The organism is Neptunitalea lumnitzerae, assembly GCF_027924185.1.
In the GTDB taxonomy this organism is placed as follows: Bacteria; Bacteroidota; Bacteroidia; order Flavobacteriales; family Flavobacteriaceae; genus Neptunitalea; species Neptunitalea lumnitzerae.
Genome location: NZ_BRVO01000002.1, coordinates 1 through 57,671, shown reverse-complemented (window position 1 = coordinate 57,671; position 57,671 = coordinate 1). Strand labels below are relative to the sequence as shown.

The window sequence follows — 57,671 nt, the reverse complement described above, 5'->3', positions numbered from 1 at the left end:
TCATCTTCTTTTCTAAAAAACAACCAATACATAACGGGTAATACAAACAAGGTTAAAATCATAGACATCATTAACCCAAAGCAGATAACAGTACCCAAAGGCCCCCACAAGGTAGATCTACTCATAATCATAGGTATAACCCCAACAGCCGCCGCAGATGATGTTAAAAAGATAGGTCGCATTCTTCGTTCGGCCGCATGTATTGCCGCCTCTTTCACAGATTGACCTTCACTTCTAAGCTCATCGGCAAAATCTATTAGAATAATTCCATTTCGTACTACAATACCACACAATGCTAATAAACCTATAAAAGAAGTAAAACCAAACGGATACTGCATTACCATTAAACCTAAAGCTGCACCAAACACACTCAATGGCATGGTTAAAAAACTTAAAAAAGCATGTTTAAAACTCTTAAAGTGCCATATGAGAATAAGGAAGATGATAATTACACTTAACCCTAACGACAGTGCCATTGGCGGTTCGTTCTCTGCTTGCATTTCTAACTCACCTCCATAACCAATTTTAACTCCTTCAGGAAGTTGAATATTCTGTATCTCTTTTTGAATATGAGGTAATATTTCATTAGCAACCATTCCTTTTTTAATATCTACACGAACAGTTAAACATCTCACTCCGTTACGATGCACTAACTGACCTTCATCCCATTTTGGAGATATCTCTGCTACCTGACGTAGTGGAACTACTGTTCTTAGATTGGGAACAATAACCGACAATCTTTCTAGGTCAGAAACACTCATATTATTCGTATGATTAGTTTTCACCCTTATATTAATAGCATAATCATCTTCCCAAATTTGCGAAGCCGTTAATCCTTCTGTATTCATTCCTACCGCATTGGCAATATCTTCTTTGGTAAGTCCTAACCTGCTGGCTTCATCCTTTTTAATTTTAAGATTGATGCCATTTTTGTTTTCGTTAAAACTTGTTCGCACCCAAGTGGTATTAGGTGTAGTCTTAGCTATAGTTTCTATCTTTTCACTAGCATACTTCAAGCTATCTATATCCTCTCCAAAAATTCTAATTTCTATAGGTGCTGGTGCTACAATCATATCTAACTGTTTCATACGCACATAAGCCCCCGGAATACTATCACTGTATTTCTCTTGATACTCTTCCAGAATTTCTTCTGTTGCATCATCGTCTATGGTGTTTACCAAAATTTGTGCATAATTTTTTGCAGGCAACTTAGGAGCATACAATGTGTGAAATCTTGGAGAACTAGTACCAATAAAACTTGCATAAGACACCACTCGCTCATCATTCGCTAATATATCTTCAACATCTTTCACTACATTACCTGTTTCATCTAGGTTATAACCTTCTGGCAACGATATTTCTATAGCCAATTGATTTCTCTCTATAATAGGAAACAACTGTTGGGTAAGTCCTGAAAATAATAACACCCCTACTACAATAGCTCCTATTCCTAAAAACAATGTCAACTTCCATCGTTTCATGGAATTATTAATTTGCTTATTAAAAAATGATTGCAAACGGTCTAACATTGACTTTTTATCCTTTTTCTTTTCCTCATCTTTATGCAATCCTCTTCTAATAAATACTGTATTAAAAAACGGTACTACTACCATAGATATCATTAACGACAAGAATAGCGCTATCATAATAGTAATTGGAAAGTCTCCAATAAAATCTGCCGCTACCCCTTCCATAAAAAAGATAAGCGGTAAAAAAGTAGCCGATATTGCTAGTGTAGCCGTAAATACAGAAGGAAATAATTCAATAGCGCTATTTTTAGCTGCATCCCAAACAGACATACCATGGTCTAGTTTTTCCACGTGATTATCAATCACTACAATAGGATCATCTACCACAATACCTAAAACAACCACCAATGCCGCTAAGGTTACCGTATTTAGCTCTAATCCGCATAAATACATGATGGCCAAAGTTGCTGTAATAGTAATAGGTATAGTAGCCGCTGCTACAGATGCCACTCTAAAAGGCAATAGCAAGATAGCAACAATAATTACCCCTATTAAGGCATATAGAAATTCTTTCATAAAGTGCGTAATAGAATGATCTACTACCGCTGGCTGGTCGGCCAAACGCGTTATGGTTATATCATCTGGTAAGCTCTGTTCTATCCTCGCTAAATTTTCATCTACTTCTTCTCCAAACTGAACAATATTTCTCCCCTTAGCCATTTCCATAGTAATAATCATAGACTTGGCTCCATTTACCCTTATATAAGAATCTTCATCTTCATACTCTCGTGTAATTTCTGCTATATCATTTAAACGAATAGCATTACCATCTTCATCGGTTTTAATAATCTGTTGCGCCAAATCAGATTCTGTGGTGTAAAATGTATCTAAATGAATAGGGCGCTCAATAATTTCTCCCTCTAAAGAACCTGCAGGCACCACATTACCTTGCTTTTGTAAAATTTGCATTACCAACCCAGGGCTAATACCGTAATGAGCTAGTTTTTCGTTATCTATATAAATACCTATTTGCTCCTGCAAATTTCCTGAATGACTAATTTTAGCCATATCATCAATTTGTCGTAACTCATCCTCTATTTCTTTTACATGAGTTTCAAGATCTTTATACGTTCTAGTATCTGATTCTATAGATAAAATAATGGCTGCTGTATCTCCAAAATCACTATTTACAATAACACCTCTTACTGCCTTTGGTAATTCTGTTTGTTGAAACACCAGTAACCCATGCTTTAATTTATTCCAAAACTGCTGAGAAGCATCATGACCAACTCTGTTTTCAATTTCAACATAGATGTACATCATTCCATCTCGGGAGTAAGAATATGTTTTTTCTTTATTTACCTCATTAAAGCTAAACAAATATTCTTCTACCTTGGTAGTAAGGTTTTTTTCTACTTGTTCAGATGTAGCTCCCGGATATACTCCAATTACTAAACCTTGTCTTACTGTAAAATCAGGAAACTCATTTCTTGGCATCATAAATAAACTATAAATACCAAATATTACCAGAACAAAAGCAACTGATAAAGGCACTGCTTTATATTCCATTGCCCAGGCAACAATATTATTTGTTTTATGTTTCATGGATGTTCTACTTCTGGGTTATTTAATAATATTAACTTGTGTACTATCGGTAAGCTTATGGTAACCAGAAACTACAACTTTATCTCCTTTTTTAATACCCTCAGTTATAGCAATACCATTATCATATAAAGCTCCTGTCTGTACTTTTTTTCTATATGCCTTATTATCTGTAGTGGTATATACAAACTTGTTATCTTCTTCATCTACCACAATGGCCTGAATAGGAACTACGATATCATTACCAGATGTTAAACTTTTAAAATAAGCGTTGCAAACCATACCAGGTTTTATCTTTTGATCTGGATTATGAATAGTTACGCCTGCCGTATATACAGGTGTCCCTCTTTCAGAAACAATAGCTACATCTGATATAGTACCTGTGAATTTAGTATTCCCTAGAGCCGGTATTTGTATAATAACCGTATCTCCCTTTTGTGTTTTATTAATTTCGTTGTCGGGTACGGGTAGTTCTGCCTTTACCTTTTCAATTTGTTCTATTACTACCACTGGTACTCCCGGACTACCTAAATCTCCCGGATCTAAAAACCTATTGCTTATGTACCCATCCATAGGAGCTTTTAGTTTGGTGTATTGCATTTGCTCATACGTAGCATTGGCTGCAGCTTGTGCCTGCTCATACTTAGATTTTGCGTCTAACATTTTAATTTCTGCAATACTTCCTTTTTTATAGACCGCTAAAATTCTATCGTAATTCTCTTTGGCTAAATCGGCCTGTGCTTTTTGAGCGGCATATCTGTTTTGATAAATAACAGCATCCATGGTTGCAACTAAACTTCCTTTAGAAACAAAATCACCTTTATCAACCATTACATTCTGTACGGTACCTGATACCTGAAATGATAAGGTTACCGATTTATCTGCTTTAATGGTTCCACTATACGTAATAGGACTATAATCAGTTTCCGTGCCTACAGTCAGTACTTTTACATTAACAGGTTTTTGCTCTTTTACTACCTTCTCTTCTTTACAGGAAAAAAATACCATACTTGCCAAAAGCAAGCATAAGGGTTTAGTTACATTTAAAGTTCTCATAGCTTATTATTTAATATTGTAATCCTTTTACCAATAGGTTAGCCAACCAGTCTAATCGGCTATTTAAATCATCAATAGCATCAAACAGAAAAAACTCCTTTTCAAGTGCACTTAGTGCGGTTACAATAGTTTTTACCAAAAACTCTCGATCACTATCCGTCATTTCAGGAACATCTCCATTCTCTATTCCCCACAAAATAATTTGGTTATAGATTTGAAATTCTTTCTCTGTACTAATGTTATGAATTTGAAAAAAGATATCTCTGTTATCTCTTAAATCTTGTATTAAATGATAATATTGTTTCTCCTTTAATTGGAGTCTTTCTAATTTGGTGCTGGTATAAATAACCAGATTTTCTTTTAAAGAATTAGCCGGACGAACTTTATCGGTAGCAGGAATAATAACATCCATAAATTCTTCAGATATTAAATCTAGAAAAACTTCCATTTTATTCTTATAATAATAATAAAGCGTGCTTCTCCCCATTTTAGAGGCCCGTGCGATATCATCCATAGTTACTTTAGACAAACCAAATTGTCTAAAAACTTCTTTAGAAGCACTTAATATTTCGCGCTTCTTTCCTTGTGTCTTATCTTCTATCAAAATGCTCATTCGACAAAAATACGAAATATGTCGAAAATTAAATGTATATAAAAAGTTAAAGCTTCCCATTCATTATAGGAAGCTTTAACTTTACTTAAAATCTCAATATCGGCGCTTTAAATGAAAGTATTATATATAAGGAAACTAAAGATCGAGTAAAAAATAGTCTCAAAACTCATTTCATTTTATCTTCATCTGTTTTGAGACTATTCTCCCGAACCCTTAATTTTAATATAACAATTTTCCTGCCAAAAACAAATTATAAATCAATCATTAACAGGAATATAAGTATTAGTATTAGGCAATACCTTGATACTTTCTATATCTGCAGGGTTCAGCATTTGTAATGCCTCCATAGTAGTTCTAACTCCGTCAATATAAACTATGTTTGTTTCTTGGTTTCTAATACTCATTTGTTGTATTTGCCCAAACTGATCTAAAATTACCTGTACACTAGGCACTTTACAATTCAACTGATTGGCTACATCTTGCCAAGTGTTTAAAACAATATTATTGGTAGTTATGGTATACTCAGCTATTGTTTCATTATTTGTAATGGCTATATTTTCACTAGTATTTGTTTGCGAAAAACTCTTATAACCAATAAAAATAAAAACGACTGTAAAAAAAATTGACTTCATAGTTTTGATATTTATTATTATCAAACTTATGAAGTCAATCTGCCTACTTCCACTAACAATGAGTAAAGTAGCCTTATTAGTAAGTTATTACTACCTTTTAATGAGTATTTACTTTTTCTAAAGTTTCTTTTCTAAGAATTTTATCATTTAAAGTTCTAACAAATTTAGGTACCATTACAACTTCTTTAGGTTTAGCATATTTCTCTAAGTCTGCTTCCTCAATCTGTTTTTTAATAATATCTTCAGTTTCTGGTTTACTACATTCTACAACTAAAACCAATTTCTCTCCTAAATTTTCATCAGGTACTCCAGTAACAAAAAATGGTTTTTTAATAGTATCAAGTTTTGCTTCTACTCGTTCAGGGAATAGTTTAATACCACCAGAATTAATAGCATTATCTATTCGTCCTAACCATTCAAATTTACGCTTGGTTATAATATTTACAACATCATTAGTTACTACAGGCTCATCTGAAAGGTGCGGTGCTGTTATTACCAAACAACTACGCTCATCTGTGCTAATAGCAACATCTGGCATTACTTTAAAATAACTATATTCTTTTCCTTTCTTAAATTTATTTACCTTTCTAGAAGCTATATGGGTAATAGTCTCGGTCATTCCATAGGTTTCATAAATATAAGAAGATACATTCTGTAATTCTTCCTTTAAACTTGGTGTTAACGGTGCTCCACCTACAATAATTCTCTTTACTCTAGGCAATTCTTCTAAAGAAAATTTTACTTGCATAGGCACCATAGCACAAAAATCATATTCTTTTTCGTTATATAGTAGAGGATACTTATCTGGCGGAACCAAATCTATCTCTAACCCTAAAATCATTGCTCTTACTAACATCATTTTACCTGCAATATACTCTGCAGGTAAACAATGCAATGCACGCTGCCCAACTTCTAATTTAAAATGATTACCCGTAGCTAATGCCGAGTTTACCATCTTATCTTTACTTAATTGAATTCTCTTAGGAGTTCCTGTAGAACCAGAAGTTTTAACCGTTACAAATTCATTGTCATCTAACCAGTCTAACAAAAAGTTACCTATTTCTCTCTCAAAAGGTCTCCCCTCTTTAATAAAAGTATAAGCCACATCTTTTAAGTCTGTTCTAGAAAAATGATACCCGTTAAGTTTAAATCTGTTGTGAATATTTTTAAATCCAGGTGTTTGCATTGCTGATTATATTTTAGTTAGTAGTTTCATTTGTTTGTACCTGCAATTTACCAAACAATTTCCCCTTCCAGTCATTCCATTTAAAAATTTTTGCAAAAATGACCAAAATTAATATTTGGCTTACAATAGGGAAAAGTACATCCATTCCCATTTCAGGTGTAGAAATATCTTTTAATACAGAATCTGTTTGAATTGCCGACCAATCTGCCGTAACCAATAAGGCTCCAATCATATTATTAGCTGCATGAAAACCTAAAGCTAGTTCCATTCCCTCGTCCATTAAGGTCATAATGGCTAAACTAAACCCAGTACCTATATAATATACCATTACTATGGGACCTAATTTATCTACCTCAGGGTTTCCCAAGTGCATTAAACCAAACACCACAGACGTAACCACTAAAGGCAGCCATTTGGTTTTGGTTACTACACCTATCCCTTGCATTAAATACCCTCTAAATAAGTACTCCTCAAAACTAGTTTGTATAGGTAATAGTAACACCACCCCTAACAGCACTAAAAATTTATCTAGATTGAAATTCCATTCATAAGATTCCGGATGCATTCCATAATCAACATAAACTTGTACTGCACTGGTAATAGCCACTACTAGAAACGCTAAAAAAACTCGTTTCCAATTTACGTTAGTTCTAGTAGTTGTTAGTTTAAGAATTGATAAGCCATGATATTTGGTAACCCAAAAAAATAATCCTAGCAATCCAACCCCAAAGCTTATAATATTAAGTATTAAAAAGTTATTAAACCCAATAGTATTTGCCATCTGGGCCAAACTACTGTTTACAAGATTTTTTTGCATTAAAACAATCAACAGCGGTAAAGCTCCTATTAATTGCCAAGAAAACATAGTAAATACAAAGCCTCCTAAATACCCAAACCAATCATTTTTTCCTTGTAATGCCTGCTTTATAAACATATCTATTCCGCTAGTAAATTAAAGTCCCATGCTTTGTTAGTGTTGTAATGTAAATATCCATCTTGAACTTCTAAAGGACTTTCAAAATTGTTGGTATATAAACCACCGGTACCTAAACCTTGGGGCATTTTATTCTCTAATGTATAGGTAAATTGGGCTATTGCATTTAATCCTATATTGCTTTCCAAAGCACTCGTTATCCACCAACCTGTATCTTGTGCTTCTGCAAGCTTAATCCATTCCACACAACCTCTATATCCCCCCACTAAACTAGGCTTTAAAATTATGTATTGTGGTTTAATATGCTTTAACAAACACTGTTTCTCATCGTAATCTGTAATACCTATTAATTCTTCGTCTAATGCTATTTCAAGTGGAGTGTTACTGCATAATTCAGCCATAGCATCCCAATTACCAGCTTTAATAGGCTGTTCTATTGAATGTAATTCAAAATCTGATAATTTCTTAAGATTTTCAAGGGCTATGGAAGTGGAAAATGCACCATTAGCATCTACTCTAATTTCAATCTCTTCAGATGTAAATTCACTTCTAATATATTTTAAAAGAGATAATTCCGTTTCAAAATCAATAGCTCCAATTTTTAATTTAATACAATTAAAACCACTATTTAATTTCTCTATTATTTGAGACTTCATATACTCACGGTCTCCCATCCAAATAAGACCATTAATAGGTATTGCATCGTTACCTAAAGTAAAGTTTGATGGATGTAATATATATTTATCTGAAGATTTTAAAGAAAGAAAGGCTTGCTCTATTCCAAATTGAATTGAAGGAAACTCTTTTAAGGCTGTAAATAATTGAGCTTCTCCTAAGTGTATATTAGCACACGCCCATTGCAATTTTTCTTCGTAATCTGGCCTATCATCATAACTTAATGATCTGAGTATACCACATTCACCTATACCTGTAGCATCACCATTTTTAAGAATAATAAACCAAGTTTCTTTTTCATGCAAAACGCCTCTAGAAGTTCCACTAGGGCGTTTAAAATTGAGGACATATCGCTTATAAAATGCTTTCATGAATTCATAAAAGCATAAAGATAAAGCAATATTATTTATTAAAATAGTTTTCTAATATATCTTTAATAGCAATAGGATTTAAAGGTTTATTCTTAAATCCGTTAACTAACGGATTTTTTCTTGCGCGCTCTTCATCATCAGGATTTAGAGAGGTTGTTAACATGACAATTACAATCTTAGCCTTCTGCTCCTCATCTAAATCTTTATATTCTTCTAGAAACTCCCAACCATTCATACCAGGCATATTAATGTCTAGTAAAATTAAATCGGGTTGATCCTTTTCAGACTCCTTAGTAGAAACTAGAAATTCTAACGCTGCTTCTGCACTAGTAACCGTAGTTATTATATCTGCGCAACCACTATCAGTAATAATTTTTCTATTAATAAAATTAGTTGCCGGATCATCATCCACAAGTAAAACATGTCTTAAATCACTCATACTTCTATCTTATTTTGCTCCAAGCGAGAAAAAGAAATTACTTCCGTTTCCAAACTCAGATTCTACCCAAATTCTACCATTATGTAAATCAACAATCTTCTTACAATAAGCAAGGCCAATACCTGTACCATCGAACTCAGATCTACTATGTAACCTTTGGAACATAACAAATATTTTAGATAAATATCTTTCTTTTATGCCTATTCCATTATCCTTAACTGAAAAATGCCAACCATCTTTTTCTAATTTCGAAGTAATTTTAATTTTTGGGGTTACATCATTCTTTCTAAACTTAATTGCATTTGTTATTAAATTTAGAAAAAGTGAAATTAACTCAGGTTCATAAGCCTTAATTTCGGGAAGGTCGCCAACTATAATTTCAGCCTTAGATTCTGAAATTTTTACTTCTAAATCTTGAAGTAAACTTTCAACCAGTTTATTACAATTAACGGTAACCAGTTGTTTGGTATTTCCTATTCTCGTAAAATCTAAAAGTCCTTTTACCAAATTACTCATTCTATGAGAAGCCTCTGATATAAAACTCATATACAATTTTGCATTTTCATCTAACTTCTCTTCGTACTCAGAATTCAGAAGTTCTACAAAATTTATAACTGTTCTAATAGGTTCTTGAAGATCATGAGAGGCGATATAGGTATACTGTTCAAGCTCTTTATTTTTGATTTCAATTTCTCTGGTATGCTTTAGTAACGCCTCCTCTGCTCTTTTACGCTCCGTTAAGTCTCTAGTAACTTTAATAAAACCAATTACTTCACCTAAATCATTATGCCTTGCTGTAATAGTTACACTACCCCAAAAGGCAGAGCCATCTTTTTTAATTCTCCAGCCTTCATCAATAGCTTTACCCTCATTCCTTGCTTTTTCAATAAGCATATCGGGCTTGCCAAAATCTAAATCTTTTTGAGTATAAAATTGTCGGAAGTTTTTACCAAGTATTTCATAAGCGCTATAACCTTTTATTCTTTCAGCTCCACGGTTCCAGTTTATAATATTACCGTTAACGTCTAAAAGAATAATAGCATAGTCTTCAATTTCATCAAATATCTTGGGGGTTTCTCTAAACTTATCCGTAAGTGTAGAAGTAGTGTCTTTCATTCGGTTTGGGAAATTAGATAACAAATATATTCATGTTATCCAATTCCTCATTCCAAATGTTAATTTTTTAACAAAATAATCATAAATCAATTGATTCACCTATATTCAAGAGAATCAATTCCTTACCTTTTTGAGAGAAAGTTTCCTTTGCTTTATCATGATCTATTTCAATATATCCAAAAGTATCATAATGACAACCTAAAACTTTATTACAATCAACAAATTCAGCTGCAACTACCGCTTCATCAAGTCCCATAGTAAAATTATCACCTATAGGTAATATAGCTAAGTCTAGTTTAAAAAACATAGGAATTAGTTTCATATCCATAGTTAATGAGGTATCTCCAGCTATATACACTGTCTTACCTCCTGAAACTAATACAAATCCTCCCGGAAGTCCACCACTTTTTCCATCAGGAAAAGTAGACGAATGTAGCGCAATAACATATTTTAAACTTCCAAAATCAAAATTCCAACTACCTCCATGATTCATAGGATGTGTTTCAAAACCTTTATCGGCATAATAAGATGCTATCTCTGCATTAGAAACAATAACTGCATTGGTTCTCTTTGCTATAGCTTCTACGTCATACACGTGGTCTTGGTGAGCATGTGTTACCAGTATATAGTCTACTTCTAATGTATCAATATCAACAATACCCTTAGTAGCTTCATTTGGTGATATAAATGGATCTACTAATAACTTTTTACCCTCTGTTTCAATGTACAGAGAATTCTGTCCGTAAAATGTAATCTTCATCATGTATTTTTTTGGTTACCTACCAAAAATAAACAAATAATATGGCTTTAAGTATAAGAGAAAAAATATAATTATGTTAAAGATAAAATGTAGTAGAAACGAGTAGTGTAAGTTCTCTCTTTAAAAAATAAGTTCGAAATTAAGACCTTCTTTTAAGGTTATTTTGTGGTAACCTTTCATCAATTTGGTTAGTCCCTTAATCATTTCGTTACGATACATCTCTTCTTCAGAAAAGGAAATATCATCTGAAATTGTTTTATCAACATAAGTTAACTTTCTACTATCATCAAGATTTACAATAGATATTTGAACACTCGACTCTTCCAAATTACTAGGTATACCTAAATACTTTTTATGTAGTTCAAAAATAAGCATTGAAATAGCTATAAACTCATATTCTGATAATGCAATATTAGTTATAAAAACTTGAGGTTTTTTAGCTTCTAACCAAACAGCAGAAATAACTTTTCCAAACACTTCGTTTATTGATACAGAATCTACTCCTCTTACACTTAAAATTCTTTGAATTGTAAATAAAAATGACATTCTAGTTTTATAGGCACTTGCCTTGTAAACACTTTTATTCTCGTCAAAGAAAACTTCTGAGAGCAAATTAATATAAATAGCAACACACCTATTGATATCTATGTAATATTCTTGCAGTTTCTCAACCTTGTTAGTGTTTATTAACAAGTGCTGATCTACCTCTTTATTTTGCTTTACTAAAAGCTTGTTATGTTTATTAGTTTTTGCTACTACAATACAAGAAATAAACACTAGAATTGCCAAAATTACCAAGCCTATAAAAGCATTTCTATATTTATTTTTCAAGTCCTCATAAATATCATTTTCAGAAACATCTGCTAATTTTAGTGCTGCCAATTCTTGCTCTTTATTTTTAATCTCATCCTCTTTTAAAGAAACAATAAAAGCTATTTTAGATTCTATAAAAGAATTAGAACTCTTTACTTCATCTAGGCTATCAGATATTCTATTTGCTTTTCGCAAATATTCATAAGAACTTTTATAATTATTTCTGGCAGAATAGTACTCACTTAATAAAATGTAATACTCTTTATCTAATTTAGCATAACCAGCATGATCAAAATCTAGTGTTTTATATAATTCTAAATAGCTTAAAGCTTTCGTGAAATTTTCTTTTTGCAAATAGCATTTAACCAGCAATAACGATGACCATGCTACGTTTATAGGCTCATAGTCTGAATTGTAATCTACATCTTCTTCTAAAAATCTTATGGCTACATCTATATTTCCTAAATGATAATACGCCTCTCCAAGATTACCTTTAATAAGCGCCATTAAATGTACAGATGCTCTTTTATCGGTTTCATCTAATTTATTTAAGTGACTTAAAGAACGTCTGAAAAATATGGCTGCACTATCCATTTTTTCTACTTGAAGATAATATAAACCTAAATTATTAGCAGCTCCTAACAGCAAGTACTCATCCCTATTTTCTTTTACATACTCATTAAAGTATTTTGGGCGTAAAATACTAATAGCTTCGCTATACATTCCCAACCTATAAAATACATTTTCCTCGTTTATATTGTAGTTTACTAAGTCTGAATACGCTACGGATTTGGGGTCTAAAGTATCTCTTACTCCTTTTAATTTATTAAAGTAATACAAACTTGCTCCATAATTAGAGCTCGCTTGGTAGCCCTTAAAAAGTTGTGCATAAACCTTTATTAGCTCTACAGAAGATAGTTTAGAAGAATCTTCTACAACCTTACTAAGGTATTGTACAGAATTTACATAATTTTCTTGTAAGCGATACAGATGACCTTTTACAAAGTTATAATACAAGTACTCGTCTGTTCCTTCATGTAAATTTGCAACTACGTTATCCATAAAATCATCTACCAAATCTTTATTTGGCAGATAATCTACTTTAGAAAAACTTAATATAGTTTTTAATTTGGTTAGTGTATCTGTAGCTATTTCATACGTACGATACTTTTCAGATTTCTGAATCTGTTTTTTTGATTGGGCAAACAACATTGTCATTTGCACCATCAAAAATAGAAATAGAAAAAATATAATCTTCCTTTTTTCGAATCTCATATTTATTATCATACAGTTAGTTACTTCCAAATTTTATCGGTTGCATAACAACCTGTATCTACACACTATAAAAATTTTCCTATCAGAAATAATAACGACATAAAGAAAGTACTTAGAGCTACTTTTTTTAATTCACTATCTAATAAAACAGGGTTTGTATTCTTTTTTACAGTAATTAGATGAATCACTAATGGAATAAAAGCTACCAAATATACAATTTCCCACTGATATTCAAAAGATAAGATAGAATATAACATCATGCATACCATAGAAATAATTATAAGAAAATAATGGTAAAATTTAGAAAGAGGAACTCCTAACTTAACTACAATAGTATTCTTACCTGCTTTAATATCATTTTCTCTATCACGCATATTGTTTAAGTTTAAAACAGCAATGCTTAATAACCCCACTGCTACCGCAGGTAAAATAACTTTCCAATAAAAAACCTGTGTGTATAAAAAGAAGGAACCAATAACACTTACAAGCCCAAAGAATATAAAAACAAATAAATCTCCAAAGCCTGTATACCCGTATGCAGATTTACCTACGGTGTATTTAATAGCAGCTACAATACTGGCTATTCCTAACAAGAAAAATAATACCGAATATCCAAAATTCTCTACTCCAAAGGCTCTGTAAATTAACCCTAAAGCAATTATTAATGTAATAATACTGGTTATAACTATAGCCTTTTTCATCTGTTTGGCAGTAATAATACCAGAGTTAACCAAACGTTGTTCTCCTACTCTATTTGCATCCGTTCCCTTCACTCCGTCTCCATAATCGTTTGCATAATTAGAAAGTACCTGAAAACCAACAGTAGTTAGTAGTGCCAAGATAAAAGTTATAGCATCAAAATAACCATAAGAAATTGCTACAGCAGTACCAACCAATATACCCGAAATAGACAAAGGCAAGGTTCTTAACCTTGCCGCTTGTATCCAATGTTTCATAAATCCTTTATCTATTAATTAAGGAATGTATTTTTTCTCGAAATTAGGTTTACGTTTTTCAAGAAACGCATTTCTACCTTCTTTTGCCTCATCTGTCATATATGCAAGGCGTGTAGCTTCACCAGCAAAAACCTGTTGTCCTACCATTCCGTCGTCTGTTAAGTTCATAGCAAACTTCAACATTTTTATAGAAATAGGAGATTTTGCTAATATTTCTTGCGCCCACTCATAAGCAGTATCCTCTAACTCATCATGAGGTATTACTGCATTCACCATTCCCATTTCATAAGCATCTTGAGCAGAGTAGTTTCTTCCTAAAAAGAAAATTTCACGCGCTTTTTTCTGTCCTACCATTTTAGCTAAGTAAGCAGATCCATATCCACCATCAAAACTGGTTACATCAGCATCTGTTTGTTTAAAAATAGCATGCTCTTTACTTGCTAGTGTTAAATCACAAACCACGTGCAAACTATGTCCACCACCTACAGCCCAACCTGGTACTACAGCAATTACAGCCTTAGGCATAAAACGTATTAACCTTTGCACTTCTAGTATATTTAATCTGTGATATCCGTCTTCACCAACATACCCCTTATGTCCTCTTGCTTTTTGGTCACCACCACTACAAAAAGAATATACCCCGTCTTTAGGAGACGGACCTTCGGCCGATAATAAAACTACCCCAATAGAAGTATCTTCATTAGCATCGTAAAAGGCTTCATATAATTCTTTAGTAGTTTGAGGTCTAAAAGCATTTCTAACCTCTGGTCTGTTAAATGCAATACGGGCTACCCCGTTGCATTTTTTATATGTGATATCTGTAAATTCTTTGACAGTAACCCAATCTATCTTACTCATATTTTGTTAATTTAGCGTAAAATTAACTTATTTCTTTCTTACCGTAAAATTAAATACACCATGAGAAAACTATTTTTTGCCTTACTTATTTCATTATCAAGTTATTTGGCAGATGCTCAAGAATATGAATTTACTCCTGTTATAGACATTGAAGCAACAGAAGTTAAAAGCCAAGATATTACTGGAACCTGTTGGAGTTTTTCCACCACCTCTTTTCTAGAGTCTGAAATTATTAGACTAACTGGAAAGCACATTGATGTTTCTGAAATGTATAACGTACGAAACACATACACTAAAAAAGCTTGGAATTATGTAATGAGACAAGGAAAAGCTCAATTTAGTCAAGGGGCTCTAGCGCACGACGTTATTAATGCTGTCAAAGAAAACGGTTTGGTACCAGAGCTTGCTTTTGGTGGTTTTAAAGTACAAGATAAATATAACCACATTGAAGTAGAAAGTACATTAAAGGCTATGCTTGATAATTATATTAGTAGCAGAGCTGGTAGCTTATCACCAACTTGGAAAAAAGCTGTAGAACAAACTCTTGATTTATATATTGGAGAAAATCCTGAGGAATTTACTTATGAGGGTACTACTTATACTCCTCAGAGCTTTTTAGAAATGACCAAATTAGACATGGATGATTATGTAACTATTACATCTTTTACCCATCAACCTTATTACAGCTCATTTATTTTAAGCGTTCCTGATAATTTTTCTAATGGAAGTATGTATAATGTTCCTTTAAATGAATTTATGGATGTAATTGATAATGCCTTGAAAAACGGATATACTGTTGAATGGGATACCGATGTATCTGAAAAAACTTTTTCTGCTAAAAACGGTGTTGCATTTATACCAGAAAATGATAATGATGCTATTAAAGGACTTACAGAAATTGTAAAAGAGAAGAACATTACTGCTAATTACAGACAACAAGAGTTTGAAAACTACAGTACTACCGATGACCACCTTATGCACATTGTAGGTACCATGAAAGACCAAAAAGGTAATGTATATTATAAAGTAAAAAATTCTTGGGGTACAAACCCTGATAGAGTATCTAATAAAGGATATGTTTATGTAAGTAAAGCATATATGGAGTTAAAATCTATTTCTGTTTTAGTACATAAAGATGCTTTACCAAAAGCTATTAAAAAGAAACTAAATTTATAACATCATACTCAAAAGGAGACATCTCTAACAATATAAAAGCCGCTTTAATAGCGGCTTTTATGTAATTCAAAATCAAACAACAACACATTGTTAGCGATGTAAACCATGCGCTTTCAAATAAATTAATAACTCTTCAGGATAATCTGTTTGAATAATATTGATTTTCATTTGAGTTATGGCATCATACCCATTTCCTTGTTCTACCTGCATTTTGTCATATTTACCTAATGCATTTGCCCAAACTCTACTTCCAGAATTTATAGTTTCTTGCATTAAAGCATCGTTATAAAACGAAAAATCAATATGGATTACTTCAATTACATCTAACCCTACTAACTTTTTTATATTTTTTTCAGAATATGCTCTAGGCATCACTGTAATATTATTAGCTAATTTTCTTATTTTTTTGATGTACTTATAATCATCATAGATATAGAAAAGTACTTGCTGTTCCATGGCATTACTTTCAATAATCTCCAGAGCCTTAAAGAAAGCTTGCTTTGTTTCTGCTTTAAAGTCTATATCAACAATTATTTTGTCTTTGGCCAATTTCAAAGCTTCATCTAACGTAAGTATACGCTGGTCTGTTGGTTCTCCATTATGTAGTAAAGGAATTTCCTTTAATTCAGCCAAGGTAAAATCTATTACGCTACCAGTTTGGTTTGTGGTTCTATCAATAGTTCTATCATGTATTATTACCAATTCATGATCTTTTGTTTCTCTAACATCTAATTCTACAATATCTGTTCTAACCCTAATGGCCTCTAAAATAGCATTCTTAGAATTTTCAGGATATTGTTGGTGGGCAGCTCTATGAGCTGCCACCAAAATATATTCCGGATGATTATTAAAATCTGTAAGTAAACTATCTACTCTAGTATTTTGAGCAATTAATGACTGTACTGAAACTACTAACAATACAATAATTAAGTAAACTATCTTTTTAATCATGATATACTAATTAATAACCAGGGTTTTGTTGCATTCCTCCAGTACTTGCATCAATTTCTGCTTGCGGAATAGGTCTGTATAAATGGAACTCCTTAATATTAGGTGCAGCATTAGGGTTATGTGCTTGTACACGTTCTAACAATTTACCCGTTCTTTTTAAATCCATCCATCTTCTCTCTTCTCCTCCTAATTCACGTGCTCTTTCATCCAATATTAAATCTATAGTTACATCAGATGCCGTAATATTTGTTAAAGAAGTACCTGAGGCTGCAGCTCTATTTCTAATAACATTTAATGCTTCAGCTGCTTCTGTTTGATTACCCAAATAAAAGGCAACCTCAGCTTTTAACAAATACGTTTCCGCTAAGCGGTATACAAAAAAGTCTCTAAAACCATTTTTATCGTTTGCCGAACTTCTTGTGTAATCATCATGCTTTTTCATCCCCCAATGCATATCGTCTCTATTAGGAGCAATTTTGCTTTGGTAAAGCACATTACCATTTACATCTTGTATATCCCATATTACAGAATCACCTTCTTGTACCGCTACATTGTTGCCATTATAATTTACTGTAGCAGAATAATTGTCTACATTATAATACCAAACTCTTCTAAAAGTTGCATCAAAACGGGTATCGTTAGTTTCAAAAAGATTTCTGAAAAATTCTGTTGGTCTAAATCTTGTATAAGGTCTTCCCCCTTGTGAAGCTTCTCTTTCTAATCCATTAAAAGCAGCATAATTAGGTGTAAAGAATAAGTGTCCTCTATTTCCTCCACCATTATACACATCGTCATTGGTATATTGTACAGAAAAAATAACTTCATTATTTATTTGATTATCATAATCAAAAACATCTGCAAAAGTAGGCTCTAGCTCATATGTTCCGCTATTTATAATAGCATCTAACGATGCTTTAGCTCCACTATAGTCTCCTAATAACATTTGAACAAAAGCCAATTGTTGTAAGGCTGCCCCTTTGGTAATTCTACCAAATTCTTCTGCCTCCCAATCTAAATTATCTACTGCAAACTGAGTATCTTCTAACATAGATTGCCAAATTGTTTCTTTAGCTGTTCTTGTTGTATTAGTATTTACTTCGTTTGCAGCATTATCCATAAAAACCACATCTCCCCACTGCATGGTTAGCCAATAATAAAAATGAGATCTCAAAAACCTAGCTTCAGCTATGTATGTAGTTTTTAATTCTTCATCTAAAAACGTCACCCCTTCAATATTTTCTAAAAATGAGTTAGAAGCAGAAACTCCTTGATACAACTCTCCCCAAACTCTATCAACTCTACCTTGAGCAGGGTTTAAATCGTTATCATATTGGTCTAGTTCCCAGTCTCCATCGTTACCATGCTGAAAAATATCTGTTCCAGATGTTGTTAATAATAAGCTAGACTGTCTTCCGTAGATAAGCCTTAAGGGAGAATAAGCTCCTGCTAACGCTTGTTTTACACCATCTTCATTTGCAAATAAAATTGGCGCAGTAGTAGTGGTATACGGATTTTCATCTAAAGAACAACCAATATTTACCATTACCAAAAGAAGTAACATTCCTTTTATATAATATTTTATAGTTTTCATTACTGAATTTTTTTTAGAAATTAACATTTAAACCAACTGAAATAAATCGAGTAGCCGGGTATGAAGCTTTCTCTCCTGATGCTTCATATTCAGGATCGTATCCTTCGTATTTTGTAAATGTAAACGGATTTTCTGCTGTTACATTTAAACGTACATTATCTACTCCTACTTTTTCAAACAAAGTTTCTGGCAATGTATAACCTAACACGATGTTCTTAACTTTTACAAAATTTATTTCTCTATATGCTAGCGCTGAAGACTTGCTATCTTGAGTATTATAATATGGACGTGGATTTGCATTAGTAGCATTCTCAGGCAAAAAATACGCTACATCTAAATTGTTATATTTACCACCTAATGTATTGTAATCATCATAGAATTTTGAGTAAGTTACATTACCTTGTCTTGCAAACATAAGTATAGAAAGATCAAAGTTCTTGTAGGTCATTCTACTAGTTAAACCAGCAGTCCACTTAGGGGTATTGGTACCTATAATGGTTCTATCATCATCATCAATATCACCATCATTATCAAGGTCTGCAACTTTAATTTCTCCTACGTTATATCCGTATGATGCAGCTTCTGCAGCTTCATCTTCTTGCCATACTCCTTGCCCAACATAATCGTAGTACACATTTATTGGCGAACCAACAAACCAACTATTATCTATATCTGCCAAGGTACCATCTCCATAAAGGTCTGTAATCTTGTTCTTGTTTCTAGCAAAAGTTAATGTTGTTTCCCATCTAAATTCATTACTGTCAATATTTACAGTATTAAGAGTTACCTCTAACCCACGGTTTTCTGTGCTACCAATATTTTGCATAGCAGTTTCAAAACCAGAACTTATAGGAATACTTCTTTGTAATAATAAATCTTCTGTTTTAGCTATGTAATAATTAACACTTGCATTAATTCTATTATTAAAAAAGCCAGCATCTAATCCTATGTTCAATTCTTTGGTAGTTTCCCACTTTAAATCTTCATTTGCTAAAGAACTTGGTATATATGTTACATATCCCGTATCACCAAAGGCATAAGAATCTTTATCGTAAGTACTTAATGTTTGATACGGATTAATACCCGTATTACCTGTTTCACCGTAGCTTAAACGTACCTTTAAGTTAGAGAGTTTAGAAAAATTATTCTTTAAGAAATTTTCTTCAGATGCTATCCATGCTACTGCAGCAGAAGGAAAATAACCCCATTTATTATCATCAGATAATCTTGAAGATCCGTCGGCACGCATGGTAGCCGTAAACAAGTATCTGTTCTTTAATTTGTAATTAAATCTACCTGCATAAGACATTAAAGACCAATCACTATAAGTAGTTCCAAAACTTGTAATAGACCCAGCTCCTAAATCATAATATAATTTAGAGCTAAATGGTAAGTCATTTACATTTAAATAAGTACTCTTAGCAATTTGCTTTTGATAACTACTAACCAAGGTTACATTTAAATGGTTATTAGCATTTATTTGTTTAGTAAAGTCTAATATATTTTCTACCGTTAAGGAGGTTACTTCTGAGTTAGAATTACCAGCCGTTGTACCTTGCCCCTGATTTGCTATGGTTTCTTCTCCATTAAAATATCCACTAAACGTATGCTTGTAATCTGGCCCTGCCTTTAATTTATAAGTTAAGCCGTTAAAAACTTCATATTCTGCATATAAACTAGCAAACAATCTTGTTGTAAAGTTTTCATTTACCGCATTTTGAAATTGAGATAATGGGTTAATCAACTTTCCTTCGTCGGTGGTTGGTCTAAACAAAATATCTCCATTATCATCAAATGCCTTTCCTAATGGACTTAGCTTTAATACATAATCATAAATTTCACTATCTACTGTTTCTTGTTTAGAACGACTTAAATATGATGAAACTCCAAATTTTAAACGATTACTTTTTACATAATCTGTATTTACACGTAACGAGTATCTTTTAAAACCAGTATTATCTACAATACCACCTTCATCATAATAGTTACCAGAAATAGCATATTTAAACTTCTCATTACCCCCAATAGCAGATAATTGATGACTTTGTTTATATCCTTCTTCATAAATAAGATCTTGCCAATTTGTAGATTCTCCATTTTCAATAGAGCTTAACGCTATATCATCAAAAATAGAAGCATCTGTAGGATAGGTATTACCACCATTATAGGTACGGTAAGCTTCTCTTCTTAATTGAGCAAACTCAGTTCCGTTCATCATATCTACTTTTTTAGATACCGATGTTACCCCATAATATCCGTTATAGCTTATTTTTACCTCATCATTTTTACCTCTCTTTGTAGTAATAATAATTACTCCATTAGACGCTCTAGAACCATAAATAGCCGAAGCTGAAGCATCTTTTAAAACCTCTACAGAAGCCACATCATTAGGGTTTAAGTCATTTAAACCATCTATTACAGGTATACCATCTACAATAATTAAAGGAGAGTTACTAGCTGTAATAGATCTTTGACCTCTAATATTAATACTAACACCGCCTCCTGGTTCGTGGCCATTATCTATAATATCTAAACCCGCTACTCTACCTTTCATTGCCTGAATTACATTAGTAGAAGGTACTTCTTGAATTTCTTCTCCACTAACAGAACCTACAGCACCTGTTAAGTCTCTTTTGGTTTCTTTACCGTAACCAATAACCACCACCTCATCTAATGCATTTTGAGAAGGCTGCATCTGCACTGTTATTTCAGTTTGCCCATTTACTTCAACTTGCGTGGTTTCAAAACCCATGTAGGTAAACACCAATACCGGATTTTCAGTTTGTGGCGTAAAAGTAAAGGTACCCTCAAAATCGGTAACAGCGCCATTATTAGTACCCAACTCAGCTATATTTACCATAGGTAACGGCACCTTATTTTCATCGGTAACCAAACCTTTAATAGTAGTTTGTGTTTTTAAACCGCTTTGAGTATTTGTCTTTTTTCTAATTAAAACTTTAGTATTTGATATTACATAAGACAAATTTGCCTTCACAGAAATATCGTTCATTACGTCTTCTATATCTTCTTGTACGTAATTGATAGCATATTGTTTTTGATCGTTTAAAATCTCTTGACCAAAACTAAAGGTAAACGAGGTTTGCTCTTCTAGTTTTGAAAATAAAGAATTTAACGTAATGCTTTCTGAAGAAATAGTTATCTTTGTTTGATAAACTCGGTTACTAGACCAAACGGTAGTAAGCGATAATAGGAATAACATTGCAGTTGTTATAATCCTTGATTTTTGAAAATTGTTTTTAAAAAAATACATGTTTTAGTGTTGATTAATCAGTTTGTCAATACTTAATACAATCCACAATTGTTGCAGCAATTGTGGATTTTTTTGTTTTTTAGGAGTTCGTTACAATTACTTTTTTGTCATGCAGCGTAAAGTTTAAATGGGTTATAAATGATAGGTTTTCTAAAATTTGAGATAAACTTTCGTTTGGGGATATGTCTATAGTAATCTTTTGTGTTTCTTCTATATTTCCATCATAAGAAAAATCTATATTGTATTTATACGCTAACAACTCAGTAACCTTGTTTAATTGAGTATCTTTAAAATTATGATGCCCTTTAAACCAACTAGAAAATTCGTTAGTAAACACTTTTTCTTTCACTAACTGATGGTTTTTGTAAACAGTTTTTTCTAAAGGTATTAGGTCTATTGAGTTTGATGGACTACTTACATTAACCTTACCAGTGGCAACAACCACCTCTGTTCTAGACTTTGATGTATTTATATTAAATGAAGTACCTAAAACCTTTGTTTCAATATCATTAGAGATAACAATAAAGGGTTTAGTTTTATCAGGAAAAACTTTAAAAAAAGCGTTACCACACTCTAAAGTTAATTTACGTGTATCTCCCTTAAAGTTTATAGGATATTTTAAACTACTATTAGCTCCTAAGTATATTTTAGAACCATCTGGTAGTTGTATTGAATCTATGCTATTTTGTGTAACAAGGTATTCGTACTGCGTTCTATTTAGCAAAAAAGGAATAGCTATGGCTATTACTATACATGCAGCAGCCACGTATTTAATATATGGCATATAAATAACCTTTGGTGTTTTTTGAATATTAGCCTGTATACCTGACCAAATATGATTAGATATTTGAATTTTATCTAAATGACTAGTACTTTGTACTGTAGATTGTTGATATTCTTTTTTAATAAAGGCTTCTAATAATTCATCTTCCTGCTGAGATAATTCTCCTTTTAAAAATCGGTCTGTTAGTACCTTTAAAATGTGCTTTCTTTTTTTCACAGTTATTTAGTTTCTTACGCTAGTAAGTACCACTATGACGAAAAAAGTACTATTGCCAAATATTACGAAAACATTAAGTGTAGATTATTTGAATATTTCATAAAGTTCAATTAGGGCAATAACCATAGATACATCTTTTAATTCTAATCGTAACTGTTTTAAAGCTGAACCTAATTGGTTCTTAACCGTTTGTGGAGAAAGATCTAGTTGTTGCGCTATCTGATTAATATCTAATCCTTGTATTTTATTAAGTAATAAAATATTCTTACGCTTTTCAGGTAGTTTTTCAATAGCCCCATACAATAACTCATACACTGGGTGATCTTCTGTAAAAGATACTTCCGTTAAGTATATTTCAAACGTGTCTTCTAAATAGACGGTATTAAGTTTATTTCTATTGTAGTAATTATATACCTGAAACTTAGTAGCTTGAAACAAATAACTTTCTAAATTATCTATTTTTAAAGTTTCTTTTTTCTCCCAAACATATATAAAAATGTCTTGAACAATTTGCTGAGATAGCTCCCTGTCTCCATTACTTATTTTGTAAGCAAAAGAAAAGAGTCTATCCCAATAATTGTTGTAGAGCGTATTAAACGCTCCTATATCTCCGCTACTAATTTTTTCTAAAAGTATAGCATTAGTTTGCATGTAATATATTGGTTTATGAGGTAACGCAATGTATAGATATTACATGATTTAACAACAATGCAAGAATTATGTTTATGTAAAATTTTAAGCTAGTTATTTCACTAGCTTAATACCATTTTCTTCTATTACAATTACTTTTTCTTTATAAAGATGTCCAATCGATTTTTTAAAAGATTTTTTACTCATACCAAGAATGGCTTCGATATCTTCCGGACTACTTTTATCATGTAACCCTAGAAAACCATTATTTCTTTCAAGAAATTCAAGCACTTTTGCAGAAGAGGGTTCTATATTTTTAAAACCAATCTGTTGTAAAGATACATCTATCTTATTATCCTCACGTATTTTCTTAATAACACCTTTACGTTTCTCCCCTAAAGACAAATCTTCAAAAATTTCATTATTATATACTAAACCTTTATGTTTATTATTAATAATAACCTCTACACCCAAATCTGTATATCTAGATACAATAATATCTACCTCATCAAACTTTTCTACCGTTAACTCTTCGTTAGATATAAAGTTATTGGTTTTACTAGAAGCAACCAATCTATTAGTAGTTTCATCAAGATATAAGTAAACAAGGTACCACTTACCTTCTACCATTTTTCTTGCTTGCTCTCTAAAAGGAACAAAAAGGTTTTTCTCTAGCCCCCATTCTAAAAAGGCTCCATACTTATTTACCTCTAAAACTTTTAAAAGAGCAAACTCATTTAAAGTAATAAAAGGTTTAAGGGTTGTAGCTATAGGTCGTTCTTCATGGTCTAAATAACAAAAAACTTCTAACTCATCCCCTATAGTAAAGTCTTCCGGAACGTACTTACTAGGAAGTAAAATTTGATCTTCCTCTTTATTTATATCTCCTAAATATAAACCTACCGAACGTTCTCTAAGTATGGGTAATTTATGAAAAACTCCTAATTGTATCATATATAATAATTTGTGCAAATATATTAAAAGTTGTTTCGACAAATGTCGATTCGACGAACATAATAAAATGTGGTCAATAATCTGATTGTTAGACCTTTTAATCGATTTGATTCCTATTTATAAAAATCAAATATAGCTAGCTTTTATATTTGTCCATCTAATGTCTCATCAATTATAGTGAGAAAATGCAAAAAAAAGCTATAAAAATAAATTGTTGTGGATCCTTCTATAAAAAGCATCAAACTAAAATTGGTACTTTTTATTTTTTTGATGAGTATGTAATCACTGAATTCAATGAAGGAGTTACAGTAAGCTTTGATTCCTGTAAAGATTTATGCTTTTTAATTAATAAATATTACGGAGATACTACTCCGTATGGAGTAATATCTAACCGAATTAACTCATATTCTGTTTTTCCAACAGATTACTTCTACCTTAAAAATATGTTTTTTAATCTACGCTGTATAGCTGTAGTTAACTATATCAATAAAACTACCTATCCTTTTGAATCTGAAGTTGTAGAAAAAGTAATCTGTCCTAGAACTTACCAATCTTTTAAAGATTTAGATACTGCCCGCAGATGGTTATGCTCTATGATTTCTTAAATATTTAAAATAAGAAATTAATATTTCATCGTTTTCTAACCTAGGTGTAAAAATTTCTAAAATAACAGGCTTATTTCTGTTGTTAACGTTATCATAAACCGTAGTTAGCTGAGTTACTACTTCATCTTTACTAGATGCAGATACATATTCAAAACCGTACATAGCAGCTAAATGAGATGCATCTTTATTATGAATGGTTTCAAAATAAGTATCAAACTCTTTTGTATTTTTATCACCAGGTAGTATTCTAAAAATACCTCCACCTCCATTATTTACAACTATAATGGTCATATCCTTTCTAACATAATTGTTCCATAACCCATTGCTATCATATAAAAAGCTCAAATCGCCAGTGATTAAGGTTGTAGGTGTATCAGAATATATAGAAGCTCCCATAGCTGTAGAAGTACTACCATCTATACCACTGGTTCCTCTGTTACAGAAAACAGTCCAAGATGCATCTAAATCAAACAACTGCATATATCTTATAGTAGAACTATTACTAAGCTGTAGTAACTGATTATTAGGCAAATTGTGAAAAATACAATCATATACTAAAAAATCTGAATACTGGATTTCAGAAGCATAGGCTTTATGCGCAATTCTACGCTGTTTTTGAACTTCTAACCAATACAACTGATAATTACTATCTACCTTTTGAAGATCATCAAAAGCATAACTGAAAAAAGAATTTACCGTTACCTTAAAATGGTGTGTTAAACAGAAAAATGTATCGTAAGCCTTCTTCTCATCTACATGAAAATGTAATTTTGGACTATATTTTCTTAAAAAAGCCTTTATTTTTTTAGACACTACCATTCCTCCGAAGGTTAACAGCAGTTCTGGTTGCAGCTTCTCTAATTCTTCTGGCACCTGTTCTATAGGAGCTAAAATTTTATCAATCCCTGGAAAAAAGTTATCGTTATGTAAATTAGAAGTAGTTTCTGTAAACACAACAACAGAGCTATCAGCTGCTAGATATTCTATTATTTTTTCTTCTACAGAATTAGGCTTAAGCACCCCTACTAAAATCATTTTCTTTTTAGAAGTATTCCAAGATTCTACAAACTGATGTAAAGATTCTGAACTAATAACATCAGGATGAAAAGGCCTTGGATACTCTTTTACCGTAACTAAAGGTGCATGTAAGGTTTTGTACAAAGGCTCTTCAAAAGGAGCATTAATATGTACAGGTCCTTTCTCTAAAAATGCAGCGTGCAACGCCTTAGAAATTTCTTGTTCGTTATAAAGTTGCACCGTAGAAGAAACATCTATTAACGGTAAATCTTGATGTTTACCATCTCCATGAATAGCCAATTGGTGAGGAATATCTTGTTTTAAATTAGCTGTATATACTATATGATTGGCAAACACATTGGTTTGTCTAATAGTTTGGCCATCTCCAATATCAATTTTATCTGTTGGTCTATCTGCCGATATTACCACCAAAGGTATATCACTATAAAATGCCTCAGCTATGGCAGGATAATAATTTAACAAAGCAGAACCAGATGTACATACAATAGCCACAGGACTATCTATCTGTTGTGCCATACCTAATGCAAAAAAAGCTGCTACACGCTCATCAACAATACTATAACAAGTAAAATAATCATCGTGTGAAAAACCTATTGTAAGAGGCGCATTTCTACTACCCGGAGAAATTACAATATGTTTTATTTGATTTGCTTTACAAAGCTCTAAAACCGTTTGTGCTAGGGGAATAGCGGGATATATCATAGAATTATAAGACTCAAAAATTAAAGTGCAAATTTACGTAATATCAAAACAACAATACGTTAATAATTTACAAATATCCTCATACAAAAAGAGGGCGTTTTAATGAAACGCCCTCTTTTTTTCTGTGTTTATAATATTAATTATGCATTACCATACATATTAGATTCGCCACCATCTATGGCAATAATTTGTCCGTTTACATATGTACAAACATCACTTAAAAGAAAAGCTACCAACTCCCCTACTTCATCAGGTTTTCCTAATCTTCTTATTGGGTTACGAGATGCATATTCTTTTTCCGCCGCAGCCGGGTCTTCAGGATTAACTTGTTTAAAAGCTCCTGCTACCATTGGTGTTAAAATGGCACCCGGTGCAATAGCATTAGTAATAATACCATCTTTACCATATTCTAATGCAGCATTTTTAGTCATACCAGCAACTGCGTGCTTTGTAGCTACATAAGGTGTTTGGTTAAGTACACCTCTAATACCACCAACAGAAGCAACATTTACAATATTACCCTTACCTTGCTTTTGCATTACCGGAATAACATATTTTAATCCGTAATAAACTCCCATTAGGTTAATATCAACAACTTTTTTAAATACGTCAATATCATAATCTACCATAGGAGCTTGTTTACCTTCAATACCAGCATTGTTGTAAAAACCATCGATGGTACCAAATGCCTCTACAGCTTTATCTACATAATTCTTAACTTGTGCTTCATCAGACACATCTGCTACTACAGGTAAAACTTTTATATTTTCATTCAAAGAAGCCAATTCTGCTTGCGCTTCATTAAGAGCTTTCTCATTATAATCTACTATAACCAAGTTAGCTCCTTTTTTAGCAAGCACCTTAGCTGCTGCTAAACCGAGTCCCATTGCGGCACCGGTTATTACTATTGTATTGTTTTCAAAAGTACTCATTTGTATGTATATTTAATTAGCATAAAGATACCAATTCTGAAAACGTTTTCTACTTAACAAATTGTTATTTAATTAAACATTAACACAACCTAGAACATTCAATAAAAAATTACAAAGTAAAAACTTACGCTATTAATTATAAAAATTTACTTACAACTGTTTAAGATGTTTTTATTTCAGATATAGTCAATTAAATAAACCAGAAATCTCATGTTTTTATGCTCCTAAAACGTTCTAACAAAACTTTAACTCTAACATATACTGTACCCTTTACAGATTTTTTAATACATTTAGAATATGAACAGGAATGCAAAAAACAATAGAAAAGGTTTTGTTTTTAAGCAATATGAAGCCCCAGAAGAATCTATTTTCGAAAAATTACTTGGTATCTTCAAAGAATTAATAACGCATACTTCCGGAGATTTTGATGAAGCTATAGAATGGCTTAAACAATTAGATGATGAGTACCAACTTACCACCCCGGAATATACATTAGATGACTTTATTGAAGATCTAAAGAAAAAAGGCTACATAAAAGAAGAAGCAGAACCAGATGAAAATGGCTCAGGTATTAGCATTACTGCTAAAACAGAACAAGCAATAAGAAAACACGCATTAAACCAAATTTTTGGTAAACTAAAGAAAGGAGCCAAAGGAAACCATAGCACCAGCAGAACTGGTAGCGGAGATGAGCAAGTAGGTGAATTTAGAAATTACCAATATGGTGATTCGGTGGAGCAAATTTCAATGACAGAGAGTTTAAAAAATGCTCAGATAAACCATGGTATGGATTCCTTTACCTTAGATGAGAGCGACTTAGTTGTAGAAGAAACCCAGTTTAAAGCTCAGATGAGTACTGTACTGATGATAGATATTAGTCATAGTATGATTTTGTATGGCGAAGACCGTATTACCCCTGCAAAAAAAGTAGCGATGGCATTAGCCGAGCTAATAACCACACGTTATCCTAAAGATACTTTAGATATATTGGTTTTTGGAAATGATGCATGGCCGGTTTCTATAAAGGAACTTCCCTTCTTACAAGTAGGACCATACCACACCAATACCGTAGCTGGTTTAAATTTGGCTATGGATATGCTGCGTAGGAAGAGAAATACCAACAAACAGATTTTTATGATTACCGATGGTAAACCTAGTTGCATTAGAGAACGTAACGGAGAGTATTATAAAAACAGTATGGGCTTAGATGAGTATATTGTGGGGCAATGCTACAACAAGGCCAGACAAGCAAGAAGATTGCATATACCCATTACTACCTTTATGATTGCCGAAGACCCCTACTTAATGAAATTTGTTAGAGAGTTTACCTATGCAAACCAAGGGAAAGCATTTTATACAGGACTCAGTGATTTGGGTGAAATGATTTTTGAAGATTACGAAAAAAACAGAAAAAAAAGAATTCGATAAGAAACTATGAATATTGAGCAATTAAAAACATTAGGCGATTTAAAAGCCATAGGATACACCACAAAAAATATTAAAGAAGAATTACGAGATAACCTTATTCAAAAAATAAAAGAAGGTGAACAAGTTTTCTCTGGAATCCACGGATACGAAAATAGTGTAATACCAGAACTAGAGCGTGCCATATTATCTAAACACAACATTAATTTATTAGGGCTGCGTGGCCAGGCAAAAACGAGACTTGCCAGATTAATGACTAAGTTGTTAGATGAATATATACCCTATGTAAGTGGTTCTGAAATTCATGATGATCCATTTCAACCACTTTCTAAATATGCCATAGACTTATTAGAAAAAGAAGGAGATAACACACCTATTTCATGGTTACATAGGTCAGATAGATTTTATGAAAAACTAGCAACTCCAGATGTTACAGTGGCCGATTTAATTGGAGACGTTGACCCTATTAAAGCAGCTAATTTAAAACTTAGTTATGCCGATGACCGAGTGATTCATTTTGGTATGATACCCAGAGCCAACCGCTGCATTTTTGTAATTAATGAGCTACCCGATTTACAAGCAAGAATACAAGTAGCGCTATTTAATATTTTACAAGAAGGCGACATACAAATTAGAGGATTTAAATTAAGACTATCATTAGATGTTCAATTTGTATTTACAGCTAACCCAGAAGATTATACCAACCGAGGTAGTATTGTTACTCCTTTAAAAGACCGTATTGGTTCGCAAATATTAACCCACTACCCTAAGTCTATAGCTATTGCTAAAACCATTACATCACAAGAAGCTAAATTAGATAGTAGACAATCTGGCGCTATTCATGTACCTGAATTAGCTAAAGATATTTTAGAGCAAATAGGTTTTGAAGCCAGAAACAGCGATTATATAGATGCTAAAAGCGGGGTAAGTGCCCGTATGAGTATTACCGCTTATGAAAACTTACTAAGTACCGCAGAAAGACGTGCTTTACAAAATGGCGAAACCTCAACTACCGTAAGGCTATCAGATTTTATGGGGGTAATACCAGCCATAACAGGTAAAGTAGAGTTAGTTTATGAAGGTGAACAAGAAGGTGCTTCAGAAGTGGCTATTCAGCTTTTAGAGTCAGCTATAAAAACCTTGTTCCCTGATTACTTCCCGAAAATTGAAAAATTGGCAAGAGCCAATGATGAAACTCCTTATGACGATTTAATCAGTTGGTTTTTTGAAAATACCGATTTTGAATTAGTAGATGATGTAACCAATACAGAGTATAAAGAAATTTTAAGCAAAGTAACTCCGTTAACAGATTTAATTCAGAAATATCAAAAAGATCTTCCGGAAACGGATGCTAATTTTATGAAAGAATTTGTTTTGTGGGGCTTGGTTGCATTTAACAAATTAAGCAAGCAACGTTTTATAGATGGGTATCAATTCAATGATTTATACGGAAATTACATCAGAGGCCTATAAAATATTTAGATAGATTTCTATTTTTGCAAAAACAATAAAACTAAAAGAATATGTTTGGAGACTTAATGGGAATGATGGGTAAACTAAAAGAAACCCAACAAAAAGTTGAAGAAACTAAAAAAAGACTAGATACCGTGTTAGTAGATGAACAATCATCTGATGGTTTATTAAAAGTAACCTTAACTGCTAACAGAGCTATTAAATCTATTGATATAGATGAAAGTTTATTAGAAGATAAAGAACAGTTAGAAGATTATCTTATTCTTACCTTAAATAAAGCTATTGAAAAAGCTACTAATGTAAATGAAACAGAATTAGCAGCTGTTGCCAAAGAAGGCATGCCTAATATACCAGGAATGGATATGTTTTCTTAAAAACTGATAATTTTATACAAAACAAAAGCGAAGTTGTAAGTAAATTCAACTTCGCTTTTTTTATACTGTACAGATATATCTTCTATTTGTTAAAAATCTATATTTTTAACACTTCAATAAGTTAAAATTTATTTTTTTTATACGTATATTTTGATAATTATCACAATAATAACCACGTATAGCTAAAATGATTACAATAAATCCTAGTCTAAAAAATATTTTCAATTTCAGAGTAAAGAAATTGACTGCAATGGTTATTGTAATCATAGCGCTTATAAATATAGTTTTTTGGCTTATAGGTAAAATTCAATTGCTTACTTTCAACTACAATAACAATCCTCAGGCTACTATGAAAATAGTAACTAGTGTTAGCTTTCTCTTAATAGGATTGAAGTACATAGTTAAAAAGAGTAATGTATTTTACATTTTTAGTGCAGGTATAGCGATTCAAATTTTACAATTGATAAATATATATGGACTCTCGTTTTTTAAGTCGAGCTCTTTAATTACTATCATCCTATTTCTACTTAGTTTTTTAGTTATTTATTTTGAAACCATTTATCAAAAAAATAAGATTGTTCTCATACTAAATACACTTGTATATCTTATCAGTTTTTTTTGTATCTATTATTTTTTTATAGATCCGAATTTTTTAGCCAACATTAAAGGCTTTGAATCTATTAGTTGGAATACAGCTATCCTATTCCACATAAATTCATTGTCAAGTTACCAATTAATATTAAGGAAAAAAGCAGAGCAGGTATATACCCTTAATAACCATACCTTTAATTTGAATCCTTTTAAATTTTTTCCTATCTATTTTGGGGTTCCTATACTTACTATAGTTATAGTATCCATTTTAGTCCATTTTATGTTTATTAAAATGAACTTTGCGCTCTTCTTAATTTTTCTAGTTTTAAATGGTATATCTATATTAAGTGCATTCATATTTGTAGCCAAGTTTATAAAGCTTTTTAATATGATACTTAAGGCTCAAATTACGCTTACCGAAAATAATATAAGGCTAACAGAGAAAAATAAATATTTAGAAGACTTTGCCTCTATAACATCACACAACCTTAAGGAGCCTATTGTAGCTTTAAATAATATTGTTGAATTAAAGAATAATGAAATTTACAGAGATGCTTTAAGCAATGAAGAATTAGACGACATGCTTAAAACCAACATAGGCAACCTCAACAAAACTATTGATACCATATATAAATTTCTAATGGCCATTAAAAAAGGTGAAAGTTGTAATTTTGAATATGTATCAATAAGCTCTAGTTTTGAAGAACAACAAAAAAACTTATTAGATTTTACCACTAATCTTGAAGTAACAGTCAATTTCAAGATTACGCATAACTTAAACTTTCCTAAAGTATATATTGATAGTATTTTATATAACTTATTATCTAATTCTTATAAATATTGCACCCCTAACAAACCACTGATTATAACTATTGAAGATGAATTTGACGGTCCTAACTATATCATAAAATATAAAGATAATGGACTAGGTATTGATTTAAAGAAATACGGAAATGAAATTTTTAAACCTAATAAGAGATTTCACAAAACCCATTTACCCTCAACAGGGTTCGGTTTGTATTTTACCAAAATTCATGTAGAAAAAATTAATGGTCTTATTCATATACAAAGTGAAGTGAATGAAGGAACCACATTTATTTTAACATTTAAAAATAAGAAAAATGAAGGTAGCAATAATTGACGACAATCTTGTTTTTAGGAAACTTACCAAAATTGCCTTTGAGCACGTTGCACCAGGCAAAGTAGATGTTTTACTTTTTGAAAACGGTAAGGAAGCTATAGACCATATAAAAGAACATATAGAAAAAGAGTTACAAGTACCAAAACTTATTCTTTTAGACTTAAATATGCCTATTATGGACGGCTGGGATTTCTTGGAAGAAATGCTTCCCATAAAAAATGATCGTCAACTAGATTTAGTAATTTACATCGTATCTTCTTCTGCCGACGAAGATGATATAAAAAGAGCGAAAAATATTTCAGACGTAAAAGGATATATTATTAAACCGATAGATATTAACCAAATAACGCAGTTTGTGAGCGATTTTATGGAATAAATTATTTTATATCACACTGATAATTAGTATATTGAAATAAATTGTTAGGTTATGTTTGAGGTAATACAAATAGACGATACTGAATACTTTCAGTTCATTTTAAAAACAAACAACGGTAATGTACTATTGTTTAGCATGGAATATATGTCGGAAGAAGATGCGTTTACGGCTAGCAGATTGTGTAAGCAATTGAGTTTATCTAAAACTAATTTTGAACGTAAAACCGCAAGCAACGGTAAATTCTTTTTTATTATTAAAGATATGTTTGGTAAAGCTATTGCCGATAGCTCTTATTTTTCTTCAGAAGTAGGCATGCAAAATGTAATTGATTCTATTATTCAAATGTTTCAAAAAAAAACAGCTTAAAACCAATGGTTTTAAGCTGTTTAAATAATGTTCTGGAAAAAAAATATTACTGTGTTACCAATTCAAGCTTAGCTAAACAGTCTAATACATATTCATGCATTTCTTGAGTATAATCTAAATGAGTTACCATTCTTAACTTAGCTCCCATTGGGCTAATAAAAATGTTGTATCCCTTCAATGCTTCAATAAAAGCAGTATTACTATAGCCTTCCTCTAAATCAAAAATGATAATATTAGTTTCTACTGGAGTGATACTTTTTACAAAAGGTAAACTAGCCAAAGTAGCTTCTAATTCTTTCGCTCTTCTATGATCTTCCGACAAACGGGCAATATTATTATCTAAAGCATAAATACCAGCAGAAGTTAAATAACCTATTTGTCGCATAGCTCCTCCAAGTATCTTACGTACTCTGTAAGCTCTATTAATAAACTCTTCAGTACCCAAAAGAACAGACCCCACTGGGCACCCAAGTCCTTTACTTAAACAAACAGAAATACTATCAAAAACTTCTCCGTACTGAGTAGTACTTTCACCCTTAGCTACAAGGGCATTCCATAATCTAGCACCATCTAAATGTAACTTAAGGTTATGGCTATCACAAACTTCTCTAATTTTTAAAATCTCTTGAAAATCATAACAAGTTCCACCTCCTTTATTTGCCGTGTTTTCTAATGATACTAAAGTAGTCATTGGGCTATGGAAAGAATTAGGGTCGTTAATAACCTCAGCTACCTGGTGCGCTTTAATAGTACCACGGTCACCATCAACCATTCTACAAGATACACCGCTATTAAAACTTACTCCCCCAGATTCGTAATGAAAAATATGGGCATCTTTATCACATATCAATTGGTCCCCAGGCTGGGTATGCAGTTTAATACCAGTTTGATTAGCCATAGTACCACTGGGAAAAAACATAGCAGCTTCCATACCAAACATACCTGCTATTTTTTGTTCTAATGCTATGGTAGTCTCATCTTCTCTGTACATATCATCTCCTACCTTGGCATCCATCATTACCTTTAACATTTCTGCTGTTGGTTTTGTAATGGTGTCGCTTACTAAATTTACTTTCATCGTGTGTTGTTTATGCTATTATTATTTGGGAACGTAGATTTTTTAAGGGTGCAAATTAATAACAAAAAGAGTGCTCTATAAAATACTTATGAATATTTCACAAAAAACGCAAACCATATAAAGTTATGTAAATCATAATTTTAAAGTTAAATTATTATCATTTTATCATAGTATTTTCCCTATTAAATATATAATTTAGAACAAAACAACCTTATGATTAAAAATACTGCAAACCCAATCTTTTCTTCTTATGAAAAGAAAGATGCGCTCTACGATGAAATTTTTGATGAAAATGATGAGGTAAGAGACGTCTACAAAAAGCTTTTTGAACTCTACAGTGGACTTTCAAGTAACGATTTTGGTACTTTAAATGAAAAAGCAAAAGCTACTTTTTTTAATCAAGGTATTACCTTTCAGGTTTACAGTGATGCCAAGGCACAAGAAAAAATTTTCCCTTTTGACTTATTCCCTCGCATTATAGATGCAACCGAATGGGAAACCATTGAAAAGGGAGTATTACAGCGTTCTAAAGCCTTGAACCTTTTTCTGCATGATGTGTATCATGATAAGAAAATTATAAAAGAAGGAATTGTTCCTTTAGATTTAATTAGTTCCTCTTCTAACTATCTACAATCTATGATGGGTATAGATCCACCTGGTGGTATTTATAATCATATTTCTGGTACAGACCTTATCAAACACTCAGATGGTCATTATTATGTGCTTGAAGACAATATCAGGTGTCCATCGGGTGTAAGTTATGTTATGTGTAATAGAAATGCTTTAAAGAAAGCTTTATTTGGTGTTTTTAATCATTACGATATTCACACCGTTACAGACTATGCAGAAAATTTATTAGAAATATTAGAAAGCGTAAAACCAAACGGTGTAGATATTCCTACTGTTGTGGTAATTACCCCTGGTATTTATAATTCTGCTTATTACGAGCATTCTTACCTAGCTAAAACCATTGGTATTGAACTGGTAGAGGGTAGAGACCTTTTTGTTGAGAATGATTTTGTGTATATGAAAACAATTTCAGGGCCTAAACGTGTAGATGTCATTTACCGAAGAATAGATGATACTTTTCTAGATCCTTTAGAATTTAGAAGTGACTCTGCTATTGGTGTTCCCGGATTATTTGCAGCCTACAAAAAAGGAAACGTAACCATAGTTAATGCACCTGGAACTGGTGTAGCAGATGATAAAGCCATCTATACCTACATGCCAGATATTATAAAATATTATTTAGATGAAGAACCCATTTTAAAAAATGTACATACCTACCATTGTAGTAGAGAAGATGATTTAAAATATGTTTTAGAAAATATTGATAAGCTTGTAATAAAACCTGTAGACGAGGCTGGCGGTTATGGAATTTCTATTGGTAATAAACTTACCAAAGAAGAAATTAAACAGGTACAAGAAGTTATTAAAAAAGAACCTAGAAAATATATTGCGCAACCTATTATGTCTTTATCTGTACACGCAACTTTTATAGAAGACGAAAACTCATTTGAACAACGACATGTAGACCTTAGAACCTTTACCCTATTAGGTAACCAGAAAGACTTTGTACTGAAAGGAGGCCTCACTAGAGTTGCTCTTAAAAAGGGCAATCTAATAGTAAATTCTTCGCAAGGAGGTGGATCTAAAGATACATGGATATTAAAAAATAAATAAACCTATGCTAGCCAGAGTTGCCAACAATCTATATTGGATGGGACGCTATATAGAAAGAGCCGAACATACCGCCCGTTTTTTAAAAGTAAACTATTTTTCATCGTTAGATGCTCCTAATAAACTATCGCAATCAAGACAGTTTGTGCTACAATCTATTTATCAGATGGTAGGTGAAACCATGTTTATTAATGATACTTTAGAAGAAGAAACTGTTTTATTCAATGTTGGACTTAATAGTGAAAAAACATATTCTATACTAAACAGCGTTAAAAATGCTCGTGAAAATGCCAATAGCTCTAGAGATTTAATTTCTACAGAATTCTATGAGTCTATTAATAAATTTTATCACCATGTAATGAATTATCCCTCTGATGTATTAGTAAAAAGTGGGTTGTATGACTTTACCTCTACCATTACAGAACATACCGCGATTTTAAGAGGAAAAATAAGAGGTACCCTATTACACGACGAAATTTATGCACTTATTATGTTAGGGATTAACATAGAGAGAGCCACACAAATTATTAGAATTATAAAAACTAAGTTTGACGATGCGCACAAAGCAATAGGTGGTTATGCAAACCCAGTTAAAAATAGTTACGAGTGGACCACGCTTCTTAAATGTGCTGAATCTTATGATATGATGCGTAGACTTTATAAAAAGTCTCCTACTCAATTATCTACGCTTGAGTTTTTAATCTTAAATCCTAGTTGTCCTAGATCGGTAATGAACAGCCTTAATCAAATCTATACAAATATTTGTACCATTGATAATGCTAAAATTTTCGATAAAGACTCCCCTGCCTTTCTAATAGGAAAAATGAGAGCGGAATATGAATTTAAAACTATTGAAGAAATACAAATTAACGTACAAAACTTTATAGAAAAAACATCGCAATTATTATTTAGTATTGGTTTTAAACTAGAAAATGAGTATTTCTATGTGTAACTGCTTACAACCTACGGCTTTTTATAGTATTTTTGGCTTCCCAATTTTTGAAAATGAAGTATGATTATACCATAAAATACAGATCTGAAAATCATTATGAAACCCCTGTATTTGAGGCGTATTGGCAATTTTTAGTAACCCCTGAAAACAACAGTACCCAAAAACTGATTACCGAAAAATTTACCACTTCGGTAAATGCAAGGATTGAAGAATCTGTTAATGGTTTAGGCTTTACAACTTCTAGAATACATTGCAAAAAGCCTTTTAAAGATATTGTTTTCGAAGCGGAATTTAAACTTACCAAGAGAGAAGTAAACCCGTTTGACTTCACCCTACCCTTAGACAATTCACTAGACTATGAATTGTTATCTAGTTTGCCCTTTAGAGTAGAGTTTGAAGCTTACTTAAAAAATACTGCACTAACTATACTTCCTAAAATAAGTGAAGACTTATTTAAGTTTGAGCAGTCTAAATCTGTTTTTGAAAATTGTATTGCTCTTAATACCTTCATTCATAATTTTATTACTTTTAAAACTGGCGTTACTAACACCAACACTACCTTACCAACCATTTTAGAAAACAAAGAGGGAGTTTGCCAAGATTATACACATCTTATGTGTGCCGTTGCCAGAGTTAACCAAGTACCAGCGCGCTATGTGTCTGGCTACTTACACCAAGGAGACGGTTTTTTAGGTGACATGCAAATGCATGCCTGGACAGAATTATACATACCTGAAATAGGTTGGGTAGGCTTTGATAGTACTAACAATTTAGTAGCCAACCATAACCATATTAAGGTAGCTCATGGTAAAGATTATAACGATTGTCCGCCATTAAAAGGTATAGTATATTCCTCAGGAAACAATTTTACCAAATATACGGTTGAAGTAAACCACCAGCAATAGATTTTAATTTTCTGAAAAGGTAAAATTTATGCTACCTTTGGTAAAAAATTAATAATTTATGGTCACTACTGAACAAGTAAAAGATCTTGTTGAACGCCTTGGTGCGTTAAGGAGGTATCTTTGACATTGATGCCAAACGAATAGAAATTCAAAACGAAGAAGAAAAAACTTTTGCTCCAGACTTTTGGGATAACCCAAAAGAAGCAGAGGCACTTATGCAAACTTTACGAAGCCAAAAAAAATGGGTAGAAGATTATGAAAAAGCCCAAACTTTAGTGAGCGATTTAGAAGTGCTTTACGAGTTTTACAAAGAGGATGAAGCAGAAGCCTCTGACGTAGAAGAGCAATACCAAAAAGCTTCTGAACACATAGAAAACATAGAATTTAGAAACATGCTATCTGAAGAAGGTGATAGTATGAGTGCCGTATTACAAATTACTGCAGGTGCCGGTGGTACCGAAAGTTGTGATTGGGCTTCTATGCTAATGCGTATGTACTTAATGTGGAGCGAGAAAAATGGGTATAAAATAAAAGAGCTTAACTACCAAGAAGGTGATGTTGCTGGTATTAAAACCGTTACTTTAGAAATTGAAGGTGAATTTGCCTTTGGATATTTGAAAGGTGAAAATGGTGTACACCGTTTGGTACGTATTTCTCCTTTTGATAGTAATGGAAAACGCCATACATCATTTGCATCGGTATATGTGTATCCGTTAGTAGATGATACTATTGAGATTAACATTAACCCGGCAGATATTGAGATTACCACAGCCCGTTCCAGTGGTGCCGGTGGACAAAATGTAAACAAGGTAGAAACCAAAGTACAATTAGTACACAAACCTACCGGAATACAAATTTCATGTTCTGAAACCCGATCGCAGCACGATAACCGCGACCGTGCTATGCAAATGTTACGTTCTCAGTTATACGAGATTGAGCTTAAAAAACGTTTGGAAGCCCGTGCCGATATTGAAGCTGGCAAAATGAAAATTGAATGGGGATCGCAAATACGTAATTACGTTATGCAACCTTATAAGCTTGTAAAAGATGTACGTACCGGAATTGAATCTACCGATGTAGATTCGGTCATGAATGGTAACATTGACGACTTCTTAAAAGGATTCCTTATGATGATGGGGCAAAAAGAAGAAGAAAGTTAAACCCATATAACTTCATAAACAAAAAGCAGCCAATTGGCTGCTTTTTGTTTTTCTAATGTTTATTACCACAAGCAGCACAAAAGGACGCTTGAGGTGTACGGTAAGGTTTACCGCATACTTCACAAGGTGGTCCGTATTGCGATATACGATGGTGCATAATAGCGGCGGGTTCGGTTTCTTTAAATCCGGTAATTTTCTCATAGTAATCTAATAACGTTTTAAAACGTTCTTCACGACTTGTCTTAGCCTTAATATTTCTAAATCCTTCTTTATAAAGTTCAGATGCTTTGTCATACTCATCCTCATCCAACATAGGAATATCCTTTTTACACCTCCAACACCAAAGTACTTTCATTTTTTATCATTTATATTATCAATCAAACCCATTAAATATAACTTCTCCCCACTACCGCTGGCATCATGCCAGTGGCCGTAAGAGTGAGATAACTATATACTGAAACTCCACTAGCGGGAGCGAGAGGTTTTACATTTGTTCTAATTTCTTTGATGACTATATTTTAAAAAAATTAAAATCAACTCTCTTCGAAATTCCATACGAGTGAATACTTTCTTGTAGTAGATTCAGATATTTAACTTTATTCTGATTACTAATTCTTTGAAAAAAATCAGGCGAAATACCCCAATTTTCAATATATAAAATGAATAATTCCGAAAGCTTAACTTCTAATTCCTCCCTTGATAAATTAGCCCATGACTTACAATATGCCTTTATATCACTAGAAGAAAAACCGTTGTGATATCCGATTAAAATCAGTGTTTCATTTGTTAAAGGTAAAATATGAACATATATATTCAAAAGATCTATATCTACATCTTTTTCTGGATAATCTAAATCGGTTGCACTAAATATTGCAGATGCATATACAGGTATTTTTGTATAGCTATAAGCATAGTATGAATATCTATTTTCTTTTAATTCTATTTCTTTCTCTAACTCCCTCTTTAATATTTCTAAATCCACAATACCAAGTTCGAAGCCATTCACAAACTTCTGCAATCTACATTTATCAATTTTCCTACCAAGTTTAGTTGAATTAATAAGTCTTAAGTTCTTTTCTATTTCAACTCTTTTTTTGAATATTTCTGAACAAGTTGCTCTATAACTTAATAAGACAAACGATTCATAAGAATTTAAGTTTTTAGTCTTATTTTCAATTGATTTAAAAATACTTGTATCATGATGGTTACAAAAAACTTTATGTGACATTGCATTGTTTATTCCAACTTTTTTAAATTCAAATGGAGAACTATTAGGCTTCCATGTATAAATATCCTTTAATTTTAATTCTACAAGATGTCCCTTCTCTGCTATATTACTTAACACTCCATTTTGTTGAATTAAATGAGAATTAATAGCATTAGAAGTACACTGACTAATCATACACTCCCAACGCTTTTTTTTAATATTCTTGTCAATTTCGGCTATTACTCTTAATGGATTAGTCATGATAATTTTTATCTACAATTTAATCCATTTACCTTAACCACAAACCAAAACCTAAAAAATTATTATACTCTAAACATTCATTCAAAACTCCCTTCCATTTTCCCAATATCCTCAATTATCCGTACCTATACACTTTGAAAAACAAATGAATGATGTTTCTATAAAAGACTAACAATAGTTATTAATTAGTAACGATATATGATTTAATTTTCTAATCAAACTCATTAAATATAATCTCTCCAAATGTCTTACATTTCCAATACTTAATTTGCGCTAATTCTTCTTTACCTAAGTCGGATAAATTATCATTTACAAATTCTGTATTTAATAGCTCAGTAGATAAATACGTAAGCTTCGGTTCTAGACAATTTTTTAAATCATCCAGCACCTCTATAAAATTATTTTGCATCCAGGAACTATCTTCGGTAACACCCGCAAAAAACGGATACGTATCATTTACTAAAATCAAAATAAGTTTACCTGTAACCGAATTTACAAACGTTACTTTATAAAAATTAGTTGAGGTGGTAGGCAATGTTATCTCGTGCACTACATATTTGGCGCTAGTACATAAATAGATTTGTTCTTTTAACCATTTTTCACCAATCTCCGGTAACTCTTCATCACTTGATTTAAGAAATCCTGTTATTCCTTTGGGTAACTTCATACCTGTATTTCCTTTCTTTTATCAGATAGTAAGGTGTCATTATCCTTCCATCCTAAAACCGATTCATAATTATCCATCAAAAGAATTTCACTTAATTCTTTTAGCGGTAGTTCTGTGGGTACAGCAAAGTTTTTCTAAATATAAAACAATATTCATGACTTATAATAAGCACTAATTCATAAAATATTTTCAGGAACAGGAATACGTTCAATTATTCCTTCTCTTACTCCAGTTAAGTAAAATAAAACATTATTACAATATCATAACATATTCTTATTCAAGTACTTTTTCACTCCCTCTCTATAGTTATTTCCAACTGGAATCTCCGTATTATTAATTAGCACACACTTACCATTATACTGGCTTATTTTAGACAATGGAACGATATAAGATTTATGAATTCTCATAAACTCATAAGATTTTAAATTGACTTCAAGAGATTTAAGTGTTTTTAAAGCCAAACAAAAATTATTTCCAGTTACTATTTTAGCATAGTCTTTAAGCCCTTGTATATAATCTATATCGCCTAATAAAATTTTCACATACTCATCCCCTTCTTTTACAAAAAAGGAAGGCATTAACGCTACTGCTTCTTCTTTTTTGGAATGTTCAAAACGAAGAATAGCCTTTGTAAATCGTTCAAAGGAAATTGGTTTTAACAAGTAGTCAATCACATCTAAATCAAAACTTTCTACAGCGTACTCACTGTAAGAGGTTGTTATGATAAACTTAGTTTTTCCCTCAAGCAATTTTACCAACTCAATACCTGAAATTTCAGGCATAGCAATATCTGTAAAAACTAAATCTATCGTATTTGTTAGCTTTAAATAATTAAATGCCGCTACTGAACTATTAAATGTTTTTACTATTTCTATAGTAGAAAATCTATCTAAATAATGAGCAATAACATCAATAGCTAATTGTTCATCATCTACAATTATGGCCTTATATAAATTCATTTATATTTCTATTTTTAACTGGGCTTGGTAACTATTAGCTGTACTATTACTATGCAAACTAAATTGATTAGGATACAAAGTCTGCAAGCGCTGTTTTAAATTAGTTAACCCTTTTCCTTCTCTATTACTTTCTTGAAAATGCTGCTTTTTAAAAACACTATTAGTTACAAGAAATAACAATTGGTTACCGGTTATGTTTAAACTCATATGTACATAAGCTTCTTTAGCATTGGTATAAAACCCATGCTTAAAAGCATTTTCTACCAAGGGTATTAATAGAAAAGGAGCTATTAAAATATCAGAGGTTAGGGTGTTTTCTATTGTAAACGTAATAGAAGCCTCTTCCCCAAAACGTATTTTTTCTATCGCAATATACTTCTCTATAAAATCAATTTCCTTTTTTAAAGGTACTTTATCAAGCTGTATATCATCAGTTATATAGCGCATCATTCCGGCCAATTTTAAAATATTCTCTGGTACCTCATCTTTTTTCTTAAGCGATAAACTATACAAAGAGTTAAACGCATTAAACAAAAAATGAGGATGTAATTGATTTCGCATTAATAGCTCTTTTGTCTCTATTAACTCTTTCTCCATTTTCTTGTATTTATTCAATGCATCAAGCCTGTTAATAAAATACAATAGCAAATAAAACAATAAAGCTTGCCCTAAAAGGCTTGTAAAATAGCCAAAAGCATAGTTTATAGTTATTGCACCATGTATTCTATAATCTTTGAGAATAGCAACCCCTATCAATGGCAGAATTAAAAATACGGTATAGGCTATTCTTTTTGCAAGGTTATCAAACCTAAAAATGACATAGTAAAGGACATATACAATGCTTACACATATAAAATTTTCGAAAGCATCACTCGTAAATAAAAAAAGCCAATTATCTGGTAAGGTATCAAATACTCTCATTAACAATTGGGTTCCTATAATTCCTAGAAACCCTATATGAAACAAGAGTTTTAGCAATTTGGTAACCTTTCCTGAAAATTGAATCATACAATAAGCTGCTTAAAATTTTATAACGTAAATATAGAAAAATCATATTCAGCTAAGTCTAGTAGTACTACACAGTCATCTGATCAGACACTAGGTTTGTCGATAACATTTTTACATTTCTGCTATTAAAAATAAGTTCACTCAGAATTTAAAATCAAAAAACAATGAAAACTTATTATTTAGCACTAATGCTATGTTTAATTCTTGTAAGGGGCTATAGTCAAAAATTAGAAATGGAAAAAGCCTCTCCATTTACAGCTGTAAAATGGGAAAAAAACACCCCCATAGTATTATTTGAAAACCATTGGTATACATTAGAAAAGCTAGACACCTACACTACTGAAGAATTATTAGCATTTTGTAGAAAAGAATACGGCAGCAAATGGAAAAAACGTTTTTCAGAAGATTTAGTAGAAATACTAACCGAATTAGGAACACCTCCTGAAAAAAAGGTATTGCTTATTTTATCAGACAGTACTAAAACTATAAAGGTAACAGGAACCTATAACTTTGAAAACAGACAAAAGGTTTTAAAATATAATAACCAACATCCCTCTAAACAAAAAGCTATAACGCATATAACTGCCGTCCAAGCTTTAGAAGATATTAATGAATTTGAAGAAATACTTACTACTAAATCCTCATATATTCATCTTTCAACTTTTGATTATACTTCGGCCATCAATAATCTTAAACATAAAATATCTAGTAAAAAAGAAAAGATAGACGTTAATTTTCTCACCCACGAACTAGCAAAAATTATGGCTTCTATTGGAGATAGACATGCTAGCGTTAAAAATGAGTTTCTGGATAAAAAGAAAATACCAACTTACAGTCTACAATTACCCTATACACTAGCCCCTTTGCATGATTCTATTATTGTGCTAAAAAAAACAAACAGTGAATATGAATACTTAAGTAATAACTTTCCTTACTTAAAATCTATTAACAATATTCCCGTTCATAATCTTATAGATTCAATGTCTTACAAAGCCAAACTAGCACCTAAAGAAGCTAAATTTAGAAGGGGTGTCACTGAATTACAAAACCTAGGGGAACTTTATTTTAAAAATAATATAGCCTTACCCAAAAAAATTAAAGTAGTATTTACCAATGGTAAAACAGATAGCTTAGCTATAGTTGAGTTAAACAATAAACAATACAACTATACTTCTAAACAACAGCTTGCTATGTATGATTTATCTAAAGAAATTGAAAACTCAAACTTTACCAATATGAGCAAAATAATAGATAATCAAATTGGGTATTTAACCATTCCAAAAATGTATCATTCTAGCGACAATAAAGAATTAGAAAAATTTATAGATGATACATTTATAAACTTTAAAAATACAAAGGCATTAATTATTGATATACGTTTTAACCCAGGTGGAGGGAGAGAACTCATCAACAACATAGGAAATTATATAATTCCTAAAACAGAAAGCCCTTGGGTAGCTAATATTGCCTACTTAAGAACTGATGAAGAAAAGGATTTCTACAAATCAATGTCCTATAGATATCTAAATATGTATGGCTCAGAAACTATAACTGAATTGGATAGAAACGCTATTGATACGTTCTTAAGCAAATATCGTTTTCAAAGAAACTTTGATATTACAAAATTTAGTAAACCTCATTATATGATCTTAAAAAGTGGAAATACTAACTACACTAAACCTGTTTATATATTAGTTAACGAACGCAGCTTTAGTGCTGCTACTGTTTTTACAAGTGCCTTTAAAGAACTTCCTAATGTTACTATAGTGGGGGTTACTACGGATGGCTCTAGTGGCAACTCAAAAAAAATATATTTAAAGAATTCTAATATAAGAGTAAAAGTTTCTACCATGCTCTCATTTCAACGAAACGGTTTAACCTTGGATGGCAACGGAACCCAACCAGATATTTATATTCCAGAAGATGAAGCACAAGTATTACATGGTAACGATACCCAATTAAACAAGCTAGTTGAATACATTCATGCACACTAAATGTTGAATCTCTATTATCCAGTAAAAGATAAACAACCAAAAAATAATCATTGCCTATCTTTGTAACAAATTAAAGATAAAACACATGATTACCATATATCACAATGCCCGTTGCGGAAAATCTAGAGAAGGCTTAAAACTTGTAGAAGAAAGTAACCAAGAGTTTGAAATTGTAAAGTATTTAGATACTCCACCAACAGAAACCGAGCTTAAAGAAATTCTAAATAAATTAGGATATAAACCCTCAGAGTTAATAAGAACCAACGAGGCCATTTGGAAAGAAAATTATAAGGGGAAAACTTTTACTGATGATGAACTCATTACTATAATGGTAGAAAATCCTAAACTAATTGAACGCCCTATTGTAATTAATGGCAACAAAGCAGTAGTAGGCAGACCACCCGAAAAAATAAAAGATATTCTATAAAGTTAAAAAGGCGCTTTTTTCAAAGCGCCTTCAGTAAAACTAACTAACATAACATTATAGAGCATTATCCATAATTTCTTTTACTACCTCAGGATTCAGTAATGTACTGGTATCTCCTAAGTTACTTGTATCTTTACTTGCAATTTTACGTAAAATTCTTCTCATAATCTTACCAGAACGCGTTTTTGGTAATCCTGGTACAAATTGAATCTTATCTAATTTTGCAATTGGTCCAATCTTATCAGCAATTTGCTGGTTAATCTCTTTCTTAAGATTATCAAAGTTTCTTGATTCTCCATATTCTTTTAAGATTACATAACCATATAATGCATTACCTTTCACTTCGTGAGGGAATCCTACAATTGCAGATTCTGCTACAGCCTGGTGTTCGTTAATAGCATCTTCAATTGGTGCTGTACCAAGGTTGTGTCCAGAAACTATAATTACATCATCTACTCTACCCGTAATTCTATAATAACCTACTTCATCTCTCATAGCACCATCTCCTGTAAAATACATATTGGCATAAGCAGAGAAATAGGTATCTCGGTAACGGTCGTGATCTCCCCAAATGGTTCGTGCCATAGATGGCCAAGGATATTTAATACATAACCTACCTTCTACTTGGTTCCCTTTTAATTCTTGTGCATTTTCATCCATTAATGCTGGTTGAATACCAATAAAAGGTAACGTAGCATACGTTGGTTTTGTTGGTGTTACAAAAGGGATTGGCGAAATCATAATACCACCAGTTTCTGTTTGCCACCAGGTATCTACAATCGGACTCTTATTTTTACCTACATTATCGTTATACCAGTGCCAAGCTTCCTCGTTAATTGGTTCACCAACTGACCCCAGTACTTTTAACGATGATAAATCACATTTCTCTACATACTCAATATTTTCTTTAGCCAAAGCTCTAATAGCTGTTGGTGCCGTATATAAATGTGTTATTTTATGTTTTTCTACAATTTCCCAGAATCTACTAAAATCCGGATAACTAGGTACACCCTCAAACATTACAGTTGTACCTCCATTAGCTAACGGACCATATACTATATAGCTATGCCCGGTAATCCATCCTATATCTGCTGTACACCAGTATATATCTCCTTCTCTATATTGAAAAATATTTTTAAACGTATATGCCGTATACACCATGTAACCACCGGTAGTATGCACCATACCTTTTGGTTTACCTGTAGAACCAGAAGTATATAAAATAAATAAAGGATCTTCTGCATTCATAGAAACAGCTTCACAGAATCCATCCGCCTCATCTAATAAAGGTTGAATCCAAAGGTCTCTTCCTTCTTTTAGTGTAACCTTATTTTTAGTTCTTTCAACTAACAATACTTTCTCAATAGTCTCACATGATAAAAGTGCCTCATCTACAATAGCTTTTAAATCTAAAGTTTTAGCACCACGGTAAGACCCATCTGATGTAATTACCATTTTACAAGACGCATCGTTTATTCTGGTAGCCAATGCCTTTGCAGAAAACCCAGCAAATACAACTGAATGTACTGCACCAATACGGGCACACGCTAATAAAGCAATAGCTAGTTCAGGAATCATGGGTAAATAAATACAAACTCTATCCCCTTTTTCTATCCCTTGAGCTTTTAGCACATTTGCCATTTTATTTACCTTTTCAAATAAGGCATTATAGGTAATATGCTGTGCTTCTTCATCGGGGCTATTCGGCTCAAATAAAATAGCAGTTTGCTCACCATGCGTTCTTAAATGTCTATCTAAACAGTTTTCGGTAATATTTAATTCTGCTCCTTCAAACCATTTTACTTCTGGTTTTGCAAAGTCCCAAGACAAAACATTACTCCAACGTTTTCTCCAAACAAAATGTTCTTCCGCAACCTCTTCCCAGAATCGTTCTGGGTCTCTCACAGATTTACGGTATACTTGAAAATACTCTTCTAAATGTTTAATATGATAATTACTCATGTTGTTGTGTTAAATTAATTAATGCCTACTTTATGTGTTTTGAATGCTAGTTGTATTTCGTTGATAATGTTTGGGTCATCAATGGTAGAAGGTACAGAAAATTCTTTATCATCTGCAATACTTCTTAAAAGTTTTCTAAGAATTTTACCAGATCTTGTTTTTGGTAGCCTGTCTACTATTAAAACCATTCTTAAAGATGCCACCGCTCCAATTACAGCGCGCACATCCTTTACAATTTCTTCTTGTATAACAGATTCTGCTAATAGATTATCAGACTTTGTTACAGCAAGTGCAATGGGTATTTGTCCTTTTAAATCGTCATGTACGCCAATCACAGCACATTCTGCTACCGAGTTATGAGAAGCTACTACTTCTTCCATTTCAGCCGTTGAAAGTCTATGACCCGCCACATTAATAATATCATCTACCCTTCCGGTAATAAATACATAGCCGTCTTCATCTATGTAACCACCATCCCCAGAAAAATAATAGCCTTTAAAAGGTTTTAGATAACCCTCTTGAAACCTTTCAGGATTGCCCCAAATGTTTTGAAGGGTACCAGGAGGTAAAGGCAACTTCACGGCAACATATCCTTCAGTACTAGCGTCTACTTGTACACCTTCGTCGTTTAATACTCTAATATCATAACCACAAACAGGAAATGTAGCTGAACCTGGCTTAACATCAGCTAATTCTACACCAGCCATATTAGACAGCATAGGCCAACCAGACTCTGTTTGCCACCAGTGGTCTATTACTGGAATGTTTAATTGTTGCTGCAACCAGTTTAAGGTAGCCGCATCACAACGTTCACCCGCTAAAAACTGATACTTTAAGCTAGATAAATCAAACTCCTTAATAAAGTTTCCTTGCGGATCTTCTTTTTTGATGGCTCTAATAGCTGTAGGTGCAGTAAACATAACACTCACACCATATTCACTAATTACTCTCCAAAAGGTAGAGGCATCAGGTGTTCTAATAGGTTTTCCTTCAAAAATTACGGTAGTGTTTCTATTTACTAACGGACCATATACTATATAACTATGCCCTACTACCCAACCTACATCACTAGCTGCCCAGAAAATTTCATCTTGTGCTACTCCATATACATATTTCATAGAGAATTTTAAAGCGGTAGCATACCCACCGGTATCTCTAATAATTCCTTTTGGTCTACCAGTAGTTCCAGAAGTATACAAAATATACAACGGATGTGTTGAAGGAACAGAAATTGGTGAAGCAATATCTGCAGTACGTACTAATGATTTGTAATCTAGGTCATAAGGCTGATCTGGAACATCGGCTCCTAAATGACGCTTATAAACTACAACGTTTTCTGGTTTATGCGTAGAAAGTGTTATTGCTTTATCTACATATGGTTTGTAAGGTATAATTCTATCAACCTCTATACCGCTAGAAGCAGTTAGTATAATTTTAGGTTTACAATCATCTATACGTATAGCAAGCTCATGCGGAGCAAAACCACCAAAAACAACTGAATGTATAACCCCAATTCTTGCGCACGCTAACATTGAGAACATCGCCTGTGGTATCATAGGCATGTAAATAATAGCAGTATCGCCTTTTTCTAAACCAAGTTTTTTTAATGCCCCAGCTAGCCTACCTACTTCCGATTTCATATCATTATAGGTATATTTCTGTTTTGTATTAGTAACAGGAGAATCATAGATTATAGCCACCTGATCTCCGTAACCATCCTGAATATGTTTATCTATACATAGATAACTCATATTCAATTTACCATCTGCAAACCACTGATCGTAGTTATAAGCATCTTTTGAAAGAATGGTACTAGGAAAATCATACCACGTTAATTGGTTTGCTTGTTCTTTCCAGAATTCTTCAGGATTCTGAATACTATTTTGGTAAAAATCTTTGTAGTTCATCATTTTGCTTTTTTAGGGTTAAACAGTCCAAACCAATTTGGATTTAAAAAACGCAACTTGATTAATACCCAAAGCATTACAACAAAGGATAAACCAATTAAAATGGAGGTAAGAGGATCTACAGCCGTTTGGTTCTCAAACTTCAAACGAAGCAATAGAGTGGCTGCTACGTAGATACTGATAACAATATCTGAAGCTAACGGACTTAATCTGATTTTCATATTGATACTAACTTAAATTAAACACTGGCTTTTTTTGCACACAAAACCAACTTTAATTTAGTAGCTCATTTATATCAGAAACTATTTTTTTAATTGAAAAAGGTTTGGTTATATATTTAGCAGCACCTAATGCTAACCCTTTTTCTATATCAGATGCTTTATTTTTGGCTGAAAGAAAAACAACTTTTGTATTGTTCAGTTTTTCTTCTAGTCTAATTCTCTTTAAAGTTTCGTAACCATCTACCTCTGGCATCATTATATCTAACAACACTAAATCTGGTATATTGGTTTTAAGTATCTCTAAAGCTTCACTGCCATCTCTAGCAATAAACACCTCAAAGTTATTCCTTTTTAGTGTATATTCCAAAGACATTACAATATTTGGCTCGTCGTCTACTATTAATACTTTCTTCATCTCGGAAGTTTAACTACAAATTTAGCACCTTTTTCTACATTTTCATAAGCCCAAATGGCTCCGCCGTGACTTTCTACTATATGTTTACAAATAGCTAAACCAAATCCGCTACCCTGAGGTTTCTTGGTATTTTGGTTTTTTGATTGATAAAACTTATCAAATATATAATTAAAATCTTCTTTAGGAATACCTTTTCCGTTATCTTCTATATAAATTAACACATGTTTAGGAAACGCCTCTAGCATTACCTTTATTTCTCCGGTATTCTCATCAACAAATTTTAAGGCATTTGATAATAAATTGGTGAACACCTGTATCAAACGGTCTTCATCATATTTTAATTTTATAGCAGTAGTTGAATTAAAGATACTAACTTTTTTCGAATTAACCTCGGCTGTCACAAAATGAATTGCCTTTTCTATGGTTTCAGAAATGTCACATTCCTTAATATCAAGCTTTTCTCTACCTGTAGATAATTTCTCTATATCTAAAATATTATGTATTAATCTAGATAAGCGCTCAGAGTCTTCTACAATATTGTTTAAAAATTGCAAACGAATTTCATTATCCATTTCATCATCGTCCATTACAATCTCTGCAGATGCTTTTATTGCTGTGATAGGAGTTTTTAACTCATGTGCTACCGTATCTAAAAATTCATCCTTTTGTTTATCCTGAAAAATTAACTCCTCATTTGCATTTTTTAATTCAGCTGTGAGCACTGTTAACTGTGCAGATTTCTCCTTTAAAAATTTATTCGTAATTATAGTTTCCTTACTTTCTTCTAGTATCTGCAATACTTCTGCTAAACTCACTGGCTCTTCTTTAACAACATTACTTATTAAGATTCGCGCCGATGAACTCCCGATGCTACCAATTAATAATTTCTCAGAAAAATTAATCAATTTAGCATCTGCCATTACAGTATCTTTTGGTATATCGTATTTTTTATAAAACAAATCAAATGCTCGTTCTGTCTTTTCACTACCCAAAAATCGCTCTAAAATTCGTTTGATATCTGATATGTACGCCTCTCCTCTCCAAACATAAGCACCTTCTTGCAAATCGCTGTAATTACTACTACGCACAAACATCTCGGCATAGTTACGCTCTCTATAGTTTCCGCTACCTACCAATGAAAACGTTAGGTATGCTGCTATATTAAAAAACATACTCCAAAAAAATGCATGTGCAATTGGGTTAAGAAAATCAATTCCCAAAAACGCATAAGGCTTAAACAAAGTAATGCCAAACGGACCTTCTGAAACAAAACTATTAATGTTGAGTATTCCATCTAATATCACAGGTAGTATCAATGTATAGAAAACTACTAACAACCCAGCTACAATACCTGCAACAACGCCTCTAGCAGCTCCCCTATTCCAATACAAACCTATAAATAAAGATGGTGCTAGTTGTGCTACAATTACAAACGATATATAGCCTATAGAAAATAAAGAAAGTTGCTTAGAAAAATTAATATAAAACAAATATGCTACTACAATAAGCGAAAATATTGCTAGTCTACGTATGTTCTTAATATACTTATTGTTACGTTCGGTATCTCTATTTCTAAACACCTCTAAATATCCATAAGGTATAATTACGTTATTACTTAACATAGTAGACAATGCTATAGTAGATACCACTACCATAGAAATTACAGCAGAAAATCCGCCTAAGAACACTAAAAGAGATAAAACAATATTGTTATTCTTTAAAGGAAGTAAAAGCGTGTAATATTCTGAATTTACCGTATCACCAAGCTCAACATTACCTCCCCATGCTATAAAAATTACAAATACGTTAAATAATAACAAGTATAATGGGAACAACCAAATTGCATATTTTAAATAACGCTCTCGATCGTTTTCTACTACCATCATCTGAAACTGTCTTGGTAATAAAAAGACCGCCACAAATGAGATAACAGTCATATAAAACCAATTGAAACCTCCATAAATATCAGGAAATGTGGTAAACTTTTCAATATCGGCAATTGCTGAAAACTGATTGTAAATATCTTCGGTTCCATCAAAAACAAAATAGGTAACATAAACTCCTATGATAAGGAAGAATAATAACTTAATAATAGATTCAAATGCCACAGAAGCCACAATACCAATATGTTTATCGGTAGTATCGGTAGTCTGTGTACCAAAAAATGTAGCGAAAACAGCTAGCAAAACTGCAATATAAAAAGTGGAATCTGAGAAAATAGATCCGGAATTATCAACCGTAACATTTCCAGAGGTTATAATTTCAAAAGTTTCAGATATAGCCTTCAATTGCAGAGAGATATATGGCAAAATGGCAATTACGCAGGTAACCGTAACCAAAGCACCAATAAATCTATTATTACCATATCTTAAGGAAATAAAATCTGCTATAGAAGCTACTCTTTGGTGTTTAGAAATTCGCATAATTTTCCGTAAGAGCATTATGAAAATAGGAGAAGCAATCACAGGCCCTAAATAGGTGGGTAAAAAAGTGGCTCCCTCCGTAGCTGCAACACCTACACTTCCGTAGTAAGTCCAAGCAGAACAAAAAACACCTAAAGAAAGTGTATATACAATAGGATTATTAATCCATTTACTTTTCGCATTCTTCTCAGCCCAAAAGGCTATAAAAAAAAGCATTACCAAATACGTTATTATAATGGTAATGAGTATATAATTATTCATAATGTCGTTTAATGATCACAAAAGAAATTACAATAGAAAGTATCCAGAGTGAGAAAATACCCAAATATAAATAGGGAATTCCAAATATGGCCCCTTCCTTATTATAGGTTAAAATTAAGGGCATATTTAGTAACAAAGCCATAATAATGGCTGATACTACCAACTTTTGCGCATGTCTTTTTTTCATGAATTTAAATATACAAAAAAACAGTGTTGCATACACAACACTGTTTCAGACCAACAAATACAAATGCTAGTGAGAATGTGCCTCACCTGCTCCACTTGGAATTCTAATATTTTCAACTATTTCTTGTACATGTTCTGGTGTAGGTTTAGTTAATCTTGAAACCACTAATGATATTACAACGTTTACACACATTGCAACGGTTCCAAATCCTTCTGGCGAAGTACCAAACCACCATTCACTGGCAGGTCTAGGCTCCATCACTCCAATCAATCCGGTTTTATATCTAATCATATAAAACAACATTAATCCAATACCTACCACCATACCTGATATAGCTCCTTCTTTATTCATTCGCTTATCAAATACTCCTAAAACAATAGCAGGGAAGAAAGATGCAGCACCTAAACCAAAGGCGAGCGCTACTACTGCTGCCACAAAACCTGGAGGATAAATACCGAATAAACCTGCAATGATGATAGCTACAAAAATGGCTATTCTTGCCGCTAATAATTCACCTTTTTCAGAAATGTCTGGTTTTAATTGTTTCTTAATTAAATCGTGCGAAATCGATGTAGAAATCACCAATAACAATCCTGCTGCTGTAGATAATGCTGCTGCTAAACCACCGGCTGCAACTAAACCAATTACCCAATTAGGTAGGTTGGCAATCTCTGGGTTTGCTAACACCATAATATCTCTATCTACATATAATTCATTCTCTCCAGCTCCCGGATTACTAACTAAGCGTTCTCCATGTGTTCCTCTTTCTGCAGCAAAAGCAGGTTTTTTACCATCAATAGCGCTTCCGTCTGCATTATACTGTATTTTACCATCATTGTTTTTATCACTCCATGCTATTAAACCGGTATTTTCCCAGTTTTTAAACCATTCTGGCATATTAGCATACTCTTTATCTCTTACAGTTTCAATTAAATTGGTTCTTGCAAATACAGCCACTGCAGGTGCTGTTGTATATAAGAAAGCGATAAATAAAAGTGCCAACCCAGCAGATTTTCTAGCATCTTTAACCTTAGGTACTGTAAAGAAACGTACAATTACGTGTGGTAATCCTGCTGTACCCGCCATTAAGGCAAGAGTAATAGCAAATACATCCCAGGTAGATTTAGACCCATCTGTATATTCTTTAAATCCTAATTCAGTATGTAAATTATCTAATTTCTCTAATAAATAAGTTCCGTCTTGTACCTTACCTCCCATTCCTATTTGCGGAATTGGGTTTCCTGTCATTTGTAATGAGATAAAAATTGCAGGAACTAAGAAAGCAAACATCAAAACACAATATTGAGCTACTTGTGTATAGGTAATACCCTTCATACCTCCTAAGAACGAAAATATAAGTACTACAGCCATTCCTATAACTACTCCTAAATTAATATCTACTTGTAAGAATTGAGAGAAAACAATACCAACACCACGCATTTGCCCAGCAACATAGGTAAAAGATACAAGTAAAGCACAAATAACAGCTACCGTTCTTGCAGTATTAGAATAATATCTATCGCCAATAAAAGCAGGTACTGTAAATTTTCCAAATTTTCTTAGATAAGGTGCCAAGAGCAATGCCAAGAGCACATAACCACCGGTCCATCCCATTAAAAATACAGAACCATCATATCCCATAAAAGATATTAATCCTGCCATAGATATAAATGACGCCGCACTCATCCAATCGGCTGCGGTAGCCATTCCGTTAGCCATTGGAGAAACACCACCTCCGGCTACATAAAATTCTTTTGTTGAGCCAGCTCTAGCCCAAATTGCGATTCCAAAATATAGGGCGAATGTAATCCCTACTAATAACCATGTCCAAAATTGTACACTCATAATAATATTTTTTAAAGGTTGTTAAGTAAGGGTTATTCGTTATACCCGTATTTTTCATCTAATTTATTCATCAATCTTACGTATACGAATATTAATATTACAAATACATAGATAGATCCTTGTTGAGCAAACCAGAAACCTAGTTTAAACCCTCCTAAACTTATTTCATTAAGAGCATCTTTAAATAAAATTCCCGCCCCGTAGGAAGCTAAAAACCAAACAACTAATAAGATGGTTAGGTATTTTAGGTTTTCCTTCCAATATGCGATAGCTTTTTGCTTGTCAGTCATAATGTGTTAGTTTTTAAATTTTATAAGTAAATCATTGCTTGTAAGGTAAGCGTACCGGTTTTGGTATCTCCAAAATTTTGGTTTTGGTACTCTAACGTCAATTTAGAGTTATTACCACTTAAGTAAGCATTGGCACCAATACCAAAAACATTACGGTTATCATCTACAGCGTCATAACTGTTAGAAGCATAAGTTACATAAGGTTGAAAACGAGTTTTATCAACATTACCTGGCACCACATATCCTAAGTGCCCGTAAACCATACTACCAGTACCGTATGCACTGTATAAATAATTGGTACCATAATCGTTAGATTGAAAGGTTGCATATGCTGTAAGTGCACTTCCGTTGCTACCAAGTGGTGTATCATAAAATGCATCAACAGCAAAAATTTGAACATCTTCCCCTTTTAGTTCGGTTCCATCCATAATCACAGAACCTTTAGGATGTAAAAAGAATCCGGCTCCCACATTGAATACTTTTTTTCCTCCTAAATAGGTTCCCACTTTAAAGGGTAAAAAGTTAGATTCCTGATCAAAGAAATTAAAATCGAAATACCCTGAATATGTTTTACCGGCATCTTTAGATCCTAGTAATCTTTTACCGCCATATACAGCTTGACCAGTTAATGCATCTCTGGTATCTAATCCTGTTGTAATAGCATCGTTTATTGATACACGATATTGTAACTTGTTAAATTTTCCTTTTGCAAACACTCCTATATGTCTTGCAAATTGATCTGATAAACCTAAAGTAGACCAAGATTGTCTGTTATTATCAAGACTTAACATATTTAAGGTACTTTGGTTATTTAATCTTGAAATACCATTAAAATAATGTAATCCCCCCCCAACTACATGGTCTGGTGCCACATTGTACTGAGCCCAAACATCATGGAAAAATAATTGAGAACCCTCTGATTTACCAGTCGGACTCATGGTATTACTGTTTAAACTGTTAAGTCCAAAATGAGTAAGTATTAAAAACTTCTCATTGATTTGAGCAAACATTAAAACCCTTGCTCGCCTAACCATAAAATTGGTGTTACTTTGGTCCTCAGGTACATCATCTGAATACGTTGCTTGAAACTGTGCCCAAGAAATCATTCGAAGATATTTTTTACCATCATCCCCGAAATTTACTTTTAAACCACCTTTGTAATAAGGTGATGCTTGTGAATGTAACTGTGCTGAATATAACACAACAACACTCATAAGAAGAAATAGTTTCCTCATAGTGATTTGTTTTAAATTGTACTACTATTAAAATTGATTTTGTGTGCAGTACGAACTTCTCACTATTTTCGGATTAATAAAAAAATATTATATATTTTTGTTTATTTAGTATATCTAATCCCTAAAACGTTCCCATTTTATAAGCATAAACTTATCTCCTAGCTCGGTAATAATAACTCCAGCACCTTTTAAAATACTAGGATCTTTAAAATAATTAGACAACTCTGACCCGTTAATTATCTTATACGTAGGATGATACTCTGAATTATAAGGTCTTTTGATATTGTACTTTTTAACCCAATTCATAATTGTCACATGAGATATCCCCAGAATACGTTCAATTTCTCTATAGGTTAAACCCTCTAGGTATAGCTGTAACGATTTATTTACATAATAATCGTCTATTTGCTTACCTAGTTTATTAACAGTAAAGTAGTAACTACATTTTTTGCACTTGTAACGTTGTCTATCGTTAACTATACCGGCCTTAACAAACTGATTAGACCCACAACTTGGACATGCATTAATTTTCATATATAATATTTTTGCATAAATATAGCAATTTAGCTTAAAGTAGCCATATCGTTTAATAAATAACTAAAACTATAACTCTATTTATATGATTTTATAAAATTACACATTAATTTATTACAATATCAACAACGAAAACGTTTTATATTTGAAACTACTCAAAATTCTATAAAGTGTACTCAATACATTTAAAATGTTTCATGACACATCCATGACGAAAATAAAGAATTAAACCACCTTTATAACATAAAAACAAGTAACAAAATAGCTAAATACCTGAGAGCAATTACAAAATGATTTTCATAACAATTGAAATAAATACCTTACCTCACATAAAGAACTCAGAATTAATATCAGACAGACCCCTTCATCAGTTTTCTGAAACAGATACTTCATTTTAGTGTTAGCAAATTACTCTGGACGATATACATTAAACTAATACATAAAAGCTGTACCAATATTTTAAAATTAATTGAGCAAACCACAATTACACCACAATAACACCACGATAATATTACTATATAAAAGAAGTTCAATACATTTCACAACCTAATATTCTACATAACACGTTTAGAAATGGTATATAACGATAGATTAAATTGAATTGATATATTGCTAAATTGTTTAAGAAAACGTCCTTTATATCTCATTTAATAGATTATTATAGATTAATCAACAAATAAACAAGATATAACTCAAAACAGTTTACGAAGTAATAAAATGGAGATGTTCTAATTACAAAAGT

At 32.3% G+C, this 57,671-nt stretch carries 51 protein-coding genes (1 of these 51 running past the window's edge); 14 read left to right on the top strand and 37 right to left on the bottom strand.

Annotated features, from left to right (window positions below; all coding sequences use genetic code 11):
• From Y10_RS07810 to Y10_RS07750, 13 genes are all read right to left on the bottom strand, one after another.
• A protein-coding gene (locus tag Y10_RS07810; protein WP_281764828.1) for an efflux RND transporter permease subunit crosses the window boundary here: on the bottom strand, positions 1-3,074 show its 5' portion. Its footprint begins 28 nt before the window's first position; only the first 3,074 of its 3,102 coding nucleotides appear in the window; the start codon lies at positions 3,072-3,074; its stop codon lies off the left edge, out of view.
• 18 nt (positions 3,075-3,092) lie between these two features.
• Positions 3,093-4,127: an efflux RND transporter periplasmic adaptor subunit gene (locus Y10_RS07805; protein ID WP_281764827.1), complete on the bottom strand. Its 1,035-nt coding sequence runs from the start codon at positions 4,125-4,127 to the stop codon at positions 3,093-3,095.
• Between the two features lie 10 nt (positions 4,128-4,137).
• On the bottom strand, positions 4,138-4,740 hold the full coding sequence (locus Y10_RS07800) for a TetR/AcrR family transcriptional regulator (protein WP_281764826.1): 603 nt from the start codon (positions 4,738-4,740) through the stop codon (positions 4,138-4,140).
• A gap of 257 nt (positions 4,741-4,997) precedes the next feature.
• Positions 4,998-5,372, bottom strand: a complete 375-nt coding sequence (locus Y10_RS07795; RefSeq protein ID WP_281764825.1) for a TonB-dependent receptor plug domain-containing protein — start codon at positions 5,370-5,372, stop codon at positions 4,998-5,000.
• A 97-nt stretch (positions 5,373-5,469) separates the two neighbouring features.
• Complete coding sequence (locus tag Y10_RS07790) at positions 5,470-6,558, bottom strand: AMP-binding protein (protein ID WP_281764824.1); 1,089 nt, start codon at positions 6,556-6,558, stop codon at positions 5,470-5,472.
• A gap of 13 nt (positions 6,559-6,571) precedes the next feature.
• Positions 6,572-7,492 (bottom strand): CPBP family intramembrane glutamic endopeptidase, encoded by a 921-nt coding sequence (locus Y10_RS07785; RefSeq protein ID WP_281764823.1) that lies wholly within the window; start codon positions 7,490-7,492, stop codon positions 6,572-6,574.
• 2 nt (positions 7,493-7,494) lie between these two features.
• Positions 7,495-8,538 (bottom strand): o-succinylbenzoate synthase, encoded by a 1,044-nt coding sequence (locus Y10_RS07780; RefSeq protein WP_281764822.1) that lies wholly within the window; start codon positions 8,536-8,538, stop codon positions 7,495-7,497.
• A 31-nt stretch (positions 8,539-8,569) separates the two neighbouring features.
• Complete coding sequence (locus Y10_RS07775) at positions 8,570-8,977, bottom strand: response regulator (protein ID WP_281764821.1); 408 nt, start codon at positions 8,975-8,977, stop codon at positions 8,570-8,572.
• Between the two features lie 9 nt (positions 8,978-8,986).
• Positions 8,987-10,093, bottom strand: coding sequence for a sensor histidine kinase (locus Y10_RS07770; protein WP_281764820.1), 1,107 nt, complete (start codon positions 10,091-10,093; stop codon positions 8,987-8,989).
• Positions 10,094-10,172: 79 nt separating this feature from the next.
• Positions 10,173-10,853, bottom strand: coding sequence for a metal-dependent hydrolase (locus Y10_RS07765; protein ID WP_281765689.1), 681 nt, complete (start codon positions 10,851-10,853; stop codon positions 10,173-10,175).
• Positions 10,854-10,973: 120 nt separating this feature from the next.
• The gene (locus tag Y10_RS07760; RefSeq protein ID WP_281764819.1) at positions 10,974-12,941 is read right to left on the bottom strand and encodes a tetratricopeptide repeat protein; all 1,968 of its coding nucleotides are present in this window, start codon (positions 12,939-12,941) and stop codon (positions 10,974-10,976) included.
• Positions 12,942-13,006: 65 nt separating this feature from the next.
• Positions 13,007-13,897, bottom strand: coding sequence for a 1,4-dihydroxy-2-naphthoate octaprenyltransferase (gene menA, locus Y10_RS07755; RefSeq protein WP_281764818.1), 891 nt, complete (start codon positions 13,895-13,897; stop codon positions 13,007-13,009).
• Between the two features lie 18 nt (positions 13,898-13,915).
• Entirely contained in the window at positions 13,916-14,755 is an 840-nt protein-coding gene (locus tag Y10_RS07750) for a 1,4-dihydroxy-2-naphthoyl-CoA synthase (RefSeq protein WP_281764817.1), read from the bottom strand.
• Between the two features lie 60 nt (positions 14,756-14,815).
• Here Y10_RS07750 and Y10_RS07745 point away from each other — a divergent pair, with 60 nt between their 5' ends.
• Positions 14,816-15,931: a C1 family peptidase gene (locus tag Y10_RS07745; protein WP_281764816.1), complete on the top strand. Its 1,116-nt coding sequence runs from the start codon at positions 14,816-14,818 to the stop codon at positions 15,929-15,931.
• Positions 15,932-16,021: 90 nt separating this feature from the next.
• Here Y10_RS07745 and Y10_RS07740 read toward each other — a convergent pair whose 3' ends face one another.
• The 6 genes from Y10_RS07740 to Y10_RS07715 all read right to left on the bottom strand — a co-directional run bounded on the left by Y10_RS07740 (position 16,022) and on the right by Y10_RS07715 (position 24,328).
• Positions 16,022-16,882 (bottom strand): glycerophosphodiester phosphodiesterase family protein, encoded by an 861-nt coding sequence (locus Y10_RS07740; protein ID WP_281764815.1) that lies wholly within the window; start codon positions 16,880-16,882, stop codon positions 16,022-16,024.
• 10 nt (positions 16,883-16,892) lie between these two features.
• The gene (locus tag Y10_RS07735; RefSeq protein ID WP_281764814.1) at positions 16,893-18,473 is read right to left on the bottom strand and encodes a RagB/SusD family nutrient uptake outer membrane protein; all 1,581 of its coding nucleotides are present in this window, start codon (positions 18,471-18,473) and stop codon (positions 16,893-16,895) included.
• Positions 18,474-18,486: 13 nt separating this feature from the next.
• A complete protein-coding gene (locus tag Y10_RS07730) occupies positions 18,487-21,693 on the bottom strand; it encodes a SusC/RagA family TonB-linked outer membrane protein (RefSeq protein WP_281764813.1) in 3,207 nt (1,068 codons plus the stop codon).
• A 130-nt stretch (positions 21,694-21,823) separates the two neighbouring features.
• The gene (locus Y10_RS07725) at positions 21,824-22,744 is read right to left on the bottom strand and encodes a FecR family protein (protein WP_281764812.1); all 921 of its coding nucleotides are present in this window, start codon (positions 22,742-22,744) and stop codon (positions 21,824-21,826) included.
• Between the two features lie 84 nt (positions 22,745-22,828).
• Positions 22,829-23,395: an RNA polymerase sigma factor gene (locus tag Y10_RS07720; RefSeq protein ID WP_281764811.1), complete on the bottom strand. Its 567-nt coding sequence runs from the start codon at positions 23,393-23,395 to the stop codon at positions 22,829-22,831.
• A gap of 93 nt (positions 23,396-23,488) precedes the next feature.
• Entirely contained in the window at positions 23,489-24,328 is an 840-nt protein-coding gene (locus Y10_RS07715) for a CvfB family protein (protein ID WP_281764810.1), read from the bottom strand.
• 185 nt (positions 24,329-24,513) lie between these two features.
• Between Y10_RS07715 and Y10_RS07710 the strand changes: the two genes are divergently transcribed.
• A complete protein-coding gene (locus Y10_RS07710) occupies positions 24,514-24,933 on the top strand; it encodes a hypothetical protein (protein WP_281764809.1) in 420 nt (139 codons plus the stop codon).
• On the opposite strand, the gene menD is transcribed toward Y10_RS07710, so the two are convergent.
• Positions 24,913-26,673 carry a 2-succinyl-5-enolpyruvyl-6-hydroxy-3-cyclohexene-1-carboxylic-acid synthase gene (gene menD / locus Y10_RS07705; RefSeq protein WP_281764808.1) on the bottom strand — a complete coding sequence of 587 codons (1,761 nt, stop codon included), beginning with the start codon at positions 26,671-26,673 and terminating at the stop codon, positions 24,913-24,915. The two genes, Y10_RS07710 and menD, sit on opposite strands and share 21 nt — an antisense overlap.
• A 140-nt stretch (positions 26,674-26,813) precedes the next feature.
• Positions 26,814-27,605 carry a glucose 1-dehydrogenase gene (locus tag Y10_RS07700; protein WP_281764807.1) on the bottom strand — a complete coding sequence of 264 codons (792 nt, stop codon included), beginning with the start codon at positions 27,603-27,605 and terminating at the stop codon, positions 26,814-26,816.
• Positions 27,606-27,902: 297 nt separating this feature from the next.
• Here Y10_RS07700 and Y10_RS07695 point away from each other — a divergent pair, with 297 nt between their 5' ends.
• The 6 genes from Y10_RS07695 to Y10_RS07670 all read left to right on the top strand — a co-directional run bounded on the left by Y10_RS07695 (position 27,903) and on the right by Y10_RS07670 (position 33,351).
• Positions 27,903-29,033: a vWA domain-containing protein gene (locus Y10_RS07695; RefSeq protein WP_281764806.1), complete on the top strand. Its 1,131-nt coding sequence runs from the start codon at positions 27,903-27,905 to the stop codon at positions 29,031-29,033.
• A 6-nt stretch (positions 29,034-29,039) separates the two neighbouring features.
• On the top strand, positions 29,040-30,503 hold the full coding sequence (locus Y10_RS07690; RefSeq protein WP_281764805.1) for a sigma 54-interacting transcriptional regulator: 1,464 nt from the start codon (positions 29,040-29,042) through the stop codon (positions 30,501-30,503).
• 50 nt (positions 30,504-30,553) lie between these two features.
• Positions 30,554-30,877, top strand: coding sequence for a YbaB/EbfC family nucleoid-associated protein (locus Y10_RS07685; RefSeq protein WP_281764804.1), 324 nt, complete (start codon positions 30,554-30,556; stop codon positions 30,875-30,877).
• A 979-nt stretch (positions 30,878-31,856) separates the two neighbouring features.
• Positions 31,857-32,609, top strand: a complete 753-nt coding sequence (locus Y10_RS07680; RefSeq protein WP_281764803.1) for a sensor histidine kinase — start codon at positions 31,857-31,859, stop codon at positions 32,607-32,609.
• Positions 32,590-32,985: a response regulator gene (locus tag Y10_RS07675; RefSeq protein WP_281764802.1), complete on the top strand. Its 396-nt coding sequence runs from the start codon at positions 32,590-32,592 to the stop codon at positions 32,983-32,985. Before Y10_RS07680 ends, Y10_RS07675 begins: the two co-directional genes overlap by 20 nt.
• A 51-nt stretch (positions 32,986-33,036) precedes the next feature.
• Entirely contained in the window at positions 33,037-33,351 is a 315-nt protein-coding gene (locus Y10_RS07670; protein ID WP_281764801.1) for a YegP family protein, read from the top strand.
• A gap of 46 nt (positions 33,352-33,397) precedes the next feature.
• Here Y10_RS07670 and Y10_RS07665 read toward each other — a convergent pair whose 3' ends face one another.
• The gene (locus Y10_RS07665) at positions 33,398-34,429 is read right to left on the bottom strand and encodes a threonine aldolase family protein (RefSeq protein ID WP_281764800.1); all 1,032 of its coding nucleotides are present in this window, start codon (positions 34,427-34,429) and stop codon (positions 33,398-33,400) included.
• A 213-nt stretch (positions 34,430-34,642) separates the two neighbouring features.
• Here Y10_RS07665 and Y10_RS07660 point away from each other — a divergent pair, with 213 nt between their 5' ends.
• From Y10_RS07660 to prfB, 4 genes are all read left to right on the top strand, one after another.
• A complete protein-coding gene (locus Y10_RS07660) occupies positions 34,643-36,112 on the top strand; it encodes a circularly permuted type 2 ATP-grasp protein (RefSeq protein WP_281764799.1) in 1,470 nt (489 codons plus the stop codon).
• Positions 36,113-36,116: 4 nt separating this feature from the next.
• Positions 36,117-37,061, top strand: coding sequence for an alpha-E domain-containing protein (locus Y10_RS07655; protein ID WP_281764798.1), 945 nt, complete (start codon positions 36,117-36,119; stop codon positions 37,059-37,061).
• Positions 37,062-37,114: 53 nt separating this feature from the next.
• Complete coding sequence (locus tag Y10_RS07650) at positions 37,115-37,966, top strand: transglutaminase-like domain-containing protein (protein WP_281764797.1); 852 nt, start codon at positions 37,115-37,117, stop codon at positions 37,964-37,966.
• A 58-nt stretch (positions 37,967-38,024) separates the two neighbouring features.
• Positions 38,025-39,126 (top strand): peptide chain release factor 2 gene (gene prfB, locus Y10_RS07645; RefSeq protein WP_281764796.1). Its coding sequence is split into 2 segments (ribosomal slippage): positions 38,025-38,087 and positions 38,089-39,126, totalling 1,101 coding nucleotides; the frame shifts between segments, so codons are not numbered across the junction.
• A 52-nt stretch (positions 39,127-39,178) separates the two neighbouring features.
• Here prfB and Y10_RS07640 read toward each other — a convergent pair.
• From Y10_RS07640 to Y10_RS07620, 5 genes are all read right to left on the bottom strand, one after another.
• A complete protein-coding gene (locus Y10_RS07640) occupies positions 39,179-39,481 on the bottom strand; it encodes a hypothetical protein (RefSeq protein ID WP_281764795.1) in 303 nt (100 codons plus the stop codon).
• A 156-nt stretch (positions 39,482-39,637) separates the two neighbouring features.
• Positions 39,638-40,594, bottom strand: coding sequence for a hypothetical protein (locus tag Y10_RS07635; RefSeq protein ID WP_281764794.1), 957 nt, complete (start codon positions 40,592-40,594; stop codon positions 39,638-39,640).
• Between the two features lie 211 nt (positions 40,595-40,805).
• A complete protein-coding gene (locus Y10_RS07630) occupies positions 40,806-41,261 on the bottom strand; it encodes a hypothetical protein (RefSeq protein ID WP_281764793.1) in 456 nt (151 codons plus the stop codon).
• A 260-nt stretch (positions 41,262-41,521) separates the two neighbouring features.
• Positions 41,522-42,220, bottom strand: a complete 699-nt coding sequence (locus Y10_RS07625) for a LytR/AlgR family response regulator transcription factor (RefSeq protein WP_281764792.1) — start codon at positions 42,218-42,220, stop codon at positions 41,522-41,524.
• Entirely contained in the window at positions 42,221-43,228 is a 1,008-nt protein-coding gene (locus Y10_RS07620; RefSeq protein ID WP_281764791.1) for a sensor histidine kinase, read from the bottom strand.
• 164 nt (positions 43,229-43,392) lie between these two features.
• On the opposite strand from Y10_RS07620, the gene Y10_RS07615 reads away from it, so the two are divergent.
• Together Y10_RS07615 and arsC are read left to right on the top strand one after the other, a co-directional pair.
• On the top strand, positions 43,393-45,222 hold the full coding sequence (locus tag Y10_RS07615) for a S41 family peptidase (RefSeq protein WP_281764790.1): 1,830 nt from the start codon (positions 43,393-43,395) through the stop codon (positions 45,220-45,222).
• An 85-nt stretch (positions 45,223-45,307) separates the two neighbouring features.
• On the top strand, positions 45,308-45,649 hold the full coding sequence (arsC, locus tag Y10_RS07610; RefSeq protein WP_281764789.1) for an arsenate reductase (glutaredoxin): 342 nt from the start codon (positions 45,308-45,310) through the stop codon (positions 45,647-45,649).
• 54 nt (positions 45,650-45,703) lie between these two features.
• Here the strand turns inward: arsC and acs are convergent, their stop codons facing one another.
• The 10 genes from acs to Y10_RS07560 all read right to left on the bottom strand — a co-directional run bounded on the left by acs (position 45,704) and on the right by Y10_RS07560 (position 56,929).
• A complete protein-coding gene (gene acs / locus Y10_RS07605; RefSeq protein ID WP_281764788.1) occupies positions 45,704-47,611 on the bottom strand; it encodes an acetate--CoA ligase in 1,908 nt (635 codons plus the stop codon).
• 14 nt (positions 47,612-47,625) lie between these two features.
• The gene (locus Y10_RS07600) at positions 47,626-49,518 is read right to left on the bottom strand and encodes an acetate--CoA ligase (RefSeq protein WP_281765688.1); all 1,893 of its coding nucleotides are present in this window, start codon (positions 49,516-49,518) and stop codon (positions 47,626-47,628) included.
• A complete protein-coding gene (locus tag Y10_RS07595) occupies positions 49,518-49,739 on the bottom strand; it encodes a hypothetical protein (RefSeq protein WP_281764787.1) in 222 nt (73 codons plus the stop codon). The genes Y10_RS07600 and Y10_RS07595 overlap by 1 nt, the downstream gene beginning before the upstream one ends.
• A 52-nt stretch (positions 49,740-49,791) precedes the next feature.
• On the bottom strand, positions 49,792-50,154 hold the full coding sequence (locus tag Y10_RS07590; protein ID WP_281764786.1) for a response regulator transcription factor: 363 nt from the start codon (positions 50,152-50,154) through the stop codon (positions 49,792-49,794).
• Positions 50,151-52,838, bottom strand: a complete 2,688-nt coding sequence (locus Y10_RS07585; RefSeq protein ID WP_281764785.1) for an ATP-binding protein — start codon at positions 52,836-52,838, stop codon at positions 50,151-50,153. Before Y10_RS07585 ends, Y10_RS07590 begins: the two co-directional genes overlap by 4 nt.
• The gene (locus Y10_RS07580; RefSeq protein ID WP_281764784.1) at positions 52,831-53,025 is read right to left on the bottom strand and encodes a hypothetical protein; all 195 of its coding nucleotides are present in this window, start codon (positions 53,023-53,025) and stop codon (positions 52,831-52,833) included. The genes Y10_RS07585 and Y10_RS07580 overlap by 8 nt, the downstream gene beginning before the upstream one ends.
• Positions 53,026-53,091: 66 nt before the next feature.
• On the bottom strand, positions 53,092-54,870 hold the full coding sequence (locus Y10_RS07575) for a sodium:solute symporter family protein (RefSeq protein ID WP_281764783.1): 1,779 nt from the start codon (positions 54,868-54,870) through the stop codon (positions 53,092-53,094).
• A 32-nt stretch (positions 54,871-54,902) separates the two neighbouring features.
• Complete coding sequence (locus Y10_RS07570) at positions 54,903-55,160, bottom strand: DUF4212 domain-containing protein (protein WP_281764782.1); 258 nt, start codon at positions 55,158-55,160, stop codon at positions 54,903-54,905.
• Between the two features lie 20 nt (positions 55,161-55,180).
• Positions 55,181-56,395, bottom strand: a complete 1,215-nt coding sequence (locus Y10_RS07565) for a hypothetical protein (protein WP_281764781.1) — start codon at positions 56,393-56,395, stop codon at positions 55,181-55,183.
• 114 nt (positions 56,396-56,509) lie between these two features.
• Entirely contained in the window at positions 56,510-56,929 is a 420-nt protein-coding gene (locus tag Y10_RS07560; RefSeq protein ID WP_281764780.1) for an IS1/IS1595 family N-terminal zinc-binding domain-containing protein, read from the bottom strand.
• Positions 56,930-57,671: the final 742 nt, after the last annotated feature.

Bases quoted from the DNA above. Each gene is read 5' to 3' on its own strand.
- Y10_RS07700 (WP_281764807.1), bottom strand. From the start codon at position 27,605: ATGAGTACTTTTGAAAACAATACAATAGTAATAACCGGTGCCGCAATG.
- Y10_RS07560 (WP_281764780.1), bottom strand. From the start codon at position 56,929: ATGAAAATTAATGCATGTCCAAGTTGTGGGTCTAATCAGTTTGTTAAG.
- Y10_RS07575 (WP_281764783.1), bottom strand. From the start codon at position 54,870: ATGAGTGTACAATTTTGGACATGGTTATTAGTAGGGATTACATTCGCC.
- Y10_RS07585 (WP_281764785.1), bottom strand. From the start codon at position 52,838: ATGAATAATTATATACTCATTACCATTATAATAACGTATTTGGTAATG.
- Y10_RS07720 (WP_281764811.1), bottom strand. From the start codon at position 23,395: ATGCAAACTAATGCTATACTTTTAGAAAAAATTAGTAGCGGAGATATA.
- Y10_RS07695 (WP_281764806.1), top strand. From the start codon at position 27,903: ATGAACAGGAATGCAAAAAACAATAGAAAAGGTTTTGTTTTTAAGCAA.
- arsC (WP_281764789.1), top strand. From the start codon at position 45,308: ATGATTACCATATATCACAATGCCCGTTGCGGAAAATCTAGAGAAGGC.
- Y10_RS07680 (WP_281764803.1), top strand. From the start codon at position 31,857: ATGATACTTAAGGCTCAAATTACGCTTACCGAAAATAATATAAGGCTA.
- Y10_RS07710 (WP_281764809.1), top strand. From the start codon at position 24,514: ATGCAAAAAAAAGCTATAAAAATAAATTGTTGTGGATCCTTCTATAAA.
- Y10_RS07595 (WP_281764787.1), bottom strand. From the start codon at position 49,739: ATGAAAATCAGATTAAGTCCGTTAGCTTCAGATATTGTTATCAGTATC.
- acs (WP_281764788.1), bottom strand. From the start codon at position 47,611: ATGAGTAATTATCATATTAAACATTTAGAAGAGTATTTTCAAGTATAC.
- Y10_RS07800 (WP_281764826.1), bottom strand. From the start codon at position 4,740: ATGAGCATTTTGATAGAAGATAAGACACAAGGAAAGAAGCGCGAAATA.
- Y10_RS07570 (WP_281764782.1), bottom strand. From the start codon at position 55,160: ATGACTGACAAGCAAAAAGCTATCGCATATTGGAAGGAAAACCTAAAA.
- Y10_RS07795 (WP_281764825.1), bottom strand. From the start codon at position 5,372: ATGAAGTCAATTTTTTTTACAGTCGTTTTTATTTTTATTGGTTATAAG.
- Y10_RS07740 (WP_281764815.1), bottom strand. From the start codon at position 16,882: ATGATTAAAAAGATAGTTTACTTAATTATTGTATTGTTAGTAGTTTCA.
- menD (WP_281764808.1), bottom strand. From the start codon at position 26,673: ATGATATATCCCGCTATTCCCCTAGCACAAACGGTTTTAGAGCTTTGT.
- Y10_RS07620 (WP_281764791.1), bottom strand. From the start codon at position 43,228: ATGATTCAATTTTCAGGAAAGGTTACCAAATTGCTAAAACTCTTGTTT.
- Y10_RS07790 (WP_281764824.1), bottom strand. From the start codon at position 6,558: ATGCAAACACCTGGATTTAAAAATATTCACAACAGATTTAAACTTAAC.
- Y10_RS07765 (WP_281765689.1), bottom strand. From the start codon at position 10,853: ATGAAGATTACATTTTACGGACAGAATTCTCTGTACATTGAAACAGAG.
- Y10_RS07760 (WP_281764819.1), bottom strand. From the start codon at position 12,941: ATGAGATTCGAAAAAAGGAAGATTATATTTTTTCTATTTCTATTTTTG.
- menA (WP_281764818.1), bottom strand. From the start codon at position 13,897: ATGAAACATTGGATACAAGCGGCAAGGTTAAGAACCTTGCCTTTGTCT.
- Y10_RS07670 (WP_281764801.1), top strand. From the start codon at position 33,037: ATGTTTGAGGTAATACAAATAGACGATACTGAATACTTTCAGTTCATT.
- Y10_RS07655 (WP_281764798.1), top strand. From the start codon at position 36,117: ATGCTAGCCAGAGTTGCCAACAATCTATATTGGATGGGACGCTATATA.
- Y10_RS07685 (WP_281764804.1), top strand. From the start codon at position 30,554: ATGTTTGGAGACTTAATGGGAATGATGGGTAAACTAAAAGAAACCCAA.
- Y10_RS07805 (WP_281764827.1), bottom strand. From the start codon at position 4,127: ATGAGAACTTTAAATGTAACTAAACCCTTATGCTTGCTTTTGGCAAGT.
- Y10_RS07660 (WP_281764799.1), top strand. From the start codon at position 34,643: ATGATTAAAAATACTGCAAACCCAATCTTTTCTTCTTATGAAAAGAAA.
- Y10_RS07690 (WP_281764805.1), top strand. From the start codon at position 29,040: ATGAATATTGAGCAATTAAAAACATTAGGCGATTTAAAAGCCATAGGA.
- Y10_RS07750 (WP_281764817.1), bottom strand. From the start codon at position 14,755: ATGAGTAAGATAGATTGGGTTACTGTCAAAGAATTTACAGATATCACA.
- Y10_RS07775 (WP_281764821.1), bottom strand. From the start codon at position 8,977: ATGAGTGATTTAAGACATGTTTTACTTGTGGATGATGATCCGGCAACT.
- Y10_RS07625 (WP_281764792.1), bottom strand. From the start codon at position 42,220: ATGAATTTATATAAGGCCATAATTGTAGATGATGAACAATTAGCTATT.
- Y10_RS07590 (WP_281764786.1), bottom strand. From the start codon at position 50,154: ATGAAGAAAGTATTAATAGTAGACGACGAGCCAAATATTGTAATGTCT.
- Y10_RS07565 (WP_281764781.1), bottom strand. From the start codon at position 56,395: ATGAGGAAACTATTTCTTCTTATGAGTGTTGTTGTGTTATATTCAGCA.
- Y10_RS07630 (WP_281764793.1), bottom strand. From the start codon at position 41,261: ATGAAGTTACCCAAAGGAATAACAGGATTTCTTAAATCAAGTGATGAA.
- Y10_RS07745 (WP_281764816.1), top strand. From the start codon at position 14,816: ATGAGAAAACTATTTTTTGCCTTACTTATTTCATTATCAAGTTATTTG.
- Y10_RS07650 (WP_281764797.1), top strand. From the start codon at position 37,115: ATGAAGTATGATTATACCATAAAATACAGATCTGAAAATCATTATGAA.
- Y10_RS07640 (WP_281764795.1), bottom strand. From the start codon at position 39,481: ATGAAAGTACTTTGGTGTTGGAGGTGTAAAAAGGATATTCCTATGTTG.
- Y10_RS07780 (WP_281764822.1), bottom strand. From the start codon at position 8,538: ATGAAAGCATTTTATAAGCGATATGTCCTCAATTTTAAACGCCCTAGT.
- Y10_RS07735 (WP_281764814.1), bottom strand. From the start codon at position 18,473: ATGAAAACTATAAAATATTATATAAAAGGAATGTTACTTCTTTTGGTA.
- Y10_RS07675 (WP_281764802.1), top strand. From the start codon at position 32,590: ATGAAGGTAGCAATAATTGACGACAATCTTGTTTTTAGGAAACTTACC.
- Y10_RS07665 (WP_281764800.1), bottom strand. From the start codon at position 34,429: ATGAAAGTAAATTTAGTAAGCGACACCATTACAAAACCAACAGCAGAA.
- Y10_RS07615 (WP_281764790.1), top strand. From the start codon at position 43,393: ATGAAAACTTATTATTTAGCACTAATGCTATGTTTAATTCTTGTAAGG.
- Y10_RS07730 (WP_281764813.1), bottom strand. From the start codon at position 21,693: ATGTTATTCCTATTATCGCTTACTACCGTTTGGTCTAGTAACCGAGTT.
- Y10_RS07715 (WP_281764810.1), bottom strand. From the start codon at position 24,328: ATGATACAATTAGGAGTTTTTCATAAATTACCCATACTTAGAGAACGT.
- Y10_RS07635 (WP_281764794.1), bottom strand. From the start codon at position 40,594: ATGACTAATCCATTAAGAGTAATAGCCGAAATTGACAAGAATATTAAA.
- Y10_RS07785 (WP_281764823.1), bottom strand. From the start codon at position 7,492: ATGTTTATAAAGCAGGCATTACAAGGAAAAAATGATTGGTTTGGGTAT.
- Y10_RS07770 (WP_281764820.1), bottom strand. From the start codon at position 10,093: ATGAAAGACACTACTTCTACACTTACGGATAAGTTTAGAGAAACCCCC.
- Y10_RS07600 (WP_281765688.1), bottom strand. From the start codon at position 49,518: ATGAACTACAAAGATTTTTACCAAAATAGTATTCAGAATCCTGAAGAA.
- Y10_RS07580 (WP_281764784.1), bottom strand. From the start codon at position 53,025: ATGAAAAAAAGACATGCGCAAAAGTTGGTAGTATCAGCCATTATTATG.